The organism is Dyadobacter sp. CECT 9275 (assembly GCF_907164905.1).
GTDB classification, from domain to species: Bacteria; Bacteroidota; Bacteroidia; order Cytophagales; family Spirosomataceae; genus Dyadobacter; species Dyadobacter helix.
Map to the genome: position 1 here is coordinate 1,383,083 of NZ_CAJRAF010000001.1, position 57,671 is coordinate 1,440,753.

Sequence of the window (57,671 nt, forward strand, 5' to 3'; positions counted from 1 at the left end):
CTGGATGGTGCCATGGGTACTATGATACAGCGATATAAACTGGAAGACCATGATTATCGCGGAGAACGTTTTAAGGACTGGGCACATGATGTTAAAGGTAATAATGACCTGCTTTCCCTCACGCGGCCTGACATCATAAAGGAAATCCACGCCGCTTATTTTGAAGCTGGTGCGGATATTGCTGAAACCAATACCTTTTCAGGAACTTCCATTGCCATGGCCGATTATGGTATGGAGGAACTGGTGTACGAGCTCAATTATGAGTCGGCCCGGCTGGCAAGGGAAGTGGCAGACGAGTTCACCGGGAAAAACCCGGATAAACCCAGGTTTGTAGCAGGGTCCATAGGCCCCACTAACCGGACCGCTTCCCTTTCGCCGGATGTGAATAATCCCGGCTATCGGGCCATCAGTTTTGATCAGCTGGTTGAAGCTTATTATGAACAGATCAAGGGGCTTACCGACGGAGGCTGCGATGTGCTTCTGGTTGAAACCATTTTTGATACCCTCAACGCCAAAGCTGCACTTTTTGCAATTGACAAATTCTTTAGTGATGCGGCCGATGGTTTGGTTGAGCGTCTTCCGGCCTGGCGGAATCAGCCGGGGAAGGCGTTACCGATCATGATATCCGGAACCATTACAGATGCTTCCGGACGGACACTTTCCGGGCAGACAACGGAGGCTTTTCTGACTTCAGTTTCTCATCTACCGTTATTGTCCGTGGGCTTGAACTGTGCTCTGGGGGCTGACCTGATGCGCCCCTATGTGCAGATACTGGCATCACATTCGCCTTTCTTCACATCTGCGCATCCCAATGCCGGGTTACCCAATGAAATGGGGGAGTATGACGAGTCGCCCGAACAGATGGGGGAGGTGATCGACGGATTTTTAAGAGATAACCTGATCAATATTATAGGTGGATGCTGCGGCACTACACCGGACCATATCAGAGTGATCGCAGACCTGGCCGGGAAATATAATCCGAGGCCGATACCTCAGACGGAGCCGATCCTGAAACTCTCCGGCCTGGAACCGATGGATATTACCCGGGCTACCAATTATGTCAATATCGGGGAACGTTGTAATGTATCCGGCTCCAAAATGTTTGCACGGTTGATCCGTTCCGGTGATTATGATGCAGCGCTGTCCGTAGCGCGCGACCAGGTTGAAAATGGTGCGCAGGTTATTGACGTGAACGTGGATGAAGGCATGATTGATGGCGTGGTGGCTATGAAAACCTTTCTGAATCTGATTGCAGCCGAGCCCGACATTTCACGTGTTCCGCTCATGATAGATTCTTCAAAATGGGAAGTAATTGAAGCAGGCCTGAAATGTGTGCAGGGAAAGGCAATCGTGAACTCGATTTCACTGAAAGAAGGCGAAGAAAAGTTTAAAGAATCGGCAAGAAATGTACTTCGTTACGGAGCCGCTGCCGTTGTAATGGCTTTTGACGAAATAGGACAGGCTGATAACCTGGAACGCAGAATTGAAATATGCTCACGGGCTTACCGGATACTGGTGGAGGAGGTGGGTTTCCCTGCACAGGATATCATTTTTGACCCTAACATCCTGACCGTTGCAACAGGTATGGAAGAGCATAATAATTATGCTGTAGATTTCATTGAGGCAACCCGCTGGATCAAAGAAAACCTTCCGCATGCAAAAGTATCGGGTGGAGTATCCAACGTTTCTTTCAGTTTCCGGGGTAACGAACCCGTACGTGAAGCCATCCATACCGCATTTTTATACCACGCCGTACGGGCCGGAATGGACATGGGAATTGTGAATGCAGGACAATTGGGTATTTATGACGAAATTCCGAAAGAGACCCTGGAACTGGTGGAGGATGTGTTGCTCAACCGTCGCCCCGATGCCACCGACCGGCTCATCGCCTTTGCTGAAACCATCAAGGATAAAGGAAAAGTAGCAACGGGCCCCGACCTCACCTGGCGTACCCTGCCGGTGAGAGAGCGGATCAGCCATGCCCTTGTAAAGGGTAATGCAGATTATATTGAAGAAGACGTTGCCGAATGCCTGCCCATGTTTTCCCGGCCGCTGGAGGTGATCGAAGGGCCTCTGATGGATGGTATGAGTATCGTAGGAGATTTGTTTGGTGACGGAAAAATGTTTTTGCCGCAGGTAGTGAAGTCGGCCCGTGTGATGAAAAAGGCAGTGGCTTATCTCCAGCCTTTTATTGAAGCGGAAAAACAGGAGGGGTCTTCATCAGCAGGTAAAATTTTGCTGGCTACAGTGAAAGGAGACGTGCATGATATTGGCAAAAATATTGTGGGAGTGGTTTTGGGCTGTAATAATTATGAAATCATAGACCTTGGCGTGATGGTACCAACAGATAAGATCCTGGCCGCCGCCCTTGAGCATGATGTGGATATCATTGGCCTTTCAGGCCTGATCACCCCTTCTCTGGATGAAATGGTGGGCGTTGCGAAGGAAATGGAACGCAGGAAAATGACCATGCCACTACTGATCGGCGGTGCGACTACATCGAGGATTCACACAGCTGTAAAAATAGATCCCAATTATTCCGGTGCTGTCATTCATGTACTGGATGCCTCCAGGTCTGTACCTGTGGCCGGGAAGCTTATCCAGAGTGATGCGAGCCAGGCTCAGGTGCTGGCGGACATCAAAACTGAATATGCCAAGCTGAGAGAAGACCATGCCAAAAAGGGAGGAGAAAAAGCATATCACGGTATTGAAAAGGCCAGGTTGAATAAAGCCAAAATAGACTGGAATAATTTCAGTCCTGTGAAACCACAATTTTTGGGCACCAGGATATATGATGATTACGATTTGAGCGATATTGCCAGATATATCGACTGGACGCCATTTTTCCAGACCTGGCAGCTGCATGGTAAATACCCTAAGATTTTCGAAGATAAAGTAGTGGGCGAGGAAGCTTCACGACTATTCGAAGATGCAGCAGTTCTCTTGGGGGAAATTATTCGGGACAAAACACTGAAAGCTAAAGCGGTGATCGGTTTTTGGCCAGCCAATGCCATTGAAGATGATATTCTCCTGCATCATTTTGAAGAAGAAACCCGTGAGGTACCTTGCGAGCGCCATGGCTCACACCAGCATATTGAATACAAGATCAGCAGAGCGGAAGCAGAAAATATAAATGCCGGTGAACTTCTGGCTGATAACCTGGTGGTACTTCATCACCTGCGTCAACAGAGCCAAAAAGCACAGAACCTGCCCAATTACTGCTTGTCGGACTTTGTGGCACCCCTAGAAAGCGGTCATACCGATTACATCGGGGGGTTTGCAGTGACCGCAGGGATTGGCATTGAGGCACTTCTTGAAAAATACGAGAAAGATCATGACGATTATAACAACATCATGGTAAAGGCTCTGGCCGATCGGCTTGTGGAGGCACTGGCAGAGTTGATGCATGAGAGGGTACGTAAGGAACTTTGGGGATACGACCGGAACGAATCGCTGAGTAACGAAGAGCTCATCAAAGAAAGTTACCGGGGGATCCGTCCGGCTCCGGGCTATCCTGCCTGTCCGGACCATACTGAAAAAAGGATGCTTTTTGACCTGCTCGGTGCGGAAGAGCTGGGTATTACGCTGACCGAGAGTTTCGCGATGTATCCTGCGAGTAGTGTCAGCGGATGGTATTTTTCTCATCCGGAAAGCCGTTACTTCCCCGTGGGCAAAGTGTACAAGGATCAGGTTTCGGATTATGCGAAACGAAAAAATATGCCGCTGGAAGAAATTGAAAAGTGGCTTTCCCCTGTCCTGGGATACTAATCCAGGGATATCAAAAGTGACCAAAGGAGAACAAATTTTACTGTTCTCCTTTTTTTATTGCTTTCTGGTCAATAGCACCGTTACTAATACGTAGTTATACGTATATAAATAAACAGGTATTTATACGCTATTTTTTCTTGATTTATCCTGAAATATTTGCATTGTTATTAATTAGCCTCTTGAAAGATGAAAATCTCAATGAAAACTGAAAGAAATGTCTCAATCTTTATTCTGATCGTGCTGCTGGCGTGTTCCTTTAAGGTGAGGGTAAAAAGTGGTGATGGTGTGCGGCCTGCCATCCTGAATGTGGTGGCGGCTGAAGAAAAGCCTGTGGGGCAGCAGGATGAAGTACAGTTGAAACCTGTGGTGAACGTTCAGCCGGCAGTCCGTAAGGATAACGTGCTGACCACTGAAACGGGATCACTCGTTTATGAAGAAATAAAAAAATACGTGGATAACCGTTACGGCGTCTTCAGAGAAGCCAGGTACGTTCCCAATAGTATTTCTGTGCGCAGGTATGACAACGGTCAGGTTGCTGTTAAAAATTCAATGATAGAGATTAGTTACGATACCCCCCAGGGCAGGATACAGAAGCAGGTCAGGAAGATAGATGTATTTGTGAAACAGGGCGGAAGCTGGGTGAAATCGTACCGGGATGGAACCAGCGTAATGCAGATCGCTAGACTTTAAGGAAGGTGTAAGGTTTATAAGGCATATCTTCAAAACGTATGCCTTATTTTTTGAAAGGTATATTAATCATTTGATTAAATAATTTGATTAATTAATTTCTGTACTTTAAGTTTGTGGTACGGAATGTGAAACGGATATTATGAAGAAAGAGGAAAAGGCAAAAATTGACCAATCAACGGAAGAAAAAATAAAGGCTGCTGCATATAAACTGTTTACACAAAAAGGGTACGCAGCAACCAAAACGAGGGATATTGCAGAAGAAGCTGGTATAAATCTGGCCCTATTAAATTACTATTTCAGAAGCAAAGAGAAGCTCTTTGAGCTCATCATGGCGGATAACATGAAGCAATTCATGTTCAGTGTAGTGAGTATCACCAATGACGATAATACCACTTATCAGGAAAAGATAGCGCTGATTGCAGAAACCTACATTGATATGCTGATCGCACAGCCCGACATGCCGATTTTTGTATTGAGCGAAATCCGCAATGACCCGAGTGGTCTGATCAAAAAAATGAATTTTGATGACATTATCCTGAGATCACTCTTTATACGGCAACTCAAAAGCGCTGTTGAGGGTAATGAAATTACCCCTGTGGATCCGCTTCATATTATCATGAATATCTTGGGAATGGCCGTATTCCCGTTCATAGGGAGCCCGGTGCTGAAAAAAATAGGGGGAATGAGTGATGAAAGTTTTAATGCCATGATGCGGGAGCGTAAGAAACTCATCCCGCTCTGGCTTCATGAAATGCTGAGGAAGAAGGGTTAAAGGAAGTGCGTGACTTAGAATTTTAAGTCATATTTTTTAAGCAAAGATTAATCAAATGATTAAATAAAGTGATTAAACAAGCAGCGCATGAAAAGTACATTACTGGCTATTTTGTTCATAGCCTTTGCAACGAAATCGTTCCCGCAAACGGCAGGTATCACGATTGAAGCCTGTTATGACTTGGCAGCAGAACATTACCCGATGGTGAAACAGAAGGATCTGATCGCGAAGGCGGCATCTTACTCCATTGAGAATGCGCAAAAGGGGTACTTGCCCCAGCTGAGCCTGCTCGGGCAGGCAACGTACCAGTCTGAGGTGACCAGCGTTCCTATTAAGGTCCCGGGGATTGATATTCCAAAACTACCGAAGGATCAGTACAAGATTTATGCCGAAGCCTCACAGACCTTGTATGATGGAGGAGTAATCAGGAAACAGAAAGAACTGGCAACCGCAAACGCTGAGTTTGAAAAAGCGAATGTAACAACAGAGTTATACAAGCTGCGTGAAAGAATTAATCAGTTGTATTTTGGTATATTGCTGATTGATAAGCAATTGATTCAGATACAGTTAAGGAAAGATGATATAGAGGCTGGGCTGGCTCGTACAAACGGTGCAATCGCAAACGGAACGGCATTCAAAAGCAACGCGGATGTTTTCAGGGCAGAACTTCTAATGGCCGATCAGGCGGCAACAGAGCAGGCCGCACTGCGTAAATCATATCTGGACATGCTCGGGTTGTTCATTGGTAAAGCCCTGGATAGTACTGCAACACTTATTGAACCGGCCGCTACAACTACACTGAGCACATTGGTAATCCGGCCGGAAATGGATGCTTTTGAGCTTCGCAAAAAAACCTATGCGGTTCAGGAACAAATGATTTTTGCAAGAAACCGGCCGAAGTTCAGTCTTTTTGCCCAGGCTGGTTATGGGCGGCCGGGATTGAATATGCTTAATAGTGAATTTGCATTTTACGGTTTGGGAGGTATCCGGTTTAGCTGGCCGGTATCAGGGCTTTACACGCTGAAGGGAGAAAGGCAGCTGATCAGGAATAACCAGGCGATGGTGGATGTTCAAAGGGAAACATTTCTTTTTAATACCAGTTTTGCTGTGAGCCAGGAAAATTCGGAACAGCATAAACTGACCGAACTGATGAAGACCGATGATGAAATTATCCGGTTGCGGGCCAATATCAAAAATACCGGCAGGGCACAACTTGAAAATGGCGTGAAGCTGCCCGCAGATTATATCCGCGATGTCAACGCGGAAAGTCAGGCAAGGCAAAACCTGATGTTCCACCAGATTCAGTTGCTTTATTCACAATATAGAATGAAAACTACCCTGGGGCAACGTTGACCCGGTTTATAGCGGGCAATGATTTGATTAATTAAGATTTCAGCTGTTAATACTAATTCGTATGAAAAATAAATATTTAAAGCATTCAGGAAAATGCGCCGGAACATGGCTGGTCGCTCTAATTCTTGGGACCGGGCTGGTTTCGTGTAACGAAAAGGAAAGTACCTATGACGCTTCGGGGGTATTTGAGGCGGAGGAGACAATCATCTCCGCGGAGGCAACCGGGGTGATAACCTGGCTGGAACTTGAAGAGGGACAGATGCTACCGGCAGGGAAGGAGGTAGGTGTAATTGATACTACCCAATTGTACCTGAGGAAGAAACAATTGCAGGCACAGTACAATGCAATTGGCGGTAAGACCCCGCAGATTGCAAAGCAGACAGCTGCTTATAAAAAACAGATGGCGCTTACCGAAAGCCAGATCAATACACTTTTAATTGAAAAAAAGAGAATTGAAAACTTGCTGAAAGTGGATGCAGCCACACCCAAGCAGCTGGATGATATCAACGGGCAGCTGGACGTGCTCACCAAACAGCTGGAAGTGATCCGGAATCAGGATATAGCGCAGACTTCGGTGTTATCAACCCAGACCAAAAGTATTTTGAGCGAGGGGTTACCTTTGCAGGTACAGATAGAACAGGTGGAAGATCAGCTTGAGAAGTGCCATATCATTAATCCGGTAACCGGTACTGTTCTTTCCAAATATCTGGAAGCCAATGAAATGGCTGTTCCCGGCAAGCCAATTTATAAAATTGCTGATTTGTCGACGCTCATTCTCAGAGCGTATATTGCCGGTAATCAGTTGCCGCAGGTGAGGCTGAACCAGAAAGTGAAGGTATTAACAGATTCGGGAAAGGGTGAATATCAGACCCGGGAAGGTATCGTTACCTGGATCAGCAGCAAAGCCGAATTTACTCCCAAAACCATTCAGACCAAAGATGAGCGAGCCAATATGGTATACGCGGTGAAGGTACTGGTTAAAAATGATGGGTACCTGAAAATCGGGATGTACGGGGAAATTAAGTTCTGAAACCGATAGGAATACAAAATGGAATCAGCAGGTCAGTCGGATATGGGGGTTACTTGTGAATCATTAACCAAAACCTATCACAAGGGAACATTACTGGCGGTTGACCAGGTTTCTCTCAGTATAAAAAAGGGAGAACTGTTCGGGCTGATCGGGCCCGACGGAGCCGGTAAAACAACTCTCTTCAGGATGCTTACCACGCTGCTGCTGCCGGATTCCGGAACGGCCACAGTGGATGGAATGGATATCGTTGCTGACTTCAGGGCGATCAGGAATGCGGTAGGATATATGCCGGGAAAGTTCTCCTTGTACCAGGATCTGACGGTGGAGGAAAATCTTAATTTTTTTGCTACGCTTTTCAACACTACGGTAAGCGCCAATTTCGACTTGATCAAAGACATTTACGTCCAGATTGAGCCGTTTAAAACCCGCCGGGCAGGGAAGTTGTCTGGTGGGATGAAGCAAAAACTGGCGCTATGCTGCGCGCTGATACATAAACCAACGGTATTGTTTCTGGATGAGCCCACTACTGGTGTAGACGTAGTATCTCGAAAGGAATTTTGGGAAATGCTCAAAAAACTCAGAGTACAGGGTATCACCATACTGGTTTCAACACCCTATATGGATGAAGCTACGCTTTGCGACAGAATCGCGCTCATGCAGCAGGGACGGATTATGGAGATTAACACACCGCAGGAAATTATTGATGCTTTTCCCAGGAAGCTTTATGCGGTGAAAGCCGATGATATCTATCAGTTGCTGAAGGATGCCAGGCTGTATCCGGATACGCAGAGCTGCTTTGCATTCGGGGAGTATCTTCATCTCACTTTCACGGAACAAGGAACGGAAGAACGATTTCTTGACTTTGTTGCAAAAAAAGGACACGAGAGTATCATTTTCCGGGCGGTGGAGCCTACCATTGAAGATTGCTTTATGGAACTGATGAGTAAAATGAACTCGTAATCATCCGATCATGAATAGTAATATATCGATCAAAGCACACAAGCTTACCAAACAGTTTGGCGATTTTGTGGCTACAAACGAGATCACTTTTGAGGTTTATTCCGGGGAGATTTTTGGGTTTTTGGGGGCAAACGGGGCAGGAAAAACCACTGCCATGCGAATGTTGTGCGGCTTGTCCAGGCCGTCCTCCGGAACAGCTTCAGTGGCAGGATTTGATATATACCGGCAACCGGAAGAGATCAAGAAAAATATCGGGTACATGAGCCAGAAATTTTCGCTTTATGAAGACCTCACTGTTCTTGAAAATATCAGGTTTTTCGGAGGTATATATGGTCTGCGTAATATTGAAATCAAGCATAAGGGAGAAAAACTGATTGCCGAGCTGGGGCTGGAAAGTGAAACGAAAAAGCTGGTCGGCTCGCTTCCGCTGGGCTGGAAACAAAAGTTGTCGTTTTCGGTGGCAGTACTCCATGATCCGCAAATAGTTTTTCTGGATGAGCCCACAGGTGGGGTTGATCCGGTTACGCGCCGTCAGTTCTGGGATCTCATCTACGCCGCCGCAGACCGCGGAGTAACCATTTTTGTAACCACACATTATATGGACGAGGCCGAATACTGCAACAGAATTTCTATCATGGTTGATGGTAAAATTGAAGCCCTGGATTCTCCGGTAAATCTGAAAAACAAGTATGGCGTACAATCCATGGATGAGGTGTTTTATCAACTGGCGAGAGGCGCGAAACGCGGCGATCATTAAACGAAGAAACCGATGACAACAAGGAAGGGACTTCTTGTTCAAATGAATGCTTTTATCGTAAAAGAGTTTTATCATGTTTTCCGTGATAAAAAATCTTTGCTGCTTCTTTTCGGTTTGCCAATTGTACAGATCGTGCTGTTCGGTTTTGCGCTAACCAACGAAATTAAAAATTCTAAAATAGCAATTCTCGATTATTCCAGGGATGAAGCGTCTATACAGATCATCGGGCGTATCACTGCCAGCAGGTATTTCGAGTTGGAAAAATCGTTGTCACATCCCCACCAGCTTGAAGCGTCATTCAAGGAAGGCAAGATCAAAATGGCAATGGTTATTCCGGCCAATTTTAATAAAGAGCTGTTGCACCTTCACAAGGCTGCCATACAGATTATTGCGGATGGCTCAGACCCCAATACGGCCAATACCCTGACCAACTACCTGACCAATATTATTCAGGAATACCAGGTGGAAATATCCGGTGGGGCGGTACCTGGCTATCGTATACAGCCGGAAATCAGGATGTTATATAACCCGCAGCTTAAGGGTGCGCCCAATTTTGTTCCTGGGGTAATGTCGCTGGTACTGTTGCTAATCTGCGTAATGATGACGTCCATTTCAATCGTAAGAGAGAAGGAGCTGGGAACCATGGAAATACTATTGGTTTCCCCCTTTCAGCCGATATTGGTTATCTTATCCAAAGCGGTACCCTATTTGCTGCTGTCGCTGATCAACCTGATCGTCATTCTGCTGTTGAGTGTATTTGCGCTGGAATTGCCCATCAATGGCAGTGTGCTCTTATTATTTGCAGTGAGCACCCTGTACATTGTTACCTCGCTTTCACTGGGGTTGCTCATATCCACTGTAACTGCTTCGCAGCAAGCAGCTATGCTGATTTCACTTATGGGGATGATGTTGCCTACTATGCTTTTTACAGGCTTTATGTTCCCGATTGAAAATATGCCCTGGCCGCTTCAGATGATATCCAGGATCGTTCCGTCCAGGTACTATTACGTGATCGTAAAAGCGATTATGATCAAAGGCTTAGGGTTGGCTTACATCTGGAAAGAGACTTTGATCCTATTCGGAATGACGGTTTTCCTGCTGTCTGTCAGTCTGAGAAAGTTCAGGATCAGGCTCGAATAGAAGAGAATAATCAGTACACCGGAGTTCCGCAAAAGGCCATTAATGACTTAAAATGAGAACCATATTATTTTTATTAGAAAAGGAATTCAGGCAGGTGTTTCGCAACAAGGCCATGTTACCCATGCTTTTTGCAATGCCTTTGATACAGCTTTTGCTCTTGCCCCTGGCAGCAGACTATGAAGTGAAAAATATCAATATTGCCGTAGCAGACCACGATCATTCCACCTATTCACAGAAACTGGTATCCAAGGTCATTGCTTCGGGTTATTTCAGGCTGGTGGGTTTCACCGGATCTTTTCAGGAGGCAGCGCAGCTGGTGGAGACGGATGCCGCTGATATTATTCTGGAAATTCCGGCCGGCTTTGAGCGCAACCTGGTACGGGAAAATGCCCAGAAGCTTTTTATTGCCGTGAATGCCATCAATGGTACCAAGGCAAATGTGGGCGGGGCATATCTGACCAGGATCATAGCCGATTTTAATAGTGATGTAAATGTTGAATGGCTTAATCCACAGCGGTTTAATCCTCAGCCGGTGATAGAGGTCACATCTTCCAACTGGTTCAATCCTCACATGAACTACAATTTCTTTATGGTGCCGGGTATCCTCGCGATCCTGGTTACGATGATTGGCGGCTATATGGCGGCTCTCAATATTGTCAAGGAAAAGGAAATTGGTACCATTGAACAAATCAACGTTACGCCCATCAGGAAACACCATTTTATATTGGGGAAACTCATTCCATTCTGGGTAATGGGGATGTTTATCTTTTCCTTCGGTCTGTTTGTAATTGCAAGGATGGTTTATCATATCATTCCGGAGGGCAGCATACTGTTACTTTATACTTTTCTGGCCTTGTATCTTTTTGCCATTCTGGGGTTCGGATTATTGGTTTCTACCTACTGTGATACCCAGCAGCAGGCTATGTCGGTAGCATTTTTCTTTGTCATGATTTTCTTGCTGATGAGCGGCTTGTTTACTTCCATTGACAGCATGCCTGCATGGGCCAAGGTAATTGCTTATCTAAATCCGGTAACGTATTTTATCGATGTCATGCGGAGTGTGGTACTAAAAGGGAGCGGTTTCGCCGAGCTCAAATTTCATTTTCTCAAAATCATAGCTTTTGCAATAGTCCTTAATTCCTGGGCCGTTCTCAATTACCGGAAATCTTCCTGAGCGGAAGGAATTAATCCTTGGTTAATTATCACAAATCCGGTAAGCCATACTGATATTCAGGTTATTTTCAGGGTGGTGGATGTAACAACTGATTTGTTTGTTATTTTGCAACCTTGTAAAAATGGCGTCAACTGGATTATACATGGAAAGATTTACCGGCCTCCTCGGAATTGGTCTTATTTTAGGAATAGCATTTGCGATGTCGACCAATCGCAAAGCGATTAACTACCGTACTGTGGGTGTGGGGCTGGGGCTTCAGTTCGGTCTGGCTGTTTTTATCCTTCGGACCGATATCGGGCAGGCTTTCTTTCAATGGCTTGGGGCAAAGGTGCAGAAACTCCTTTCATTTTCTGACAAAGGCGCAGATTTTGTGTTCGGTACCCTGGTGCGTCCTGAGCTGATGCAGAAAGCTTTTGGCCCGGGAAACGACTTCGTGTTTTTCTTTAAGGTTATTCCAACCATCATTTTTGTAGCGGTACTGGTGAATATGTTATATCACCTGGGGATTATGCAGCGGGTTGTTTCTACCATTGCCAGAGGCGTATACTGGCTCATGGGAGTAAGTGGGGCAGAGGCGGTATCCAATGTTGCCAGTACTTTTGTTGGCCAGGTGGAGGCTCAGATCATGATCAAGCCCTATTTGAAAAATATGACGAATTCGGAGCTAATGGCTTCCATGACAGGTAGTTTTGCCTGTATTGCTGGAGGGGTAATGGCGGTGTATATCTCTTTGGGCGTACCCGCGCCGTATCTGATTGCAGCCAGCCTGATGGCGGCCCCCGGTGCGCTGGTTATTTCCAAAATCATGTTTCCTGAAACCGAGCAGTCAAATACAAAAGGTGCCGTGAAACTTGAAATCCAGAAAACGCATGCCAATTTGCTGGATGCCATTGCAGCCGGGGCAGGGGAGGGACTTAAGGTAGGGTTTAATGTGGTAGCCATGCTGATCGGATTTATTGCACTGGTGGCCTTGCTGGATTATTTGCTGGGGCTGATTGGCGGCGTTTTTTCTTTTCCCGGACTGAGCTTTAATTATATCTTGGGTAAGGTATTTTCAATTTTTGCCTGGGCAATGGGTGTTCCTTCCAAAGATATTCAGACGGCAGGCTCTTTAATGGGTACCAAAATGGTGATCAACGAGTTTGTGGCTTATCTTGACCTTGTTAAGCTCAAGGATACCCTTGATCAAAAAACGCTTGTTATCACCAGTTTTGCCCTATGCGGCTTTGCAAATTTCAGTTCCATAGCCATCCAGGTGGGTGGGATAGGAGAGTTGGCTCCTACCCGCAGGGCTGACCTTGCGCGGCTGGGCTTTAAAGCGCTTATTGCAGGTACGCTGGCTTCCTATATGTCGGCAACACTGGCAGGGCTGCTTTTGTGAAATGTGCCGTTCCTGGGGAGCAAATGGCTGTGCGTTGGCAAATCAGGATACTTCAACCAGTTTCAGGCGGATGGCTTCCAATACCATCCCGACCCTGCTTTTAACTTCCATTTTCTGAAAAACAGATTCTCTGTAACCATCAACTGTCCTGGGACTTACACACATTTTGTCAGCAATCTCCATATAGGTAAGGTCACTGCACGATAGCTGAATGAAGTTCTTTTCCCGCTCGTTCAATCCTAGCAAGTCAAGCGGATTCTGAAGATTTTCCGGATTGAGGCTCTTGATCAGCTGGCTCGTAATGTATTCAGTATAATAAAAACCCTTTTGAGCAATAGAGTCCAGGGCCAGCTTCAGTTCGTGCGGTTTACAACCCTTTAAAAGATACCCGCCCGCCCCGTTCCGGAGCATTTTCACAATCGACTCCTCTTTGTCGTTCATAGAAAGTGCCAGGATTTTAATACCCGGATAATTGTTTTTGAGCCATTGAGCCACTTCGTATCCATCCATATCAGGCATGTTGATATCCAGTAAAATGATATCCGGAATCATGTTCACCCGCAGGCGCTGAATGAGTTCCCGGCCACCAGATACTTCGTAGATAACGTCATAGTTTTCAAATTTCTGGACCAGGCCTGAGAGGGCTTTTGCCATGAGTTCATGGTCATCGACAATCGCAATGGTAGTTTTCATAACTTTTGGGAGGATATAAAAAATTCATACGGGAGATACCTCAATTTCGATTCTGGTGCCTTTGCCAGGCTCCGTATCCAGGATAAGCCTTCCGCCTATGAGCCCGGCTCTGCGGCGCATATTCCGGAGGCCCGCCCCTGAGTACTTTAATTGTTCATTTTCAGTGGTTTGAACATCAAAGCCTCTGCCGTTATCTTTCAGGCAAATTATGAATTTTTCTGATCCATAGGTAAGTTGAGACTGGATTTTTGTGGCTCTGGCATGTTTCATGATATTATTCAGAACCTCCTGGACTATACGGAACAGAACGATCTCCTTGTCGTAACCCAGGGAATATCGCTCACCGGTAACGAGTAGTTCGGTTTGGTACTTGTTGGTTTTTCGGATTCGGAGCAGTTCGTGGGATAAGCTTTCTTCCAGTCCAAAATCTTTGACAAAATCACCATCGAAGCTTTTGGTGAGTAATCTCACATCCTGGATCGTCTGGCCTATTATTTCATTGGTTTGTTTTATATATGACTGATTTTCAGTTGTCTGTTCTGTTTCTTCCAGTATATTCAGATTGATTTTTGCCACCGATAAAAGCTGTCCGATGTTATCATGCAGCTCCTCGCTGATCTGCTGAAGTGTAGCATTCTGTACCTCGATCTGGGTTTGAAGGATTTCCTGTGCGTATGTGATTTTCAAATGCTCTATTTCCAGAATATTATTCTTCTGTTCGATTTTATATCTGACAATAGCAATAATAACAACAACTGCTAACAGAAGCATTGCGAAAGCACTGGCTATTACGGTTATGAATATTTCTTCATTTGATGCGAGCATACAAAGGCTATAATGAACATCATGTATAATAAATTATTTATGTTTTTATTAATCACTCCACGGAGAGATTCGAAGACTTCATACCGGTTCTGGCGTAGTACATTAAAAAGCCCATTCATGACAAATGTACCCGAATGGTAAATGATTACGGCCAGGCAAATCCAGAAAATCGGCAGCCTGTAAATTGGAAGAAATAAATGGGGCTTCACTGAGAACAAGGCCACGATTGCCCAAAAGCACAATAATATACCTTCTATGTTTAAATTAAGTCCGGGAAAATTGGTCCAGCCAATATGAAATTGGGATAAAACCAGACTGAAAATAGTGAAACAAGGGATAGAATATTTGGCAATTTTTTTAATCTTTTCCTGATCAAGGGTTTTATAGAAGTAAAATGTTAAAAGGCCGTATTCCAGAGGGATATAAAAATGATACAAGGTGTATACGGGTATTTTCCATTGATAGATGCTGATAACGGTAACGAAAATCTCGACAGCCAGAGCGGAAAAGAAAACATAACGGAACACTTTTAAAGAAGTATCCGACAAATAGAAGAAAAATGCCATGGCACAGCAGCTAACCAATAGAAGTAAGTAAAACGTGTGTTGGAATGTCAGTTGCTGTGCCATAAAAGAAGGAAATTCCTACTGTACTTTTGAAAGTAATTCCCGTTTAATATCTCCCCTTACGATCAGCGAATGTTCTTGATGGAAGCAAAGGTGCGTGGCGGATTCGTTTCTGATCTCATGGTATCGTCAACAATCACAGCTCCGGGAGTCATGAGAGAAAGATTTTTCACATTCGTATTAGACAGATTATTCTCAAGGGCCACCCCTAGTTCGTTTCCATACTCATTGATCCCAACCGCAATGAGGGTACACTTTTGGTCATCAATAATAAAGGGCTGATTGGTATCACCGGTGGCTTGTACACTACTGGCATAATAAACTCTGATACCCTGGCAGTCTTTTTGCGACAGAATCATCATCAGCATTTCCTTGCCAATTTCAATGGCTACAATGCTATCATCAATGTTACCGTCTACTGCCTTTTGCGCCAGGCTGTCCCAGTGTCGTCTGATAATCTCTTTGGTAGCTGATTCTGTAAAAAATTCGCCAAAACCCGCCACCGTGGTGTCGTCTGCAAGTTTGTAATTAATTTCGACAGGTTGTAACATACCGTCTACGGAGGATATTCCGGGAGCTTTAATAAACTTATCCATTGCAAAAATATTTAGGGTTAAAGATTTACGAATGTAGAACTTACCCTAGTAGAAGGTAACGGGAATTATACCGGATTACACGGTGAAAAATACGGGAAAGATGTGCTCCTAAGCGTTTTGAGTATTTTGCTACAAACCTGTAATGCTATTGAATGAATGGTTGTATCAGAAGAGTCAACAAAGCTGCTTCAACGATAATTTGGTATTAGTGAGCTTTACATTAAGTGTAAAGAAGAGGAGTGAGGAAAGGGTTTGTATCCAGAGAGAAGGCCGGTTTTTGGCCTCCTCTCAATTTTCTTAAAGGTATTAAAGAATAACTACTCCACCACCAGCTTACGGGTTTCGGAACCTTTACCCGCATCGAACCTGATTAAGTACATGCCTTGCGACAACGGATCAAGAACAAACGGGCCGTTGTTCCGGTTGACCTGTACGCTGAGCTGCCTGCCTTGTAAATCCAGTACCTGCACCTGATGGACGTTACTGGAGAACTTCACCGGTACGTAGGTACCCGCCTTCACCGGATTGGGGTATACATAAGTCAAAACCGTGTTGTTTTCAGGCAATACACGCTCTGCACGGCTCAAGGCATAACTTCCATCCATATCCACCGAACGTAATCGGTAGTAGGCCACCGTAGCCAGGTCAGAGAACTGTGTGTCAGTAAACGAATACCGGTAACCGGCGTCCTGGCTGCCGAGTGCTTGTACGCTTCCAATACCGCTATATGATTTTCCATCCGTACTTCTCTCTATCTCAAAATGAGAGGCGTTGGTCTCGGCCGCCGTTGTCCACTGCAAAAAGGCATTTTTCTCGACGCGTTGTGCGGTAAAACTGATCAGGCTTACCGGAAGCGCTGTTTCGTCTATATTGCTATGGGCAAAAAAACCTGAAAAGCCAGTGACAGAAAAAGTTACCTCCCAGCGTTTTTCCACGCTATTCCAAAAAATATCCTGGTCATTGGGGTTAATCAGCACCGTTTTGGGTCCGCTGCCTGTCCAGCCTGTATAACTTTCTGGCGTACCGGTGGTACTGGTGCCATGTTTTTGGGTAATCCGCAGATTTCCAATTCCGGTCAGGTCAAGAGGGTTGACCGGCAGAGCGGGAGCCGTGCCCCGGTTGGTATTGAAATCATCAAAATCGGCCTGGGTATAAAAAAGCGTGAGTTTACCGGTGGCTGTACTGGCATTTGTCTCAGGGCTGACGTCGTAATAGCGACGCACGTAAGGCTGATTGATTACTGGTGCCGACGATTCCACGCGTACTTTGGCCGTGACCGTACCACTGACCGCCGTACCGACACCAGCAGGGGCCAGTTTGCCAATACCGCTGCAATCACTCAAAAAGGTAACCGGATCATTGGCAACCGTTTGGGTGGCCTCCGTATCATCGGCTGCCAGAACCGTACCATTATGAATAACAAAGTATTTCCCACGTTGGTAACCAACAAACAAATTATCCAAAATACTGTTGAACACAACGGTTTGTGAACTCGAGGCAGTAGTACCGATGATACTGTTACAGGAGTTGATTGTGCCGCTAACGCCCACCTTGCCATTTCCGTAAGTTGTAGCTCCCGGGTTAATCACTGAGCCGTTGTCCCAGTTATTGCTTTTAACAATATAATTCCCATTATCCAGCACAATGACATTATCACCCACCTGATCGTTGGCCTTTGAACCTATCAGCGAATTGGAGGCACTGACTTCACCAATTATGCCGATTGTCCCATCACCAAAGGTCGCGGCTCCAACTTTGATAGTAGATCCGGTGCCCCAGTTTAGGCTTTGTACAGATATACTGCACCTACCCCTGTGGCCACTCCGTTACCCCAGTTGGAATCTACCAGTACGTAATTTCCGTTGACAAGTATAGTCGTTTCGCTGCCAAACAAGTTGCTGCCGGAGGGGCCATTTACAGTAGTCACTTGGGCTTGGGCAAGTCTATGGCAAAGCAATATGAACAAGAGAATGTAAATTTGTTTCATATGGTATCGAATGATTTTGATGGGGAAATAAAAAAGTAAGTTACACGAAAAACAGGCATGATGACGAAATAAAAGCAAATTTCAAACAGGACTTACTGAACACTCATAAGCGGTCTGCCGCGGGGTAGATTACCGCTTATTTTGCGGGAAGGCCGATCAGGCTAAGAAATTCATCTGCACGTTCGCCGGAAAATTATCAAACCTACGGAGGCAGCGATAGCGGTAAGCCAAAGGGTATTTAATATTCTATTATAGAATCTTCTCTATCCGTTTCTTTTTGCTGGCAACACTGCGACTAATCCCTTTTGAAAGGTATAAATAGAGAAACTGTGCTGTTGCCTTGTGTGTCTGGGACAAAACAGGTAAAGAAGGTATTGCCAAAGTTTGATTCCTACCCGCTCCACGTTTATGAAAAGAAGATTACTCTCAAATATCTTATTTGCTCTGATTGCTATTTCGTCCTATGGCCAGAACGATTTTATTCCGGTTCCTTCCAGCCCATTTGTGATGGGAGCTCCTGCTACGGAGGCAAATTATACTTCATTTACTGTCAGACACAGGCCTGTGAGTGAGAAATGGAAACAGCGGAATAAAAAATATCTGTCCCACCCCGACGCCGGATACATCGCAAAGGAACAGCCACCCGGAAATGTTATAGAATTGATTGAAAAGCGTACCGAAACAACCCGGTTTTATGTGGATGCGGATAATCCCTCCAAAGTATTTTCGCAGGGCGCGTATGGCTCTTTACATTATAAACAAAACGGACAATGGCTGCTGATCGATAGCCGGCTGGAACGCAAGAGCGCACAGATTCTGGAGGCGTCACATCAGGTGGAGCCGGTGGGTTTTGATATCGGTGGACGAAAATCTTACATGAAAACGGTAAACGGGACCATCAACTTCAACGATTGGAAACTTTACGGGAAAAATAAGGGTGAAATAAAACTGATAGCTTCTGCCAGCTGGGATGATTTTACGGCCGGGGACGACGGTATTTTTGTGAAGAACATATTTCCTGGGGTGGATGCTGAAATGCAGGTTTTAAGAGGCAGGATAAAAACAAACCTGATTGTGCGAACCTGGAATTTTTCTGGTTACGAGAATTACCTTTTTTCGGATGGTTTTCAGGCGGAGCAGCGTGGGGTTTTCTCTTTTGTGGAAGAGGCCAGCAAAGAAAATAGGATAGGAGAGGTTGATTTTAAAAGCAACGGAAAATTAATGGCCCGGATAGGAAGGGCTGTGATGTATGCGGAGGCTGACGCAGGAAATGTTGCTTATTTGCCGTATGAGTTTGAAAACGGCGGGCTGGGTATCTTGGTAGATCCAAATACTGTTAGAGCGCTTTTGAAAGCGGGAAAGGTACTGATTGATCCCTTAGTGACGGGCCCGGAAGGTGTTTTTTCGCCAGGAAGTATTATGAATTCCTCCAACAATGCCAATTGCAGTTATGATTTTAATATGGGATGCAGTTATGACTGGACGGTTCCAGTACCGCCTTTCATTACCGTAACCAATGCCATATTCGATGTGTATATGCTCACGAGCGCTCCTTGTACCAGGGATAAAATGCGTTACAGGTATGGATTTGGGGATGAGTTATGTGGCACAGGCGTGCTGTGGCAGACCAACGGACTCCCTCCTACTGAAGGTGGTACGGGTGGTATAGGAGGCGTTCCCACAGATTTATACAACAGTTGCATCAAGGCGGGTTGTGTAGAGAAAAACGTAAAGGTTAGGATATCCATTCTAAGAGGCTGCATGGGTCCTGCTGGTTGCGAGCCTTCCTGCGTCCAGGGGATTGGCCCTTTTATTACCACCATAGAAGGCCGCACGGTTGAGATTGTTTCCGTTACGGCTACACCTCCAAACACGGTATGTCCGGGTGATGTTGTTAATCTGAAAGCTACTGCCAACTTCGGTATTCCGCCTTATAGTTTTCAATGGGCGCCTGGTAATCTGCCGGGTGACAATGTCAGTATCAATCCGATGGCTTCCGGAGCTTATGCAGTAACTGTAACAGACGCTTGCAACCAGACGGCCTCAGGGAATACTTCTGTTATGGTTCCTCCGCCGCCTCCGGCGCCAACCGTAACGGTTACGGCATCTTCCCTCAATATCTGTGAAGGACAGCCCGTAACATTCAAGGCTGTGGCTGCGAATGTATCCAGCAAAAGTTTTCAGTGGAAACGGAATGGTGTTCTGGTTCAGGGGGGAAATACGGATACCTTCACTTCTTCTGCCATCGCCAACCAGGATGTAATCACAGTGGTTTTATCAACCACAGATCCTTGCGTGAACCCTAGTACCGTTACGAGCAACGAGTTGAAAGTAAACGTGAGCCCGGCTGTTCAGCCTGCGGTCAGTATTGTCTCAAATGCAGTTTCCAATGCGGTTTGCAAAGGGAAGGCGGTCCTTTTTACAGCCGCAGCCGTCAATGGTGGAACAGCACCTGTTTATCAATGGAAAAAAAATGGAATGAATGTCGGGGGCAACAATCCGCAATATACCGACGCAAACCTTGCTGATCAGGACGTGATTTCCTGTGTACTTACGAGTAACGTCCCCTGTCCTCGTTCCAACAATGTGGAGAGCAACAGGATTTTGATAAAGGTAAATGAGCCTCTGTTTACTACTGTAAATGAATACGTTTGTCAGGCTAATATGCCGTTCCGCTGGAACGGACAGACGATTTCTGCCGGCGGGCAGGCTGTGGCAACATACGTTACCCTATCCACGGTTACCGGCTGCGACAGCACCGTTGCGCTGAACCTGACGGTTTCTCCCCCGGTTGTTCGAACGCAGATGGATACTGCTGCGTGTGGGAGTTTATTATTTCAAGGAAGAAATTATCTGAGCAGTACCCTGCTGGCGGATACGCTTCAGGGCCGAATGGGTTGCGACAGCGTCATCCGTGCTGTTAATATTATAGTATATCCTTTGGTGCCTTATGCACAGGTAGTGAACCTTACTGGCTGCGATTCTCTCTTATTTGAGGGAATACTATACTATGATAATACGCAACTGACCGGAACGCTGAAGAATCGCTTTGGCTGCGACAGTGTTAACCGGACCGTCAACATAACCATTGAGAATTTTAGGTTGGAGCTTAAAGCGGAGGCTGACGGAGAATTATTATATCAGGGTGAGGAGGTAAGCCTGCAAACTTCATCTGCTGTCAATCCTTATAAGGTGACCAGTTGGGAGCCAGGGGTGTTATTCCCGAATCAGAGTGCTTTGACGCAACGCATCAGAACCATACTTGCAGATAGTGTAGTGACCGTTTATGCCGAAAGTGAGCACGGATGCAGGGATTCGGCGAGTATTGTTTTGAAAATCATACCCAGGCCACTCGGTAATTTATTGCCCAATGTATTTACTCCCAACGGCGATAATCATAACGATGTCTGGATTCCTACCCGTGGAACGGCATTCCCGGTTGGAGAACTTTTTGTATACAACCGTTGGGGCGAGTGCGTCTACCATACCGATGATTATACCCAACCTTGGGACGGTAAAAGCAAAGGGAAGAAAGTCCCGAGCGGCGTGTATGCCTATAAGCTCATTATCTCGAAACGATTTAAATTTCACGGTTCTGTTACCATTCTGTATTAGCGAGGTCAGAGATCTGTCCATGAGCTGGTTGATTGTGTCAAATAATTGGCTGAGGCATCTATTGGCATGATTATGTTTGTAACATCATTTTTGAAGAAACCCGTGATGCCTATGAAATCCATCAAATTTGTATTTTCTCTTCTATCTGAAAGTTTTTCGGAATTTATAAATGATAACGGCATGAAGCTCAGTGCGGCGTTGTCGTACTATACCATTTTTTCGCTGGCTCCCATGCTCCTGGTCATTATTTCGGTACTTAGCGTTTTCATGGAAAAGAGTACTATTCAGGGGGAATTGTTTGGGCAGATACAGGGGCTTGTCGGCGAAAGTGCTGCGGCACAGTTACAGGAAATTATCAGGAATGCGCAGGTTTCCAATAAGTCGGGTGTGGCGGCGGCCATTGGTATCGGAACACTGCTTATTGGTGCTACGGGGGTATTTGCCGAAATGCAAGATTCTATTAACTATATCTGGTCTATTAAGGCAAAACCAAAAAAAGGATGGCTTCAGTATCTTAAGAACAGGCTGTTGTCGTTTTCCCTGATCCTGACCCTGGGTTTTCTGCTCATCGTTTCCTTGGGAGCCAATGCCATTGTAGACGTTCTCAGTTCACGGCTCGAACAGTTTTTTTCTGAGGCTTCCGTGGTGCTGTTTTATGTGATTAACCTGGCGCTGGTACTTGCCGTAATCACGTCCTTGTTTACGGTTATCTTTAAGGTTTTGCCTGACGGGGATCTGCGCTGGAAAGAGTGTCTGGTAGGGGCGGGATTTACAGCGGTATTGTTTCTGATCGGAAAGTTTGCAATCAGTTACTATCTGGGACAGTCGGATCTTGGGGCAACTTATGGCGCTTCGGCATCCATTGTTATTCTGCTGACCTGGATTTACTATTCTTCCATTATTCTTTATTTTGGAGCAGAATTTACGAAGGTATACGCTAAACTGGATGGTATTGCCATTGCTCCCAGCAGACACGCGGTACTGATTATAAGGAAAGAAATAAACGAAGAAACCGGTGCTCCTGAATAAAGTTTGTGAGCGTTTAAACGAAAGAGGGCCAGATTTTGTCCGGCCCTCTTTCGTTTTCTTGGGTTATGTGTTACTTGGTAGTAGGAGTTACCACACGTGTTGTTTGTGTTTCAATGGAGAAAGGTTTTTCGATTCTTTCTTTGCCATTGTTAATAACGAATACGTACCCCCCGTCTTTCAGTGTTGAGAAGTCAAATATTTTAGTGTAGTTGGCAGACTTCGGCAGATTTGCGCTGTACAATACTTCTCCGTTTTCATCTTTAATCTGTACCGAAGATTTGTCCTTCACGTCTTCCAGGGACAGTTTGAATTTCAGTTCTCCAATGGCAGCAATTTCAACATTTGCAGCTCCCGCTTTGTCGGAAGAAGCAGCAGACAAATTTGCAATTGATACTCCCATCAAAATTGCAATACTAAAAAGGATTTTTTTCATGAGTGTAATTTCTGTTTTGAAATATAAGTTTTTGTATTTTTTTAATTCTGCTTTATTTAAACAGGAAATGTCTCGGTAGAAGATGGACTTTCTGTTTTGTTATCTCAAATCTCGTAAATTATTGATTATGTGTCAATAGCAGAAGTTTTCAATTCTAAAAGTTCCTTTTATATCGCTGTGTAATATTTAAATAATCATATCATTATTAATAAAATACAATAACTGAGTGAAAATTTACTGTCTATATAGTAGGTGTGATTTTAGATGTATATTGTATTATTCTTATATAATCCAAAATGAAATTTTGTTGAATGAAAATGTATTTTAATGATACGATCCGGATGTAAACAAAAACATCCCACCGGGCTGGCCGAAGGGATGTTTAACTGGAAGTGTTATCCTAATACTATCTGATCTCCATTTCAAAGGGTATCCTTGCCTGAATACCGCCCATGTTCATTACCTTTTTGTACATTTTCACATAAGGGGCCAGCTCTCCCAGATTTTTCGCTATCGCTTCGTCTTCATTGCTGCCCATGAGCTTGTTAAGTATTTCATCAATAGGTTTCTTCTTTTCCGGATAATATCTTACCCGGTAGTCACCTTCTTTTAAGCCAGCAGCCTTCGCCGCGATGCGGATCGCATCATCAACGCCGCCCAGTACATCCACAAGGCCATTTTCCTTCGCTTCAATACCCGACCATACCCGTCCCTGCGCCAGGCTTCTCAACTTCTCAACAGGCATTTTGCGCCCGGCGGCAGCTTTTTTGGTAAAGGTGTCATAGCCTTCATTGACACTTTTCTGGATCATGTCTTTTTCAAACTGGCTCATTTCACGGGTAGCTGTGGGCCAGTCTGCGTGCGGACTTGTGCCCACACCATCAAACGTAACACCCAGTTTGTTGTTCATAAAATCCTTTATATTGAATATTAACCCGAAAATTCCGATGGAGCCGGTAATGGTATTAGGTTGAGCAACAATGGTATCACAACCCATTGCCATGTAGTAACCTCCCGATGCTGCCACGTCAGACATAGAGGCGATCACCGGTTTTTTCTTTGCCGTAAGCTGTATTTCACGCCACATCACATCAGAAGCCAGTGCGCTTCCGCCCGGGGAGTTAATGCGTATCACCACGGCTTTGATCTTATCGTTGTCCCGCACTTTTTTCAATTCTTTGATAAACTTGTCGGAGCCAATGGACTCATTGTTGCCATCTCCCGAGGTAATTTCCCCTTCTGCCACCAGTACCCCGATCCGCTTGTTGAAATCCCCGTCAGTATCCACATTGCCTTTCAGGTATTTTTCCACCCCAATGAAGCTGATGTTTTTCTTTTCGTCTACCTTAATATCTTTTTTAAGTGCAGTTTCAAACTCATCCCAATAGCCGAGATTGGTGACAAGTTTGTATTTAAGCGCTGCTGCGGGGTTATTAATGGCAAGAGAATCAGCGAGACTCTTTAACTGGTCAGCCGGGATTTTACGGGAGGTAGCTATATTCTTAAGAAAATTGTTGTTGATGGCACCGATGAGTTCTGAGGTCTGTTGTTTGCTTGCTTCACTCATATCCTGGCGCGAAAACATTTCAATGGCGCTCTTGAACTCACCCACCCGGAATACGAGCGGCTTCACTTCCAGTTTGTCAAAAGTTCCTTTTAAAAAGCTGTATTCGGCCGAAAGCCCGTTCCACTCAAGGCCACCTGCCGGGTTGAGGTAAATTTTATCGGCAACGGATGCGAGGTAATATCCTTTTTCGGAATAAGATTCTCCGTAGGTTACAACAAACTTGCCCGATTTTTTGAAGGTGAGGAGCTGGTTCCTGATTTCCTCAAGTGTTGCCCAGCCCGCTTGTGGTCCTTCGGTTTTAAGAAAGATACCCTTGATATTGTTATCTTTTTGAGCCGTTTTAAGTGCCTGGAGGATATCTTTAAGGCCAGCCACATTTTCGCCGCCAGCAAAGGGGCCCCCTATTTCTGCAAAAGGGTTATCAACGCCTACTTCCATAATAGGCTGATTGAGATCCAGTTTTAAAACGGATTTTTCTTCAACCACCACTTTTTCGTCGGTAGAAAATGCGCTTCCTATTCCGATCAGTATAAAAAAGGAGAGGAAGATAAAAACTATGATACCGACGAAAGTCGCCAGTACGTATTTAAGGAACTGTAGCATGGATAGAATATGGTGTTGTAATGTTTAATTTCACCGTTGAACAATCAACAAAATTAAGTATTTATTGTCCCAACTGAATGGATAATTATTGTTCAAAGGTTCTTTTTCTGCATTAAGCGGTAAAATATCATTCCGGGAAAGGATATCCCGAAAAATCAGCTATTGAGTAAATCCGAATATCCGTAACTTTGCCTTAAATTGACAGCAGTCTGAAGTTTTTAGTTTTACGGTTTTGTCATTTTGCCCCGTACCACTTGTAAACCAACCCGATGAAAAAAACTCTCCTTTTAGTACGGCACGCCACTGCGGAAGAAATCAGCTATGGCGTGAAAGATTTTGACAGACAATTGGTAGGGAAGGGTATGACGGAGTCTGCTGTAATGGGTAAATGGTTGTCTGATAACAGGATACGTCCGGATAGGTACGTGTCGAGCCCTGCGGCGAGAGCGTTTAAAACAGCGGAAATCGTGGGAGACCAGCTCAAATTTGAAGTAGATGCTATCGTAATGGATCAGGAACTTTACGGAAACGGACCAAAGGGATATCTTCACGCCGTGAATACGACGCCGGACGATACACATTGCCTCATTCTTTTTGGGCACAACCCCGATATTACTTATTTTGCGGAATATCTATCCAGGGCCAATATAGGTTCAATGGAAAAAGCATCTGTTGTTCTGATTGAATTTGAAAACCTGAGCTGGGCCGAGATTTCTGGTAAAACCGGTAGTTTTATTTCGTACACCACTCCCAGGCAGGTAAGAGAAGAAGAGTAGGCATGGACAAACAAACCCGTAACCGCAGGATATTCATAGCCATATTCATTTTGTTTGTGGCATTGTTTGCCTTCATATCCTACGACATGTCGAGCAGGACAACAGCTCCCTGGAACAAGCCCAAGCAGCTCAACCGCGCATTACCAGGCGCCACGCCCGACAGTGACTCGCTACTGCTGGATTCCCTGCTGGAAGAAGTGAAGTAATCACCACACCCGCAAGCCTACTGCCTACCGCCTACTTCAACCCTACTCCTCGGGTGGAATTCGGTAATCACCTGGCGCAGGTAGTCACGGTCCAGATGGGTGTAAATTTCGGTAGTGGTAATGGACTCGTGGCCAAGCATTTCCTGTACGGCACGCAGGCTTGCACCTCCTTCGATCAGGTGCGTAGCAAAAGAATGCCGGAAAGTATGCGGACTTACGTTTTTGTGAATACCTGCTTTTTCGGAAATGTCCTTGATAATCAGGAAAATCATTACCCTGGATAACTGGGAGCCTCTTTTGTTGAGAAAGACGTAGTCCTCGTTGTCTGTTTTGATATCCAGTTCTTTGCGGATATGTTCTATGTATATTTTAGTATACTTGATTGCTTCGGAGCCGATGGGCACCAATCTGGTTTTTTCGCCTTTTCCCACAATTTTTATAAATCCGGAGTCGAAATAACAATTCGTCAGCAACAGGCCTGTAAGTTCAGAAACCCTCAGCCCGGAGCTGTACAGTACCTCAATAATCGCGCGGTTCCGGGTTCCTTCGGGTGTGCTGTGGTCTATGGCTTCCAGCATCTGTTCAATTTCATGATAGGCCAGTACATCCGGCAGTTTTCGGGGAAGCCTTGGGGCTTCCACAAGCTCTGTAGGGTCCTGGGATATCTCATTTTCCAGCGCCAGGTATTTGTAAAATCCCTTGATTCCCGAAAGTATCCGGGCCTGTGAATGAGGCGTGAGGCCCAGCTCGGAAATGTACTTAAGAAAAGCAGTGATATGTTTTTCCAGAATTTGTGTGGGTGGCAGATTCAGGGCAGACAGCTCGGTATACTCAGCCAGTTTTTCGACATCACGTACATAGGCCTCTACCGAATTGTCGGAGAAAGAGCGTTCCAGACGCAGGTAATTTTTGAAATGATTAATGTAGCTTTGCCACATATTTTTGTGTATCCGAATGACCGTCCTGTTTGAGATATCTGCTGGCCGGTTTTTAAATTTTGTCTAAAATACAGCCTTCTGTTCTAATATTTTTAAGATGAAAAAAATACTTATTCTTAACGGCCCCAATCTGAACCTGCTTGGAAAGCGTGAACCGACCGTTTATGGCAGCCAGTCTTTTGAAGATTATTTTGAAATTCTGAAAAGCACTTTCCCTGAGTATGAGCTGCACTACTTTCAGTCCAATCATGAAGGCGCGCTGATTGATAAGATCCATGAAACGGGATTTTCTTTTGACGGAATTGTGATCAATGCCGGTGGGCTGACACACACTTCCGTTGCCCTGGCCGATGCTCTGTCTTCCGTTACAACACCTGCGGTGGAGGTACATATTTCCAATATTCATGCACGGGAGGCTTTCCGGCACCATAGCTATCTGACCAGCCGTTGCAAAGGAATGATCTGTGGCTTGGGCCTCAAAGGGTATGAATTTGCAGTAAGATATTTTTAAAAGATAATGGATGGAAATACCAGGAGGTATCGCACAGTAACGGCGGCATACTTTTGGTATTTCCCTGAAAAACGAACGTTACCTGAAAATGATATTGCTGAATAGTACTTTGCCATTATACAGCATCCCACGGAACAAAGGGTTGTCCATCAGATAGACAACCTCTCCGAGGCCCATGGGCTGAACGCCAATCATGAGTGTATTTTTAAGTTTAGGCGCCATTTTTATGCCTACGAAACCTGCCTTGTAATTATTGTCGAGCAGGTACCCAACATTCCATCCCTCTTTGAGGTAATCTCTTTCATAAGCTTCTCTAACCAGGGTGAAATACTCCTTGCTGCATCCGAACGAGATAGGGTGGGTATTGTCAAAGGTAATCTGATACATACTGCCTGGGGAAGAGTCCCCGGCTTCTTCACGCTCCTGATTGCCGAATTTCTTCAGTACATCCGTTTCCTTTCTTCGTTCGGCGGATTTTTTTGTTAAACCAAAGCCCGGTTTGTTGAGGAATAAGTCGGTAGCTCTTTCAAGAGCTACTATTTTCCCGCCGTTCCTAACCCATTCCTGCAGGGCGTCGATCATCCTGTCGCCTATGATTTTTGCATAACGACCATCGGGTAGGATCAAAACATCAACTTCATGAAGGGGCAGAGCAGATAATCGCTCTGCATTCACCAGGGTGAGCGGATAACCTATCTGTTGTTCGAAATAATGCCATACTTCTCCCAGAGCGGTCGGGGATATGTCGTCTCCCGCCAGCGCAACAATTTTTGGTTGTTTCAGCGAGACAACATCATTGTTGCCAAAATCAGGCCCGTGTGTTACAAAGCCTGTTGAAACGGGAATGAGCCTGATGTGGTGTTTGTCTGCCAGGCTGGTCACGATTTCATCCAACTTGATCTGTTCGTTTCCCTTTTTGGTGATGATGAGTGTACCTGCTTCAAAGTGCTGTTTGTCCATTTCAAAAGGTACATTGGAGCTTCGCACCAATATTTTCTTTTTCAGCAACGCCGACAGAAAAACGGCATCTTCCACTTCCGACCAGCGTGCGAGATAGGCGTATGGCGGATTGGCCGGTACTTTATTTTTCAGTTCCGAAGGCTGAAAAGATATGGGTGTGATTTTTTCCTTAATGCCATAAGCTTTTAAGCCAAACAAGTATGCCAAACCCCAGCTCGTGATGTCATAGGTTATCGAATCCTCGAGGACGGGTTTAGGTTCAAACAAAATTCTCAGCAGATTGGATTTGGGTTGAAATGCGCTGATCACCAGGTCGTTACTTTCGATTTTGATAGTTTCTTCTGTTGCTGCGGTGAGGTTTGTCCCTTTTGCTGAAAAATCTTTTCCAGCTGTACCGTAGGTAAATCCCTGCCTGCCGAGGTATTCGGCAAAAGCTCTGATGCGTCCGGTATTGCCAGCGGTTTTTACGACATAAGTTTTGTAATTGCCGGTAGGATTGGAAGCTGCATTTTCATGGAACTTAATGAATTCGGAAACCACCTTCTCCTTGCTGGAGTAGATGGCTTCCAGGGTTGCCATACTGGTGGCATAATGATGTGCTATCCGGGTAGCAAGCGTGAGGGTATCGTTTTCATTCTTGCGTTCAATGCCGAGGCCCGCTTTACCACCTCCGCCCTGTTCAAAGGTCATACCGATGGCTCCATTGTAAGTCGGCCAGGTATCTCCATAACTCGGATAGAACAGGTCGTAGTCGTTTCTGGTAAAGTAGGTCCAGTTATTTTCATCAAAATATTTGCGGCAGTATTCCCCTATACGCTCATTGAACTGCCTTTGCCAGGCTGTAATATCCTTGTGTAAGGGTTTGGCTGCCGGGGGGAAATAATAACTGGCGTTGCTGGTCATTTCGTGGAAATCAGCGTGTAAATGGGGCATCCATTGGTTGTATAGTTCAATTCTGGCTTTGGTTTCCAGCTGTGTCTGCCAGGCCCAGTCCCGGTTCAGATCAAAAAGATAATGGTTGTATCTTCCCCCTGGCCATGGTTCATCGTGTTCAAGTGCAAAAGGGGTCAGGTCCGGTGTCGCATTTTGAGAGCGGTTATACCAGCTTATATACCGTTCGTAGCCGTCCGGATTACTGCAGGGGTCTATAATGATAACCGTATTTTTAATAATCTCTTGAGTAAGTTTATTGGAGGGATTAAGCAATTCGTATAAGACCTTCATACTGGTATGCGCCGAAACCGCTTCATTTCCATGGATATTATAACTCAGCCAGACGATCGGAGGGGTGGGTGCGTCCGGGTTGCCAGGCTGCAGTCTTATGCTTTTCAAGTGATTGGTACGGATATTTTCAAGCCTGGCAATGTTTTCGGGGGACGATATGAATGCCGCCATCAGCGGGCGTCCTTCCTGGGTGGTACCATACTGGATAATTTTGACACGGTCAGAATACTGGCCCGCAGTATATTTGAAATATTCAATGATCTGATGGTGGTAGGTAAACCTGGTTCCCATGGCGTAGCCCAGAAATTGGTCGGGTGTGAGTTGCTGAGCAAACACCGTGTGGGTAAAAAGGAGGAAAGCAAGCAGGCGGATAGTTTGGATCATAAAATAGAAATTATTTTACCTGATGAGGTCTGTTCAAATTTATAAATATGCCGGGATTTACTGTTATGTCCGATTTAAATAAAAAAAATTTCAGGTGGAAGTGTCTGTTAGATAGGTAGGTATGAGAAGACGTAAATTTTATTTTAGGTTCCTACTTGCTTTTTAAAATTCAACCCTGCATATTTGCACCACGTTTTCGGAAGAGGGAAACGAAAAGTGAAAGAAAGTGTTGAAAAAACGCACGAAGTAGGAGACCAGTCGGCCCATTCGTCTAGCGGTTAGGACACGACCCTTTCACGGTTGAAACAGGGGTTCGATTCCCCTATGGGTCACAAAACCGTGCACAGGCACTTTCTGAAACTCGTAAAAACCGCCTAAATTTCGATTTATGGCGGTTTTTTTGTTTATTGCTGTCGCCAAAAGTCGCCGGTATCGGGGATCAAATCCAAAACTATCGGCGAATGTTTCAGAAAAGTTTGGAATTTTCGATGAGCAATATCACCTTCCACGTTGAACTCGAAGAGTATGTTGGCACTAAGGGGCTTTACTTTACAGAGTTCACCTATGAATTTCTCATAAACTTCGAAAGGCATCTCAAAAAGAAGGTAATGTGCTGAATACAATTCATGCAAACATGAAGACTATTAAAGCCATCTATAACGAAGCACTACATTCCGGCTATTTTGATCCAGTAAAGGGTTCTCCGTGGAATCTATACAAGCCTAAAAAGGGGAAGTCAAGCCGAGCGAAACTAAAATTTAACCTCTTGCAATATTCTCACTAGTCATAAACGCATGAAAAAGATAAAATTAATACTGTTGAATATTTTACTTATTGCCCTTGTTTGTACTGGTCTTTACGTTTTTGTGAACAGAATTGAAAAGGAGCACCAAGTTAGATTGGAGACTGTCAACAGAAGTTATAATTATTCTAGAGGACTTATCACAGATTTTAAATCGTACAAGGGACATAGCTTGGTAGTCAGATATAAGATCGGTAGCAGATATTTCGAATTTTCGGGCGGATGGGATTCAAACCCCAAAAGGCTTAGTGAAGGAGATTCTATTTCTTTCAGGTATTCTGTCGAAAATCCAAGATATATAATTACCGAACTTGAAAAGGAATATTAATAGAAATCTTCATAATGGAATTAAAAATGAGCATTCTAAATTGATCTTCCCGAAAACATTGTAAAAAATGTTATGTCCAACTAATTTTCAGAGACTGTAAAATGAATATTATTTCGAAAAAATTCATTCTAAAACGGCAGTTTAAGTGATTTTTGAAACGGATGCCGTAAGTTAACTTTGAACCAAGGAGAATCCCATGAACGCACCCGGTAAGGTAGCCACTGGTAGCAATCGGGTTCAGGCTGGTATAACCATTGAATTGTATTGTTCCGAAAACTTGACAACCACTGGTAGTTCCGGTTCTTCGGCCAGCTGTTCGACAGCTTCCGCAATCTGTTAGTTACGTTCATCCATGCCCAAGCCGTGTGCTGCCCGGTCAATCAGCTCGTCGAATTCCTGTTTCAGCAATTCCAGATCCTACTCACCGGCAGGGCTGTTTTCGATGATCATCACCTCTTTCACATGAGCCAATGTTGTGGAGTAAGTTAGGATTAAGCATATATAACTTACACCACAACAAACACCAAAGCCGGAAGACAACTCGACCGGCTTTGGTAAATGTAAGTGAATCGGGGCCGTTATGGTAACGTAGGATCGAATGTTCCGCCCCAGTCCTTGTTCTGTTCGAGGCTCTTGTTTCTGTCGAGAATATCGCGCTGAATAGGGAAGAAATAGTATTTATCAGGGACAACATTCACCTTCACGCCCGAGCGCGGGACTTGGAGCAGGCTGTATTTAAAATTGGTTTCCACCAGCTCGTATTTGCCTGCCTTCTCACGTGCTTCACCGATAGGCATGTCCTGGCCGTTGGCCAGAATGGCGATCGCCTCCACGCCGTGCTTGCTGGTACCATCCAGGCGGTCTAGCATGCGAAGCCTCCGGAGATCGTAGAACCGGTGTCCTTCGAATGCCAGTTCGATGTTGCGTTCCGAAAGGATCACCTCCCGCATAGTAGCAGTATTGGTAGCTGCAATGCCATAGTTTCCGTCCGCACCCGGCTCGATACCGGCACGTTTGCGGATCTGTTTCAGGATATCGAGTGCCTCGTCTATTTTGCCGGTTTCGTTGGCAGTTTCTGCATAGTTGAGCATTACTTCTGCAAAACGCATTACGACAAAATCCACGTCATATTGCTCTACTTCCGACTGTGCCAGTTTCAAAAGGCTGTTTTTAAGAATAAAAAAGCCAGTGTAGCGGTCGAGATTGGTGGAGTTGACACCCGCTTTGGGATTAACCCCGAAATCGTCCAACTCGTGTGCGACGCCCAGCGCCGTATACTGGCGCTTGCCTGCTTTGCCCGAAACCTCATATAGTTTGCCATTCCAGACGATCGATTTGTCGAAACGGGGATCACGGTCTTTCCAGAAGCTTTGCAGCAATGCCTCTTCGTTTTTGAAATACTTACCGCTCGGGTCGTTGAACATCTTTCCGTCCTTCATCGGATACTCTTTAATGAACTCCCAGGTTGGTACCGCCGAAGCCGGGCCGCGGCTTTCGGAACCGGGCCGCACACCGTTGTCCCAGGAGGCGACTTTGTTCGGGTAGGAGTTGATGACCGTAAAAATCGATTCCTTTCCGCGCTCTGATAGCGCTATATCCGAATAGTTATCGACCAGCCCATAGCCCTGTGTTTTCAGGTCTTCATAGGCCTTTTTATTCACTTCATAAGCCTCGGTCCAATACGAATTGTTGAAAGGTTTGGCAGGGTTAAACTGCGGAGACGCTTTCCATAGCAATACTTTAGCTTTGAATGCCAATGCAAAATTGCCGTCGATCTTCCCGAAATCACCGGAAGTAGGGGCGATCCGCTTCGGCAGGCCGGCAATGGCCTGGTCGAGGTCCTGTATGATCAGATTAAAGCATTCGGCAGTAGAGTTGCGCGGCACGGCGAGCTCGTCTTGATAGCGATCTTGCGGCACAGTAATGTATGGCACGCCGCCATGGAATTTCACCATTTCGAAATAGGTATAAGCCCGCATGAAAAGCGCCTGGGCCGTAATGTTGGCTTTCACCGCGTCGGAAAGCCTTCCTTTATTGACGTCCACAATCGCCTGGTTGATCAGCCGGATGAGGTCGTAATTCCAAAGTTTGAACTCGCCGTTGGTGATGGTAATACGGTCGGAATAGAAATTGATTCCGGCCAGTTGCTGGCTGAATCCGTCTGCGCCCGTGTCCCAGTTCCCAAACATCGGGTACAGGTTGGCCATATAGGCATTGGCCAGGTTGGCGTCGTTCCAGACGAGTTCCGGGTTGTAGTTGCTGATATCTTCGACGTCGAGCACATCTTTGCAGGATGCGCAGAAGAGCGAGAAACCGATAATCATGGATAGTATTTTCTTCATGTCTTTGTCAGCTTAGAATTTAAAATCGAGGCCCACGGTGTAGGTTTTCATAATCGGGAACGAGTCGTAGTTTTTCTGTTCCGGATCGTGGAATTCCTTCACTTTCGAGATCGCAAACAGGTTGGTACCATTTGCGTATACCTGCAGGCTGCCCAGTTTAAGCACGGACGCCCATTTTTTTGGGATATTATAGGCGATGTTCAGGTTTTTCAGCCTCAAATAAGCACCATTACGGATCCAGAAGGAAGTAGCACCGGTCCCCGACTCGTACCAGCTCTTGCCAATGGGCCGCGGGTATTTCGCATTCGGGTTTTCGGGCGTCCACACGTCGTCCGCCCAGATAGGATAGTAGGGCCGTACCGTTCCGCCGTGCTGCCGCATCCCCTCGCCCTCCTGGTTGCTGATAATGCGGTCGTAAGCACCCACTCCCTGGAAATGGGAGTTGATGGTGAGCCCTTTATAGGAAACATTCAATCCAAAACCGAAATTGATGCGCGGGGTCGCATTGGTAGAAAGTACCTGAATATCATTGTCGTCGATCTTGCCGTCGGGACCAGGTGAATAGCCGTCGCCTCGGAAATCTTCGAAATAGAGCCCCCCAAGGTAAGGGTTACGGCCATATTGTTTCAAACCCGAGTCAAGAAATGCATCCAGTTCATCCTGCGTGCGCACCATACCGACAGCTTTAAGCCCAATAATGCGGTTGGCAGGCTGGCCTACCTGGCTCTGGAAATGGAGGTTGCCGCCCGACTGGAACGCGGCTGACTCGTCGAGGATATCCCAACGGTCTTTGGAATAACCGATATTGGCATTGATTGAATAATTTACCTTGTTGTCTAAGGCCTTGTCGCGCCACTCCATAAATAATTCAGCACCGCGCCATGAGCGTGCCGCGTAGTTTTCAGGAGCCAGGTTCTGGCCGTAGTTGTCCGGCAGGGTCACCAAGCGAGAGCCAAGAATGTTGGTTTCTTTTTTCAGAAATACATCCAGCGTTCCGTAAAGACGGTTTTTGAGGAAACCGAAGTCAAGACCGGCGTTGTAGGTGGTCGAAGTTGCCCAGGTAAGATTCGGGTTAGGTGTGGCGCCAGGAGCAATGCTTTGGTAGAGTTTATCCCCGAAAATATAGCTGCCCGCATTCTGGTAGCGGTAGCTGTACGAGAATGGACTGATCTTTTCGTTGTAGACATCCAGATCATTACCGGTAGTACCGTAGGAAAGGCGCAGTTTGAGGTCGTCGAGGAAAGAAGTGCTGTTTTTCATGAACTGCTCTTCAGATATGCGCCATGCGGCCGACGCCGACGGAAAGAAACCCCAGCGCTTGCCTTTCGGGAACAGCGTGTTGCCGTCGTACCGGAAGGAAAATTCGGCAATGTACCGACTGTCGAAATTGTAGTTCAGTCGACCGATCCACGATCTTCGCGCACCCGTTTCCTCATAGGCGTCGCCATTCCGGCGCTGCGTGTCGGTAGAGTATACAAAAGACTGGTCGTAAGGCGTCAATGGTTCCTCCAACTGTGCTGAGGCGGAGTAGAGCGCATTTTGTGCTTGTTCAAACACCACCAAACCATCCACGCCATGTTTTCCAAAGGTGCGGCTGTAATTCAAAAACCAGTCGAATTGGTAGCTCCAACCGGTGGAAATGTAGTATGTGAGCGACGGTTGATTCTGGCTGAATGTGAAAATGTTGACCTTGTTCTCGTCAGGGGCCGCAGGAATGAAACGGTTTCCGTTCGGGTCGGCCTGGTTGAAAACATAGTTTTTCTGGAAGGTCATGTACTTCTTCCGCATGTAATCCTGACCAATGTAGTTTCCCAGGATCTTGGTCGAAAGCCCCGGAATGAGCTTGTCGAGTTTGATATCCAGTGTTAAAATGGAATTCAAATTGCGGGTACGGGTTTTTATGTAGCGGTCGCCGATCACCTGGTCTATCACGCTCCAAGCCTGCCAGCTGCCCATAGGCGTTTGCACGGGGTAGGCGGTCGGGTGGTCGGCGGGTGTGCCGTCGGCCGTGGTATAGAAGGGGTACAGCTTGGGCCAGTTGAAAGTCACACGGTATAAATCGGATACGTCAAAATCGTCGTCGCCGGTAAAAGGCCAGTAAAAACGGTCGAGGCTTTGTTGGTAAGCGGCGATGTTGAGGCCCACTTTGACGGCATCGTTCACTTGCGCGGTTACATTTGTACGCAAATTGAACTTGCTGTTTTCCAGACTTTTATAAGACCCTTCTTCGGCGCGATAGCTGAGCAGTGAGTAGTAAGTAATTTTCTTATCTCCGCCGGTCACACTCAATGAATGCCGGTGGCTGTAAGGATTTTGCCAGATCAAATCGTGGACATTGTAACGTTTGTCTTTGAAGTAGTCAAACTCGCGCTGCCCGTTCGGGATCGGTGTGCCGTTGAACTGCGCCACCCGGTTCTGGTAAATGAGCTCGTCCTCGGCGGTCGTCAGGTCGGAGAGGAGCGTCTGCGTTGGACGGTTGGTGGAGTAGTTGGATTGAAAATTAAAAGTAGGCTTCTGCTGAACGCCCGATTTGGTTGTTACCAGTACTACACCATTTCCTGCACGCGAGCCGTAGATGGAGGCCGTAGCAGCGTCTTTGAGGAAGTTCATCTGGTCGATCTCGTTCGCTTCCAGCACATCGAATGCTTCCTTGTCGCGCACGATGCCGTCTATCACGTAAAGCGGATCGCCGAAACTCCCGCGCATACGTATGGATGACGACGCGCCCGAGAGCCCGGAGGTATTTGTCACATTTACGCCTGGCGCACGGCCTGCAAGCGTGTTCGAGAGGTTGGAAGCCGATTGGTTGTTCAGGTCCACCGAGTTGACGGACGTAATGGCGCCAGTAAGGTTCACTTTCTTCTGGGCACCATAGCCCACCACCACCAGCTCTTCCAATCCACGGATGTCGGGTGCCATGGTAATATTAATCACCGACTGGTTGCCTACCCCAACCTCCTGGGTTGTAAAGCCAACGAAGCTGAAAACGAGTATTGCGCTTTTATCCGGGATAGACAGCTCCCAGTTACCATTAATGTCCGACGAAGTCCCTTCGCTCGTTCCTTTGAGCAGTATGCTCACGCCGGGCAAAGCATCGCCCTTGTCGTCGAGCACTTTGCCTGTGACCCTAATGTCCGCCTGGATTTCTCGGACCAGCGATACCGGTTGTGGTTCCGCGGCTTTTTGGTGAGGAGTTTCCAACTTTCTCACCACCACCGTTTTGTCGACGATCTTGTAGGCCAGCGGCAGTCCCTGAAAGCACTGCTTTAATGTCTCCGGAAGAGAAGCTTTTTTCATGTTCACGCTTACTTTCAGGCCGCGTACATCCTCGCTATCGTAGAAAAATACATGTCCGCTTTGCGCCTCTATCACACCGAAAACGCGCTCGATCGGTGCATTTTTCTCGGAAAGCGTAATGGGCTGTGCGAAACTCCCTGCCTGGGCGCGAACCAGCAGGACGATCAGCATCATCGTAATTAGGTTAAGGCGCATAATAATCTGCTGCTTGGATAACGTTGAGATGCGCGATGGCTTCTCGGGCCCTTCGGGCAGGCACGGGAAATCCTGCTCTGCATCGGGCACAGTCTTCCCTTGTGAATGAAAATTCATTACTTTTACAAAGTTTTGGTTAATAAAAGATGTGAGATTCTTGCACGGCAATGCCGTAGCGGTTAGCCCAAATGTCGCCGTAGATGTGGTTCCAAGCACGTCTGCGGCTTTTTCTTAACTGGGCGGCGGGGTTAGGGGCTTCGTAAATTTGCTACCATAAATAGGTGGTTTAGTGAAAAAACAGACTGCATTATAAGTTCTTCTCTCCCGGCAATACAACGATCTTGCCATTATATCCGGCCGATTCACTTCCCTCTATGCGGAAGTTCACACCCGCAAACTTCAAGATTTCCAGTATTTCCGATGCTTTTGAGTTGCGCCTCAGCTTGCCCGAGAACCGCTTGTGCGGAATGCCCTCGGGATACGTCACCTCTACATTATACCATCGCCCGATATCACGCATGATAGCCACTAGCGATGTTTCGCGAAACTGGAACAGCCCGTTTTTCCAGGCAACCGCGTCGTTTACATCCACCTCTGCCTTACGCAAATGGCCACCGGACTGGCCGCTGGCGTGGAGGCTGGCCTGTTCCCCAGGTATCAGCAGCAGGTTTTCTCCGCCAGCACTCGCCGTTGTTACGCGCACCGACCCTTCGAGTAATGTCGTTCGTATTTCGGGTTCATCCGAATAGGCATTTATATTGAAATGTGTGCCCATTACAATCACCTGCTGCTTCCCATCCACGTCCACCACGAAGGGCCTGCCGTTCTCTTTCCTGATTTCGAAATAAACTTCGCCCCGCACCTCCACGCGCCGCTCATTGCCATAAAATACTGTCGGAAAAGTAATGGACGACCGGGCATTCAGCCATACCTGGCTGCCATCCGGGAGTTTAATGCTGTATTGCCCGCCGGCAGGCGTACTGATCGTGTTCATGCCTGCCACCTCATTCTCCTTTTCACTGATCTGGTACGACAGCTCGCTGTCCCCGTTTTTTATGATCGTTGCGTTTCCCTGGCTCGCAATCTGTCCGCGGGTGGAACTGTCGAGTACCAACGTAGAGCCATCCGCTAATGTGAGTAGGGCGCGTTCGCCTCCCGGCTCAAAGTCGGTAGGCTTTTGAGTGATGGGGCGAAGTGTATTTTCCGGCCGGTTTCTGTGGTATAACAGGATACCCAGTGCAATCAACACCACTGCAGCGGCCGCAGCGAGCCTCGGCCACGAGAATATGGAGAGGTTTTTTGTGCGGTGTGCCGAAATGCCTTGGAGGATATTTTCCTCCATTTTCCTACCCAATTCCTCTCTGTCCTGGTCGATGTATTGATCGAGCACGTCATGTTCCCGGTCGTGGTTTTGATACAACTTTTCCAAAAACGCCCGCTCCTTTTCATTGGCGCTTCCGTTCAGGTACTTCCGGACCATTCTGAGTAAATCCTCCTTGCCTTCAAATGCTTTCATAACACGGGACGGACGGCCAATTTCGTACCGTCCTCAGACACATGTACCGAAACCACCCCCTTACTCCCAAGACATTTTGGGATTTTTTCTATTTTTTTTCAAAAAGGCCGAATAAAAACGCTCAGGTTGCTTTACTGGAATAAGAATGTAAGCGCGATCAGGTCGAGGCACAGAATTTTATCAAACTTCGTCCGAAGCTCAATGGTGGCGGTATTGAGCTGATTCTGTACGGTTTTCTGAGCAATGTTGAGCCGCGCGGCAATTTCGGAGGTTGATAAGCCTTCGAAGTAATGTTGAAGAAAAATTTCGCGGCGCCTTGACGGCAGGGCTTCAATCCACAGGCTGAGCAGCGCACGGATTTCTTCTTCGAGTACCGTTTCGTCCGCGTGGCCCGCGGCGGCCAGGCTTACTTCGAAGGTGTTCAGCAGTTGCGCATTCTGCGGCTGGCGGGCTGTATATTTAAAAACCTGGAAACGCACGGCTGTGTGCAGGTAGGCCTCCACGTTGCCTACGTCGAGGGAACTTCTTCTCTCCCAAAAATCAATGAATACATTCTGAACAATGTCCTGCGACTGGTCTTTGCATTGCAGCCGCTTATAGGCCCCATTGAAAAGGCTTTGCCAGTGACGGCGGTATAACATCGTGAAGGCGTTCTCATCACCCGACTTTGCGAGGCTATACAATTCCAGATCATAAAGATGGTCGTCGTCGCGCATAGAATATCTTGAGAAAAACGAATTTAGCGATTTTCTCCATTAATGAGTTACGGCCTGTGCACGAAAACGCATATTTTTTGCCTGTCCATTTGCAACGACCAAATACCGTAATTCTGTTTATGCAAAACCATCTTGGTTTTGTATTACTTATACCCACTCGTTTCCATTCCAAAGTCCAGCGGCTGTAACAATTTTTTTGCCGTAGAACATAAGCCGATATTGTAGCCAGACGTCCATATCTTAATATATGTCATTGAATATCAGTTAATTAATATGTTTTTTCGGATCTGAGCTTACCCAGACTGAGAAGTACTCCTGTTTGGCGGTAGCTTTTCATTAAGCGGTCTGCCTTTTTGTTTCTGATTTTCATGTGTCTTTTTGATTAGCAATTCTAAATCCGCTGGTAGTCTACATACATAGTTATGTATACGTAGCACAGCATTCCAGGGATAAGCGCTGTGATCGAATACGGTAATCCCTTGCCTAAACCATAGATGGAATCCTGGATCTTGCCACTCAGCTTTTTGTTGTCATCGAGAACTACACGAAGCTGAATATCCATATTTTGAAACAGAGCCCGGTTATCCAGCAGGATAAGGAGGTACGTGTTAAGGCCATGAAAGTAAAAACCGCAGGCAACAGTCCGGAATTTGGCTCTAGACCATACTACGGCAAGCTATACCGTCCAAGATGAGTCATAAATTGCTTTGCCACACGACCATCAAACTCTCCGTTGCAGATAGTCAATCCCGATATCACACTTTCAGATCATCGACAAACAGGTTAGACATTTGTCCCGTTACAGGTACAAAAGCTCTTAAAGTCAGTTTGAGGGGCTTTTTTGCTTTCACAATTCTATAAAACCTTACTTTTAATCTTCAAGGCTATTGTGCCATGGTGCCAATTTTTTGAAGACACCTTCTTTAAGAAGTACAAGTTCGAAAGATGGTCCCCAACTCCAAAGAGATATTGTAAGCTTTCTTGATTAAGGGGTAACGCTCACAGTAATTTGCCACGTTTCAATTGCGAGGCGGTCCAGTTGTGGTAGTGTGTAAATTGCCGATATCTACTTCTTGCTTTTCAGACTATCTAAACTCTATGAAATTCCATTTCCTCTCCACAAGTTTTTTAACAGGCGCCAGTTTTTTGAACCAATCCGACAAATTCAACACTTTCATCCCGAGAATGGAGGATTTATAAGAGTTGATTTGGACACTGCTCGGCGAAGTGAAAAAGATTAATTATACCTACTTCATTATTGCGTTAAATACCCTGGGGACGTCAATTCCCTGCATGAAATAACCTCAATGAACTTATCATAGGTAAGCACGTCTCGTGTTTTCATCCGCTGTCCATAGTACAGGGCCGAACACCGATTGTCCAAAATCGGACGGTTACTGTTTAGTCTTATTTGCTAAATGATTGATTCTGTTGGTTTTATGCTTGTTTAGCCTTCTGGCATATCATTTGTTATACAGAAAGAGATTATATATTGAAATTGACAAAATCCTGCTGTTAATGAGAAGGAGTGATCTGGGTGAATTTGAGGAGGTTGTTCTGCTGGCGGTTGCAGCTTTGTCGCCAAACGCTTATACGATCGCCATCGCGGAAGAGCTGGAACGCGAAACGGGTAATATCGTGACGTCCGGTGCCGTGCATGCAGCCATGCAGCGACTTGAACAAAAAGGTTATTTAAGATCCGTCTGGGGGGACGCAACTGCGGAAAGAGGCGGTCGCCGGAAGAGGCTTTACGCGGTAACCGGGCTGGGTGGCCGGGTACTGGAAGAATCCAGGGCTGTTCGTAACCGGCTGTGGGACCGGATCCTGCCTGCCATCCGTCTCGAATGGAACTGATCATCTCCGAAAAGCCATGAAGTCAGAAAAATCAAAACGAGATCAGCCGCCCCGATATCTTACGAGCGTCATAAAAATGTTGGTTGCTCCACACTGGAAAATTCGGTGAAACTGACCACCCCAATTCGGTTTAAACTGACCACCTGTTCCGGGCGAAATTGACCACCCCATTTCGGATCAAACTGACCACCTGATTCCGGAGTAAACTGACCACCTGAGAGATTAGAAAATGCTGTAGAATCAACCATATTTTTGGCACGAACCAATCGTGTAAAAGGTATGGCCAATTCGACAATCAGCATGAGCAAAATAAGACAGATTTTACGGATGTACAGCCAGGGCCGCAGCAAGCTCTGGATAGCGGAACAGACAGGTGTTTCCCGCAATACCGCTAAGAAGTACATGACCACTTTTGATGCGAGCGGACTTACCTTTGAACAGATCAACAGCCTGAATGATAAAGAGCTGGATGACTTTTTCGGAACGGTTAAACAGCAGCCACCGCAAGACAGATTGTTGAATCTGCAACGTTGTTTTCCGCAAATAGACAAAGAATTAAAACGGACAGGTGTTACCCGTCATATGCTTTGGGAAGCCTATAAAAAGGAATTTCCGGAAGGATTTGCTTATACCCAGTTTTGCTTTCATCTGACCAAATGGAAGGCCCGCGTTAACCCTGTGATGCATCAGGACCATAAGGCCGGCGATAAGCTGTACATCGATTTTGCAGGTGTTAAATTAAGTATTGTAGATAAAGAGACTGGTGAATTAACTGAGGTTGAAGTGTTTGTGGCTATCCTGGGAGCGAGTCAACTCACTTACGTGGAAGCAGTCAGTAGCCAGCAAAAAGAAGATCTGATCGCAGCTTGCGAGAATGCACTTCATTATATCGGTGGTGTGCCGGCAGCAATTGTTCCGGATAACCTTAAAGCTGCTGTTATAAAAAGCAATAAATACGAACCTACGCTGAACGAGGCCTTTGCCGATTTTGCTGATCATTATGGGACTACGATATTACCTGCACGCGCTTACCGGCCAAGAGATAAGGCGTTGGTGGAAGGTGCTGTCAAAATCGTTTACAGCCGTATTTATGCGCCTTTAAGAAAGCAGGTTTACAACTCACTGACAGAGTTAAACGCAGCTATATTGATTGCTCTCGAGGCTCATAATAACCAACTGCTTCGGGGCCGTAATTACAGTCGCAGACTCCAGTTTGAAGAAATTGAGCGCAGTGCTCTGGCCCCGCTTCCGATCCTGCATTATGAGTTCAAAAAACAGCTACATGCCACTGTAATGAAGAACGGACATGTCTGCCTGAGCGTTGACAAGCACTATTATAGTGTCCCATACCGGTTTATCGGCAAGAAAGTCAAGTTGTTGTATTCCAATTCTGTGGTTGAAGCATATTATCATTACGAACGTATCGCCCTTCATAAAAGGCTTAAAAGTCCCTATAATTATTCTACCGATAAAGAACATCTGGCCAGTACACACCGCTTCGTAACAGACTGGACACCAGATCGATTCTTGGAGTGGGCTTCCTCGATCCATGAAGATGTCAGGTTGTATATTCTTAAAATCCTGGATCGCAAACAGCATCCCGAACAGGCCTACCGCTCCTGTATTGGTATCCTCTCTTTTGCGAAGAAAGCTGGTGAACAACGCCTGATCAGCGCGTGCCAAAGGGCTTTAAGCTATGGTATCTACAACTATAAAACAATCCAGACTATACTGGAAAAAAATATGGATCAATATGAAGACAGCCTGTTTGCAGACGAATTACCCATGCCCAAACACGATAATATCAGAGGCGAAGACTATTATCAATAATCCTTTAAACAATTAATAAAAATGAACACAAACACTTTGGAAAAGTTACGCAAGCTAAAATTTTACGGCATGTTCCATGCCTTTAAAAGTAGCCTGGAAAGTGGAAAGACTAATGATTACACGGCGGATGAGCTTTTAGCTCATCTAGTTGACGCTGAATGGGATGACAGAAATAACCGTCGGGTCGAACGCCAGATCTTGTACGCACGGTTCCGCTATAAGGCCATGGTCGAAAATATCCACTATCATGCTGATAGAAGTATTGACCGTAATCAGATCATGCGCCTAGCAGAATGCTCCTTTATTGGCCGAAATGAAAACCTACTGATCACAGGCAGTACCGGAATCGGTAAAAGCTATGTAGCATCTGCGATTGGTCATCAGGCATGTATACTTGGCTACCGCGTAATGTATGCCAGTACTCCCAAATTGTTTGCCAAACTCAAAATGGCCAAGGCGGATGGATCCTATATCAAAGAAATTACAAAAATAGAACGGCAACAACTTCTTATCCTGGACGACTTTGGTATCCAGCCGTTCGATGCCCAGAGCCGGGCAGCACTGATGGAAATCATAGAAGACAGGCACGGAAAAACATCCCTGATAATTACTTCTCAGTTGCCTGTTAGCAAATGGCATGAAGTAATAGGAGAAAAAACCATTGCTGATGCCATTTTAGATCGTATAGTACATGATGCACACCGGGTTGAATTAAAGGGGGAATCAATGAGAAGAAAACGAAAAACGGAGCTCGAAACCAGCTACGAATAATTATAACTTTTATTTACTAATTTTGAATCGCTTCTACTAGCATTTTCTACTACCGGCCGCCAGTTAATTAGGTGGTCAATTTGCCACGGAATCAGGTGGTCAACTTCTCCGAAATACCCAGTCTGAGAAACCTTTGCCTGCTCAATGGCATCGTTTTCCTTGTCCAACGCATCCCATCGGTGTTTAATGCGGATTTCTTGAAGGGCTTCGACTGCCAATCTTTGTACATGGAAGCGGTCAGTGACGCGCACTGCCCGCGGGAAACAACGCTTGGCGATCATAGTCATGCTACTGGCCATGTCTAAGGTTATTTCAGTCACTTTCTTGCGAAGTGATTCCGGAATTTTGCGGATGACCTCAATGACCGCTTCTGCTTTGGTGCCAGCCACAATGGCCACTATACTGCCTTTACCGCCTCTGGCTGCTTTGTTTGTAAGAATGGTGTAGAGTTCGCCGTGAGAAAGACTGGTCTCGTCGATTGATAGGTGGGATCCTAGATTTTGAGGAAAGAGCAGCCACTTTTTAGCATGGCCCCGTTGGTCCCAATTTTTAAACCCACTTTGAAAATCGCGGTATTGACGTAATAAGCTTTTGCCGTTAACCCCATAGAACCGTCCAATCGCCCAGGCGCTATTCGGGTTGATATCTACTGATATCTTTTAAAAAAGCCGCGAATTCACTAGTCATTCGCGTTCCTTTGCCTACTTCTGCCCAATCTCTGTACACTACTTTTCCTGTTTTGCTATTAAGCCATCTGCGGCGTTTAATGTGAAGAAAGACTTTATGGCCCCGAATCGGGAAATCCTGGACAGTAATCGTCGGGAAGAAGCCTTTGGAGAGCAGGTTCCTTCTTTCTGGATCAGTCTCGTCCGCATTTTTCTCATCAATATGCACGTGGAAGACACCATCCTGCCGGTCGATAGAAGTTAACTCAAAATTTTCGAGGATGAACTCAGGTAATAGAAACTGAATAATGGGTAAGAAACTCTCCAAAACGAACTGGTTTGATTAAAAACACAAACCTAGATAAATCCTATCCCCTCCACAAGTTTTTGATTTGATCCGTATTCTCTCATAACTTACTGAAAATCAAAGAAAAAGGGCTGCTCGTTATCGAGCAGCCCAGTCAATTTTGGGACAGAATCCCGTTCAGTACCCGGAGCCGGAGTCGAACCGGCACGAGTGTAACCTCATTGGTGTTTGAGACCAACGCGTCTACCAATTCCGCCATCCGGGCATTGATCTTCTCTGTTGGGAGTGCAAAAGTAGAGAGAAAAATAGATTACACAAGGGGATTATGAAAAAAAATGAGACATTTTGTCCATGACTATTTGCCTCGAACAATATCATTCATATCTCAATGCCTCAATGGGGTCAAGGCGGGAGGCTTTTATGGCCGGGTAAATACCGGAAATTACCCCCACCGCTACGCAAACCAGTATACCCATTGCCATCCATAACCAAGGTACTACAAAGGAACTTCCGGCACTGATGGAGTTGGATATGATGTTGCCGATGATAATTCCCAGAAACAATCCGCCGATTCCTCCTATAATGCATACAACGATCGCCTCGATCAGAAACTGGAACCTTATGACCCGCGGGGTTGCTCCCAATGACTTACGTATGCCTATCTCCCGGGTGCGTTCTGTAACAGAAACAAGCATGATATTCATCAGTGCAATGGAGGCTCCCAGTAGCGTGATGATGCCGATACCAAAGCCTCCCATGCGGAGATATCCCGATATATTCTCGAAATCTTTTGCCATTGCGTCGGCACGTTCTATGGTGAAGGAATCTTCTTTCCCTAGCTCATCATTTCTGATCCGTCGCATCAGTCCGCGCGCTTCTTCAACAATCAATTCTCCATCTGAAATGTTAGGTGCCGATGCGGTGATATTGTAAGTCAATGCCCGGTTGGCGGCGAGTCCCCGGCCACTGTCAAGAGGAACCAAAATAATTCGGTCAGAATCACTGCCTCCGCCAAGTGAGCCTTTCTTTTGTAATACGCCGATGACCTTGAATTTGGCACCCATGAAGGTGATTTCCTTATTGACGGGATCAAGGTCACCAAAGAGGTTTCTTGCAATTTCCTGCCCCAGGATCGTAACGTTCAACGAGTTTTCCAGGTCGTTCTTATTGAAATTTCTCCCCATATCTATCTTATATCCGTTGATGGCCAGGTACTGGTCGTCTGCACCGGTGACGTTACTATTGGGATTGGTCTTTTTTGATCGGAAATTGGCTTGCACGGCACCTCCGATGGGTGCAGATAGTGATACCGTTGCCTGGAACTCTTCACGGAAATGTCCTGAAAACTCCATGGCCTGGTGATAAGTGATCACAGGGTAGCGTTTCTCTCTTCTTCCGCCCGAACGGAAACGGTTGTCCTGGCGGTTCTCAACCGTAAAAGTATTGGCTCCCAAGTCAGCAAAACTGCTGTTTACTGAGTTTTGTATTCCTTCTATGGCCGTGAGGATACCAACCAGAGAAGTAATTCCAATCGCTATAATGAGGGCGGTAAGTACTGTCCGCAGCAAATTGGATTGTATGGATCTTAAGCCTTCGTCTACATTTTCCCTGATATTCATGCCACTGGTTTTTTTGATTTATATTGGTGCGTGCAAATGTCTGACATACCGGAGCGGAACATAATTGCAGATGCTTTTCACTTTGCCGTTTGCGTAATGCACCATATTTTATGATATTACGTTAATTACAGTATGCATAAAACTAAACGGGGTGTTCTGCCACGCATATTTTGATGTGTGGAACAGCGTACCGGATTGGTTTAACATCCGCATTACACATTTAGATTTTTATTTTGTAAAGCTGCACATGATACGTGAGAGATTCAAACCGATGAAACACTTCTTTATTCCGCTTATCATTTTTTTTATGTTGTCGGGATCCTGTTGGGCAAACAGGATACTGATCCCAATGGATGAAACGCAGAAAAATCATCTGAAAGCTTACGGGATATCGTATTGGATACTCAAAAATTTTGAGATCGAAATCGACTGGTTGCTCAATTACAGGGGCGGGAGCTTTCTGGTGCCTTATTCTCAATCATTTACTTCTGAAATGACCATACGGGGTATCAGTTTTAATGTCATTTCCGAGGGACAGGCGGGCGACATCCTGAACCAGATCAGTGCACCGGATGTGAATATGGACGCTGTAAAACTGCAAAAAGCGCCCCGGGTAGCCGTTTATTCACCAAAGTCCAAATTACCCTGGGACGACGCCGTGACGCTGGTACTTACCTATGCGGAAATACCTTATGATGTGGTATATGACGATGAGGTACTCAATGGTAAATTGCCGGAATACGACTGGCTTCACCTGCACCATGAAGATTTTACAGGTCAGTTTGGGAAGTTTTTTCAATACAAGGATTATCCCTGGTACCGCGAGCAAAAGCAAGAAGCAGAGGGTACTGCCGAAAAATTCCAGTTCAGTTCTGTTCCTCAAATGAAACTGGCAGTAGCCAAGAAAATATCTGAATTCGTATCAGGGGGGGGATATATGTTTGCCATGTGTAATGCAACCGATACTTTTGACATTGCTCTCGCAGCAGACGGAATTGACATTGTGGAAAGCATGTACGACGGCACCCCTGCGGACCCTACCGCCAATGGAAAGCTCAATTATGATAATTCATTTGCATTCAGGGATTTTAAAACGATACCTTATCCTTATGAAATCGAGTTCTCCGATATTGATAACCAGCCTGACGAAAGAGGCTTGACCGAAGCCAACGATTTTTTTACCCTGTTCCAGTTTTCAGCGAAATGGGATCCGGTTCCCAGTATGCTGACTCAAAATCACCAGTCAATCATCAAGGGATTTCTGGGACAGACCACCGCTTTCAAAAACAAATTTGTCAAGCCGGAAGTAGTAATACTGGCCGAAAACAAACCTGCCCACGAAGCCCGTTACATCCATAGCACGCACGGCAAAGGATTCTTCACTTTTTACGGCGGGCACGATCCTGAGGATTACCAGCACAGGGTAGGTGAGGAACCGACCGACCTTAACCTGCACCCCAACTCCGCAGGGTACCGGCTGATCCTCAACAATATCCTTTTCCCAGCTGCGAAAAAGAAAAAGTTAAAAACGTAATTTTAATTGGATACTTACCAGCCAGCCAGCGTCTCAGACATCCGTACCACCAAATATGCAAGAGGTACAAGTAAAAGCTGCGAGAGCAGCCTTTGAAAATTGGACAGGTAAAACCCCTCCGCCTTTCTTGTATGAACTGGCGAGAACATGCAAGAATCGGCTCTCGTTACAAGATAATGAAAGGTTTGGGGCTGAACGATATTATGAAAATGATAATCGCAACGATGCCCAGTACGGTTCTTGCGGTGCCTAGTGGCTTATTCTCTTCTGTTTCGGGATGTCGTACACCAAGGAAACGCCCAAGGATAAAGATAAAAGGCAGGAAGCCCGTATAGCCATCCCAGTCGGGGCGGATGTAGGTTACACCAAATTGTGCTACTACAATGATCAGACTGATCATCAGCCCGTTCATGGGATTGTCGCTGATTCGGCGGAAGCAGATGTATAAAAAGTAGATATAAAGAAAAAGATAAAACAGCTGTTCATAGAAAACCTCGTCGCTCCCTATGGCAAAGGATTCGGGGCGAAACAGACCGAGACCTCCGTAAAATGCAAAAAGGGCAAAAAGAACGGGTGCAACGACATTAAACTTTTCTTTACCTATCATTCCGTAAAGAATATGCCCGCCGTCCAGCTGACCAATGGGGATCAGGTTCAGTGAAGTAAAAAACAGCGCCAGGTATCCCGCAAAAATGAGTGGATAGTGAATCATCTCATAGGCATGCGGCAGGCGTGTCGGGTCAGCTACGTAGGTCTTGAAAAACCAGAAAAGCATATTGTCCCCCAAAATAAAGTTGCCGGCTGAATTTTCGTAAACAAACTGGGGATAACTCAGGCCGAAACGGGCATATTCCGGATGGATGGTAAAGATGAATTCTGGCGGCGGCAAATGGGTGAAGCCGTACCACAACACACCCAGCGCAACAACAAAACCTGCCAGCGGCCCCGCAATACCGATATCAAAAAATTTGAGCCGGGAAGTAACTACCGACTTAATCCTGATAAATGCGCCCATCGTCCCGATACTCTGAGAGATTCCAAACCAAAGGGGGATGTAGTAGGGCAGGGTAACTTTGACCTTATGCGCTTTGGCAACAAAATAATGGCCAAATTCGTGGACGGTCAGAATCAGCAGGAAAGGTACTGAAAATTGCAACCCGGCAAAAAACTCTTTCCAGCCCATGGGATGGCCCGTTACCGGAATTTTTTCCCCGGAACTTTTTTCGGCGATGAACCGGAAAAAATCGTAAACGAATGAGAAAATGTTGCCGTACATCCACTCTGCTCCAGCCATGGTGGTGGTAATGAGTGTCGCCAGAAACAGCAATCCCTGAATAACGTAAGTACGAGTATTAGACTGCATAGTCTTTCAGATAATCCAGGATTGTGAGTGGTTTTTGAACGTGGATTGCCTCAATCCCAAGCTTTGCAGCTCCGTTAATATTATCGAGGTTATCATCAAGGAAAATGGTTTCCTCAGCAGACAGGCCTGAATCGTCCAGTACCTGCTGATAAATCCTGATATCCGGTTTCATCAGACCCATTTCATAAGAGAGGTAAACTTTCTCAAACAGGTCGTCCAGCTTTTCTATACCGGTGGCTGCATGCAGAATTTTATGTACCTGGGTAATATGGATAGAACTGGTATTGCTTAACAGGAATAACCGGTAAGATTGTGAGAGTTTTTTCAGCAGTTCAACTCTTTCAAGGGGCAGGTCGAGCAGCAGGCTGTTCCAGGCTTTATCGATAATATGGTCGTCCCATTCATTATTATTGAGGATAGAACGGACAAAATTCCGGAAGTCGGCCTCGCTCAGAAATCCCGTTTCAAATTGGCGGAATACGTCATTCTCTCTGAAGATGGTTAGTACTTCCTTTTGATCTTTACCACTCAGGTCCGCAAACGACAAGGAAGCCAGCGGGACATCTATGTTGAGGATTACGTCCCCGAGATCAAAAATGATATTCTTTATTTTGTCGTTTTTCATTTAGCTGCAAGCCGTTGCATTGGTGATTAGCCGGTTGTTTAACGATCTTTGAATCAGATTTTGTACATTGAGCTAAGCCCACGTTATTCCACCACCACACCCATTGCGCAGAATTTATCGATGCGCTGTTCGATTCTTTTTTCCGGTTTTATCTTTGACAACTCTTTGATGTTTTCCAGAATGACTCTTTTCAGTTCATCTGCCATCCAGGAATGATCCAGGTGAGCGCCGCCCAGTGGTTCGGAAACGATACCGTCTATCAGCTTGTTCTGTTTCATATCCCGGGCTGTAATCTTCATGGCTTCGGCTGCCTGCTCTTTGAAATCCCAGCTGCGCCACAGAATGGCAGAGCAGTTTTCAGGAGATATTACCGAATACCAGGTATTTTCAAGCATCAATACCCTGTCACCAATCGCGATGCCTAAAGCACCTCCCGATGCTCCCTCGCCAATGATGATACAAATTACCGGTACCTTCAGCATAAACATTTCCTTCAGGTTTTTGGCGATGGCTTCTCCTTGCCCGCGTTCCTCCGCTTCCATTCCTGGAAATGCACCAGGTGTGTCTATCAGGGTAACAATCGGTTTGTTGAATTTTTCGGCAAGTTGCATCAGCCGCAGCGCTTTTCGGTAACCTTCCGGATTAGGCATCCCAAAATTACGATACTGTCGCTGCTTTGTATTACGTCCTTTTTGCTGCCCAATGAGCATAAAAGATTGTCCGCCCACGTTTGCCAGCCCGCCAATAATAGCCGGATCGTCCCTTACCTGCCTGTCTCCGTGCAGCTCAATGAACTCGTCACAGATGAGTTCTATATAATCAAGCGTGTACGGCCGGTCAGGGTGCCGCGAGAGCTGCACGCGCTGCCAGCGGGTAAGGTTTTCAAAAATTTCCTTCCGAAGGTCGGTGATGTTGTTTTCCAACAGTGAGATAGCGTCAGAGACATCCACATTATTCTCTTTTGCTAAGGCCTTCATTTCTTCGAGCTTTTTTTCCAGCTCTGCCATTGGTTTTTCAAAATCCAGATATGTTCTCATTGGGGTTATTCAACTTCATGGAGGTTATGGATTACAGTTCAAATACTTGTCCTCTTTTGGGTACTTCAACTGCATCATAACCGAATTTATTAACTATTGTCTGAAAATCAGCCATACTTTGCTGCTCTCCGTGAACCAGAAATATGCGTTTCAGCTTCTCCGGATCCTGCATTTTTACAAATTTAATCAAATCGTTTTGATCTCCGTGGCCACTAAATACGTCAATTTTTTCAATATTAGCCAAGACCGGCAACTGTTTTCCACGTATGGATATCGTTTCCTGCCCGTTCAAAAGACGCCAGCCGAGAGTTCCTTCGGAAGCGTAACCGATCATCAGAATGGTAGCATAGGGGTTTCCGATATTGGCTTCCACGTGGTGTTCGACCCTTCCGCCCTGTACCATCCCCGACGACGAAATAATGATACAAGGTTCATTATAATTGGAAATCGCCCGGCTTGCCTCGGCGTTTTCCAGGTAAATCAGGTTATCAAAGTCGAACAGCATGTCATTCTCTTCCTGAAAATTTCGTGCCTCCTTGTTGAGCATCCGAACATAACGCTGATAAACCTTCGTGCTGCTATAGGCAAGTGGGCTGTCCGAAAATACCTTGATGCTAGGAAAGGAATGGTTCAGGTAAATTTTGTTCAGCGTATACAGCAAGGCCTGTGTGCGTCCGACCGAAAACGAAGGAATGATAAGCCTGCCAGGTATATCCACACAGGTTCTTTTGATCACTTCCGCGAGCGCATCCACCGGGCTTCCCTGGTTTTCATGGAGCCGGTTTCCGTAAGTACTTTCACAAACAAGGTAGTCTACCTGAGGGATTTCCTGAGGGTCGATCAGCAGGGGATAATTGCTCCGTCCGATATCTCCCGAAAAAGCAATGCGCTTTCTTTCGCCGTTTTCCATTACCTCCACCACAATGTGCGCGGCACCCAGTAAATGCCCGGCGGGGTAGAATGTTATAGAGATATGGTCTGCGATACGATACCGCTGCCCGAACGAAACCGGAACAAAATTTTCCAAAGCTTCATTTACGTTTTTCTCAACATAATAATCCTTGGGTACCTCCCGGCTTTTTTTGCTTTTTTTCTTCCCAGAGGAGCTGTTGCGTGCATTAAGGCGCTTTTGGTGCAGGTTGGCAGCATCCTTTAGGAGGAGTGACGTAAGCGCCAGCGTGGGTTCGGTACAAACAACTCTTCCTTCAAAACCTTCTTTAAATAAGTTGGGAATATTCCCGGAATGGTCTATGTGAGCGTGTGTCAGCAATACTGTGTTGATGAGACTGGCCTCAAAAGGAAAAACGCCTTTTTGTTCTTCATATCTTGTTTTCCGGGCGGTTTCATCCAAATCAAAATCTGAACCGCAATCGATCAAAATACGGTAGTCGTCGGATTCCAGAAGGAACATACTACCTGTAACTTGCTGTGCAGCTCCCCAAAATGTCAATTTCATACTTTACGAATGGGGGTGAATAGCTATATGATGATTTTTTTCTTCGTGGAAAAAAATCAATATCATTTCTGAATAATTTCTGTTAAAGTTTATAAATCAATCAGTTGAAAAAAAGTAAAAACAGGCAGGCACCGCGATCAATCAAAGTTTGCAGGATACTGCTGATGGTTAGCTATGTTTCTCAAAGATTAGTTTTATTACAAAAGTATCAAAAAACACACGGAGTATTAACGATTACTTCTTAGTTTAGAACGCAATGATTCTTTTTTGCCCGAAAACCAGCACCCCACCGTCAGATGAAATACTTTTCTCTTCTGTTTTTTTTATCCCTTGGTTACCATGTTCATGCGCAGGTAGCAGATTCCGCCGCATTGACGGGTTTCACCGATGCGGTACTGGAAATGCAGAACAGCGAACTTTTCCGGCACGGTTCCCTGGCAGTAAATGTGAAGGCAGTTAAAACCGGTGAGAATATTTTTTCGATCAACCAGGAAAGATCATTACCCTCCGCTTCCATTTTAAAACTGATTACAACGGCAACGGTTCTTTCAGTATATGGTGGTGACTACCGGTTTTCTACCTTTTTGGAATACAAGGGTACGGTAAGCAGCGATACCCTCATTGGTGATTTATACGTCAGAGGAACCGGTGATCCGTCTTTGGGAAGCAGCCGTTTAAAAGGCTACCCTTCCCGCACCGAATTGCTTACGCGCTGGGTGAATGCTGTGAAAAAGCTGGGTATTAGGTATATCAAAGGAAGGATCATTGGAGACGCATCATATTTCGACAACCTGACCATGGCCAGCACATGGATATGGGGTGATATCGGCAATTACTATGGGGCAGGTGTGCAGGGGCTTAATTTTAATGAAAATCAGTATGTGGCAAGATTTAAGGCGGGGGCCGAAGTGGGCGACCCGGCAGAGTTTACGGGGATTGAACCTTACATTCCGTATCTGACCTTTCAGAATCAGGTGATGACCGGAGAAAGAGGCAGCGGCGATCAAACCATTTTTTATGGCGATCCGCTGGGTACCCGTATTGTTCTGACAGGTACCATACCGGCCGGAGCGACTTCATTCCCAGTAAAAGGGGCTATACCGGATGCCGCAAAGTATGTGGCTTTTGCACTGAAAAATTCACTGGAAAGTTTTGGTATACAGCATATTGAGACTGGTGGGCCCGGGACGTCACTGTCCGCACCGGCCGTTGTGCTGGACGAATACAAGTCGCCGCCTTTAAAGGAACTATGCAAGGAAACCAATTTGTGGAGTATCAATCTCTTTGCGGATTCGTTTCTTAAGCTGGTAGGTAAGAGACTGGGCGGAGCGACGGATTTTGACTCCTCCGTTAAAGCGCTTACTAATTACTGGATTGCCCGGCGGGCAGATCTGCGGGGTTTTATGATCAAAGATGGAAGCGGCCTTTCTCCGTCAGGTTCTGTTACTGCCCAGAATATCACGGAGATACTAGCCGCTGTGAAAAAGGAAAACAGCTTTAATGATTTTTACCAGGGTATTGCCGTTCTGGGGCAGACAGGCACAGTACGTAATATAGGAAAAGGCACAAGAGCTGCAGGAAATGTGAGGGCAAAAAGCGGATCCATTGAAGGTACGCGGGCCTATGCCGGCTATGTTACCTCCCGTTCAGGGGAATTACTGGCGTTTACCTTCATAGCGCATAAGTACCAGTCGGGTAGTCAGAAAGCGGTAGGAGAGCAGCTGGGCAGGCTGATGATACTGCTCGGCGGGTTCTGAATTTTAGAGTTTGCAGTTTTAGAGTTTGCAGTTTTAAGTATGCAGTTCAAAGTACACAGTTCACAAAGTATCCTGTTCCCTCCAGCCTGCCTACTGTTAACTGCCTACTGCAAACTTCTCACCGCAAACCGCCTACCTCAACTTCACAATGGTCACCCCTGCTCCGCCACGGTCTGCATGTTCGTCGTACATCCCGGATACCTGTGCGTAACCTCTCAAATAGTTTCTTACCAGTGTTCTCAAAATTCCATCACCTTTGCCGTGAACAATCCGGAGTTCGTCATATCCCAGCATGATGGCATTATCCATAAACTGATCCACAACCCCAAGGGCTTCTTCACCGCGCTTGCCTCGCAGATCCAGGTTGAAACTGAAATTCAGCATTCTTTCGTTCATATCCACACCTTTTGCACCCGTTTTGACCGTCTTTTCACCGGTTGCGGCTTTGTAGGTTTTGTTGGATACCTTTTCCAGTCTGTTCAGTTTTATATTCGACTTCAGGTCTCCGATCCGGATCTCTGCATCCTTACCTTTTAAGGAAAGTACTTCCCCAATAGCCGTTTGCCCGATGATCCGTACGTAGTTACCAACGGCAATAGCTCCTTCTTCAGGTTCATAAATGTCCTCGACAGGCAGCTCCTCTGGTACCAGTTCAGCCTTGCTGAATTTTTCAAGCTGTGCTCTTACCGTTTTTGTTTTTTCCTTTTCGGCCTTGTTTTCCTTTATCTCACGTATGGTGTTCTCAATAAGCTGATTGGCGTCTGTCAGCAAGGTTTTGGCTTTTTGCTTGGCGTCGTTAACTATCTTTTTCTCATTGGTTTCCAATTTTGATTTGAGCAAAGTGTAGTCGGACAATTCCCTGGCAAGTTTTCTTTCTTTAATGCCGAGTTCAATATTCTTTTCGGCAAAAACCCTTCTTTCGATATCCAGTTCTTTGAGCAGTTTTTCAAAGCTTACCTGCTGAGTTCCTAATTTTTCTTTCGCACGGTTAACCACGGCTTTTGGTAAGCCTATCTTGGAGGCAATTTCAAAAGCGAAAGAACTGCCCGGTCTGCCGATCTCAAGCTGGTATATCGGTTCCAGGTGCTCACCATCGAAGCGCATGGCTCCATTTACCAGGCCTTCTGTTTTATCTGCTAAAACTTTTAGGTTGGTATAATGGGTATTGATCATCCCATATGCGCCAGACTTGGTAAGATCTTCCAGAATGGCTTCGGCAATGGCACCACCCAGCCCGGGTTCCGTTCCTGTACCAAACTCATCGATCAGAAAGAGTGTTCGCTTGTTAGCCATGGTCAAAAAGTGACGCATATTGGTAAGATGAGAGCTGTATGTACTAAGGTCATTCTCGAGCGACTGTTCATCCCCGATGTCAATAAAAATATTCTGGAAGAAACCAATGGACGAATCTTCCCGCATGGGTACCAGAAGTCCGCATTGGTACATATATTGTATCAGGCCCACGGTTTTCAGTGCCACGGATTTGCCTCCTGCATTAGGCCCTGAAACAATCAGGATCCGTCTTTTTTCATTCAGTTCAATCGTAAGCGGCACTACCTTTTTTCCGGCTTTCTGGAATGACAGATGCAGGATTGGATGCCGCGCTTCTCGCCAGTCGATAAATTGCCGGTTTTCGAAAACCGGATTGATGGCCTGCATTTCGAATGCGAGCCTGGCCTTCGCCCTTAAAAAATCCAGCAGCCCCAGGAACTGATAAGCTTTTTGTAAATCGGGTACGTACGGCCTTAGCTGGCTGGTAAGCTGTAAAAGGATCCGGTTAATTTCCCTGCGCTCTTCATATTCCAGTTCTCTGATTTCATTATTTGATTCAAAGATATCTGTAGGTTCAATAAAAACGGTTTGGCCCGTAGCCGACTCATCGTGAATAAAGCCTTTTAGTTTTCGCTTATGTTCTGCAATAATCGGTATCACCATACGGCCGTTTCGGACCGTCAGGGATACGTCGTCTCCGATCCAGCCGCTGCTTTTGGCAGCGCGAAGAATACTGTCAAGCTTTTTACGGATACCTGCCTGTTCGGATATAAGCTGGCGCCTGATGCGCCCCAGTTCTGGCGAAGCGGAGTCCTTGATTTGTCCGCGGTCATCAATGATTCTATCAATGGCGTCTGTGATCGGTTTTTCAACTCTGACGGATTTGGCATACTCTCCCAGAAGCGGGAAAGAGTCGGCCTCCTGATTTTCAAAAAATCGGAGACATAACCTTATCGTCTGAAGGGATACCTTAATGTCCGAAAACTCGCTTTGCGTGAGCAACATTCCTTCAATTGCTGCACGTTTAAGATAGGGTGTGGCGTCAATATAATTTTGTGAAGGAAAATTTTCACCTGTTTCCAGTATCGATTTCATCTCGGCAGTCTGGCTCACGAGCTTTTCCACCATACCGAAATTGTCCGAAAAACGTATTTTTTCAACATAATACTGCCCAAGCGGACTGATACAAGCCTCGTGCAGCCATTCACGCAGTTTGTCAAAACCTAATTTCTGTTCTAATGTTTTTGGATATAGCATTTTATAATTTACAGTCAGCGGGCTGCGGTCTCATCAAAATGGATTAACTGAATAAAAGGTGAGGTGGTCTCTCAAAATAGTGTTCGGACTTCTTCCTTAAGTACTTTTAACGCATTTGCAGCAGGCTGGGTTTCTTTTTCTATCACATGAGAGAAGATCTTTTTCGCAAGGTTGGTTGCCGGGTCTTCCGGATTAACTTCTGCCGCCGACTGGTTGATCACCGCCACGATCTCGTTCATGGCGCTTGTTAGCTGTTCCCAGGCATGGTTGCTCATATACATCTGCTGGGCAATGTTGTGATTATACTCGTCCCGTATTTCTCTTAGCAGGATCTGGTGTAATTCCAGCGCGTTGGCAGCTGATGGTGTCAGGCGCAGCAACAGGTTGTTGGGGCTGATCCGTTCCAAGAACAAACACATGCGTTCGTATGCCTGCAATCTTAAGGGTAGGGTGATGTCGGTATGTTTGCCTTTTATATCTCTTTTCAGGTACTCAAGAATTTTGTTGGCAACATCCGTTACGGTCAGGTATAAACCATAAACCATACCTGCCCCGAGTGCCAGATAGAGTATTGGAAAAATGTAGTCGTTCATGTATTATCACGAATTTGTCAAATAAAGGGCAAAATTAGAAGATAACTCGCTTGAAAAAATAAAACATACGAATAATGCGGAATGGATATGGTAAGATTGTTGTTGAAATCGCTACACATTCACTCATACTGAGGAAAAATTTGAACATCTTCGTTAACAAAATGGTATTACTCGAAATGAAAACCCCGGAAAGAGCGGGAGGCAGGGCAGCGTAAAATGGAAAATCCTATCATCATCACTGACCGGGCAAGGGAAGAAATCATATCTACTCTGGCAGATAATAAGATCCCGGATATATACGGCTTGCGGGTAGGCCTGAAAGGCGGAGCATGCAGCGGAACTTTTATTCTGGGTTTTGATACCTTGACCGACAGCGATAATACCTATATCATCGACGGGATAAAAGTATACATCGACAGAAAACACCTGATGTATGTACTAGGCGTTTCCGTTGATTACGAAGAAGGATCGAACGGGAGCGGTTATACGGTATCTGCGATAGAAATCAAAAATTAGTTTACCGTTAGTCATCTATGG

At 45.8% G+C, this 57,671-nt stretch carries 46 protein-coding genes, 2 tRNA genes and 1 pseudogene (2 of these 49 running past the window's edge); 23 read left to right on the top strand and 26 right to left on the bottom strand.

What is annotated here, in order from left to right:
* The 10 genes from metH to KOE27_RS05735 form a co-directional block, all read left to right on the top strand.
* Positions 1–3,768, top strand: the 3' portion of a protein-coding gene (metH, locus tag KOE27_RS05690; RefSeq protein WP_215237856.1) for a methionine synthase. The gene continues 57 nt to the left of window position 1, outside the view; the window shows 3,768 of its 3,825 coding nt (coding positions 58–3,825); its start codon lies off the left edge, out of view; the stop codon is at positions 3,766–3,768.
* 198 nt (positions 3,769–3,966) lie between these two features.
* Positions 3,967–4,458: a hypothetical protein gene (locus tag KOE27_RS05695; RefSeq protein ID WP_215237857.1), complete on the top strand. Its 492-nt coding sequence runs from the start codon at positions 3,967–3,969 to the stop codon at positions 4,456–4,458.
* Between the two features lie 139 nt (positions 4,459–4,597).
* Positions 4,598–5,230: a TetR/AcrR family transcriptional regulator gene (locus tag KOE27_RS05700; RefSeq protein WP_215237858.1), complete on the top strand. Its 633-nt coding sequence runs from the start codon at positions 4,598–4,600 to the stop codon at positions 5,228–5,230.
* Positions 5,231–5,317: 87 nt separating this feature from the next.
* Complete coding sequence (locus tag KOE27_RS05705) at positions 5,318–6,583, top strand: TolC family protein (RefSeq protein WP_215237859.1); 1,266 nt, start codon at positions 5,318–5,320, stop codon at positions 6,581–6,583.
* Positions 6,584–6,644: 61 nt separating this feature from the next.
* Entirely contained in the window at positions 6,645–7,613 is a 969-nt protein-coding gene (locus KOE27_RS05710; RefSeq protein ID WP_215237860.1) for an HlyD family secretion protein, read from the top strand.
* A gap of 18 nt (positions 7,614–7,631) precedes the next feature.
* On the top strand, positions 7,632–8,573 hold the full coding sequence (locus KOE27_RS05715) for an ABC transporter ATP-binding protein (protein ID WP_229252656.1): 942 nt from the start codon (positions 7,632–7,634) through the stop codon (positions 8,571–8,573).
* Between the two features lie 10 nt (positions 8,574–8,583).
* Positions 8,584–9,330 carry an ABC transporter ATP-binding protein gene (locus tag KOE27_RS05720; protein WP_215237861.1) on the top strand — a complete coding sequence of 249 codons (747 nt, stop codon included), beginning with the start codon at positions 8,584–8,586 and terminating at the stop codon, positions 9,328–9,330.
* A 12-nt stretch (positions 9,331–9,342) separates the two neighbouring features.
* The gene (locus tag KOE27_RS05725) at positions 9,343–10,470 is read left to right on the top strand and encodes an ABC transporter permease (protein ID WP_215237862.1); all 1,128 of its coding nucleotides are present in this window, start codon (positions 9,343–9,345) and stop codon (positions 10,468–10,470) included.
* A gap of 52 nt (positions 10,471–10,522) precedes the next feature.
* On the top strand, positions 10,523–11,644 hold the full coding sequence (locus KOE27_RS05730) for an ABC transporter permease (protein ID WP_215237863.1): 1,122 nt from the start codon (positions 10,523–10,525) through the stop codon (positions 11,642–11,644).
* 142 nt (positions 11,645–11,786) lie between these two features.
* Positions 11,787–13,025, top strand: coding sequence for a NupC/NupG family nucleoside CNT transporter (locus KOE27_RS05735; RefSeq protein WP_215237864.1), 1,239 nt, complete (start codon positions 11,787–11,789; stop codon positions 13,023–13,025).
* Between the two features lie 42 nt (positions 13,026–13,067).
* Here KOE27_RS05735 and KOE27_RS05740 read toward each other — a convergent pair whose 3' ends face one another.
* The 6 genes and pseudogenes from KOE27_RS05740 to KOE27_RS05760 all read right to left on the bottom strand — a co-directional run bounded on the left by KOE27_RS05740 (position 13,068) and on the right by KOE27_RS05760 (position 17,752).
* Entirely contained in the window at positions 13,068–13,718 is a 651-nt protein-coding gene (locus KOE27_RS05740) for a response regulator transcription factor (protein ID WP_215237865.1), read from the bottom strand.
* Positions 13,719–13,742: 24 nt separating this feature from the next.
* Positions 13,743–14,543 carry a sensor histidine kinase gene (locus KOE27_RS05745; protein ID WP_215237866.1) on the bottom strand — a complete coding sequence of 267 codons (801 nt, stop codon included), beginning with the start codon at positions 14,541–14,543 and terminating at the stop codon, positions 13,743–13,745.
* Between the two features lie 691 nt (positions 14,544–15,234).
* Positions 15,235–15,765: a hypothetical protein gene (locus KOE27_RS05750; RefSeq protein WP_215237867.1), complete on the bottom strand. Its 531-nt coding sequence runs from the start codon at positions 15,763–15,765 to the stop codon at positions 15,235–15,237.
* Positions 15,766–16,082: 317 nt separating this feature from the next.
* Positions 16,083–17,426, bottom strand: a complete 1,344-nt coding sequence (locus KOE27_RS05755; RefSeq protein ID WP_215237868.1) for a T9SS type A sorting domain-containing protein — start codon at positions 17,424–17,426, stop codon at positions 16,083–16,085.
* A 54-nt stretch (positions 17,427–17,480) separates the two neighbouring features.
* Positions 17,481–17,564, bottom strand: a pseudogene (locus KOE27_RS30025) (hypothetical protein); the annotation flags it as partial.
* The gene (locus tag KOE27_RS05760; protein WP_215237869.1) at positions 17,546–17,752 is read right to left on the bottom strand and encodes a hypothetical protein; all 207 of its coding nucleotides are present in this window, start codon (positions 17,750–17,752) and stop codon (positions 17,546–17,548) included. The gene KOE27_RS05760 and the pseudogene KOE27_RS30025, both read right to left, overlap by 19 nt.
* Positions 17,753–18,160: 408 nt before the next feature.
* Between KOE27_RS05760 and KOE27_RS05765 the strand changes: the two genes are divergently transcribed.
* Both KOE27_RS05765 and KOE27_RS05770 read left to right on the top strand, forming a co-directional pair.
* Positions 18,161–21,367, top strand: a complete 3,207-nt coding sequence (locus tag KOE27_RS05765) for a gliding motility-associated C-terminal domain-containing protein (protein ID WP_215237870.1) — start codon at positions 18,161–18,163, stop codon at positions 21,365–21,367.
* A gap of 111 nt (positions 21,368–21,478) precedes the next feature.
* Positions 21,479–22,396, top strand: coding sequence for a YihY/virulence factor BrkB family protein (locus KOE27_RS05770; protein WP_215237871.1), 918 nt, complete (start codon positions 21,479–21,481; stop codon positions 22,394–22,396).
* Positions 22,397–22,466: 70 nt separating this feature from the next.
* On the opposite strand, the gene KOE27_RS05775 is transcribed toward KOE27_RS05770, so the two are convergent.
* Together KOE27_RS05775 and sppA are read right to left on the bottom strand one after the other, a co-directional pair.
* Positions 22,467–22,829, bottom strand: a complete 363-nt coding sequence (locus tag KOE27_RS05775) for a hypothetical protein (protein ID WP_215237872.1) — start codon at positions 22,827–22,829, stop codon at positions 22,467–22,469.
* Positions 22,830–23,235: 406 nt separating this feature from the next.
* A complete protein-coding gene (gene sppA, locus KOE27_RS05780; protein WP_215237873.1) occupies positions 23,236–24,999 on the bottom strand; it encodes a signal peptide peptidase SppA in 1,764 nt (587 codons plus the stop codon).
* A gap of 269 nt (positions 25,000–25,268) precedes the next feature.
* Here sppA and KOE27_RS05785 point away from each other — a divergent pair, with 269 nt between their 5' ends.
* Together KOE27_RS05785 and KOE27_RS05790 are read left to right on the top strand one after the other, a co-directional pair.
* Complete coding sequence (locus KOE27_RS05785; RefSeq protein ID WP_215237874.1) at positions 25,269–25,775, top strand: SixA phosphatase family protein; 507 nt, start codon at positions 25,269–25,271, stop codon at positions 25,773–25,775.
* 2 nt (positions 25,776–25,777) lie between these two features.
* The gene (locus KOE27_RS05790; protein ID WP_215237875.1) at positions 25,778–25,981 is read left to right on the top strand and encodes a hypothetical protein; all 204 of its coding nucleotides are present in this window, start codon (positions 25,778–25,780) and stop codon (positions 25,979–25,981) included.
* 17 nt (positions 25,982–25,998) lie between these two features.
* Here KOE27_RS05790 and xerD read toward each other — a convergent pair whose 3' ends face one another.
* Entirely contained in the window at positions 25,999–26,919 is a 921-nt protein-coding gene (xerD, locus tag KOE27_RS05795; RefSeq protein WP_215237876.1) for a site-specific tyrosine recombinase XerD, read from the bottom strand.
* 97 nt (positions 26,920–27,016) lie between these two features.
* Here xerD and aroQ point away from each other — a divergent pair, with 97 nt between their 5' ends.
* Positions 27,017–27,430 (top strand): type II 3-dehydroquinate dehydratase, encoded by a 414-nt coding sequence (gene aroQ, locus KOE27_RS05800; protein WP_215237877.1) that lies wholly within the window; start codon positions 27,017–27,019, stop codon positions 27,428–27,430.
* Positions 27,431–27,508: 78 nt separating this feature from the next.
* Here aroQ and KOE27_RS05805 read toward each other — a convergent pair whose 3' ends face one another.
* Positions 27,509–29,998: a M14 family zinc carboxypeptidase gene (locus KOE27_RS05805; RefSeq protein ID WP_215237878.1), complete on the bottom strand. Its 2,490-nt coding sequence runs from the start codon at positions 29,996–29,998 to the stop codon at positions 27,509–27,511.
* Between the two features lie 260 nt (positions 29,999–30,258).
* On the opposite strand from KOE27_RS05805, the gene KOE27_RS05810 reads away from it, so the two are divergent.
* Positions 30,259–30,330: transfer RNA gene (locus tag KOE27_RS05810), tRNA-Glu, on the top strand.
* 462 nt (positions 30,331–30,792) lie between these two features.
* Entirely contained in the window at positions 30,793–31,128 is a 336-nt protein-coding gene (locus KOE27_RS05815) for a hypothetical protein (RefSeq protein ID WP_215237879.1), read from the top strand.
* A gap of 578 nt (positions 31,129–31,706) precedes the next feature.
* Here the strand turns inward: KOE27_RS05815 and KOE27_RS05820 are convergent.
* The 4 genes from KOE27_RS05820 to KOE27_RS05835 form a co-directional block, all read right to left on the bottom strand.
* The gene (locus tag KOE27_RS05820) at positions 31,707–33,470 is read right to left on the bottom strand and encodes a RagB/SusD family nutrient uptake outer membrane protein (RefSeq protein WP_215237880.1); all 1,764 of its coding nucleotides are present in this window, start codon (positions 33,468–33,470) and stop codon (positions 31,707–31,709) included.
* A 12-nt stretch (positions 33,471–33,482) separates the two neighbouring features.
* A complete protein-coding gene (locus KOE27_RS05825) occupies positions 33,483–37,079 on the bottom strand; it encodes a TonB-dependent receptor (protein ID WP_229252657.1) in 3,597 nt (1,198 codons plus the stop codon).
* 190 nt (positions 37,080–37,269) lie between these two features.
* Positions 37,270–38,478: a FecR family protein gene (locus tag KOE27_RS05830; RefSeq protein ID WP_215237881.1), complete on the bottom strand. Its 1,209-nt coding sequence runs from the start codon at positions 38,476–38,478 to the stop codon at positions 37,270–37,272.
* 131 nt (positions 38,479–38,609) lie between these two features.
* Positions 38,610–39,194, bottom strand: a complete 585-nt coding sequence (locus tag KOE27_RS05835; protein WP_215237882.1) for an RNA polymerase sigma factor — start codon at positions 39,192–39,194, stop codon at positions 38,610–38,612.
* 1,518 nt (positions 39,195–40,712) lie between these two features.
* On the opposite strand from KOE27_RS05835, the gene KOE27_RS05840 reads away from it, so the two are divergent.
* Positions 40,713–41,048: a PadR family transcriptional regulator gene (locus KOE27_RS05840; protein WP_215237883.1), complete on the top strand. Its 336-nt coding sequence runs from the start codon at positions 40,713–40,715 to the stop codon at positions 41,046–41,048.
* 68 nt (positions 41,049–41,116) lie between these two features.
* Here the strand turns inward: KOE27_RS05840 and KOE27_RS05845 are convergent, their stop codons facing one another.
* Positions 41,117–41,350, bottom strand: a complete 234-nt coding sequence (locus KOE27_RS05845; RefSeq protein ID WP_215237884.1) for a hypothetical protein — start codon at positions 41,348–41,350, stop codon at positions 41,117–41,119.
* Here KOE27_RS05845 and istA point away from each other — a divergent pair.
* Positions 41,349–42,878: an IS21 family transposase gene (gene istA / locus KOE27_RS05850; RefSeq protein ID WP_229252658.1), complete on the top strand. Its 1,530-nt coding sequence runs from the start codon at positions 41,349–41,351 to the stop codon at positions 42,876–42,878. The genes KOE27_RS05845 and istA overlap by 2 nt on opposite strands.
* Before the next feature lie 21 nt (positions 42,879–42,899).
* Positions 42,900–43,649: an IS21-like element helper ATPase IstB gene (gene istB, locus KOE27_RS05855; RefSeq protein ID WP_215236847.1), complete on the top strand. Its 750-nt coding sequence runs from the start codon at positions 42,900–42,902 to the stop codon at positions 43,647–43,649.
* On the opposite strand, the gene KOE27_RS29580 is transcribed toward istB, so the two are convergent.
* The 4 genes from KOE27_RS29580 to KOE27_RS05875 form a co-directional block, all read right to left on the bottom strand.
* Positions 43,640–44,305, bottom strand: a complete 666-nt coding sequence (locus KOE27_RS29580) for an ISAon1 family transposase (protein ID WP_310590062.1) — start codon at positions 44,303–44,305, stop codon at positions 43,640–43,642. The two genes, istB and KOE27_RS29580, sit on opposite strands and share 10 nt — an antisense overlap.
* On the bottom strand, positions 44,280–44,642 hold the full coding sequence (locus KOE27_RS05865; RefSeq protein ID WP_215237885.1) for an ISAon1 family transposase N-terminal region protein: 363 nt from the start codon (positions 44,640–44,642) through the stop codon (positions 44,280–44,282). Before KOE27_RS05865 ends, KOE27_RS29580 begins: the two co-directional genes overlap by 26 nt.
* Before the next feature lie 160 nt (positions 44,643–44,802).
* A tRNA-Leu gene (locus tag KOE27_RS05870) sits at positions 44,803–44,886 on the bottom strand.
* A 109-nt stretch (positions 44,887–44,995) separates the two neighbouring features.
* Positions 44,996–46,240 (bottom strand): ABC transporter permease, encoded by a 1,245-nt coding sequence (locus tag KOE27_RS05875; protein WP_215237886.1) that lies wholly within the window; start codon positions 46,238–46,240, stop codon positions 44,996–44,998.
* Between the two features lie 271 nt (positions 46,241–46,511).
* Between KOE27_RS05875 and KOE27_RS05880 the strand changes: the two genes are divergently transcribed.
* A complete protein-coding gene (locus KOE27_RS05880) occupies positions 46,512–47,774 on the top strand; it encodes an asparagine synthetase B (RefSeq protein ID WP_215237887.1) in 1,263 nt (420 codons plus the stop codon).
* A 166-nt stretch (positions 47,775–47,940) separates the two neighbouring features.
* Here the strand turns inward: KOE27_RS05880 and KOE27_RS05885 are convergent, their stop codons facing one another.
* From KOE27_RS05885 to KOE27_RS05900, 4 genes are all read right to left on the bottom strand, one after another.
* A complete protein-coding gene (locus tag KOE27_RS05885) occupies positions 47,941–49,137 on the bottom strand; it encodes a site-2 protease family protein (protein ID WP_215237888.1) in 1,197 nt (398 codons plus the stop codon).
* On the bottom strand, positions 49,127–49,762 hold the full coding sequence (locus KOE27_RS05890) for an HAD family hydrolase (RefSeq protein WP_215237889.1): 636 nt from the start codon (positions 49,760–49,762) through the stop codon (positions 49,127–49,129). The genes KOE27_RS05885 and KOE27_RS05890 overlap by 11 nt, the downstream gene beginning before the upstream one ends.
* Positions 49,763–49,845: 83 nt before the next feature.
* Positions 49,846–50,799 carry an acetyl-CoA carboxylase carboxyltransferase subunit alpha gene (locus tag KOE27_RS05895; RefSeq protein WP_215237890.1) on the bottom strand — a complete coding sequence of 318 codons (954 nt, stop codon included), beginning with the start codon at positions 50,797–50,799 and terminating at the stop codon, positions 49,846–49,848.
* A gap of 31 nt (positions 50,800–50,830) precedes the next feature.
* Positions 50,831–52,255, bottom strand: coding sequence for an MBL fold metallo-hydrolase RNA specificity domain-containing protein (locus tag KOE27_RS05900; protein ID WP_215237891.1), 1,425 nt, complete (start codon positions 52,253–52,255; stop codon positions 50,831–50,833).
* 296 nt (positions 52,256–52,551) lie between these two features.
* Here KOE27_RS05900 and dacB point away from each other — a divergent pair, with 296 nt between their 5' ends.
* Complete coding sequence (gene dacB / locus KOE27_RS05905) at positions 52,552–54,012, top strand: D-alanyl-D-alanine carboxypeptidase/D-alanyl-D-alanine endopeptidase (RefSeq protein ID WP_215237892.1); 1,461 nt, start codon at positions 52,552–52,554, stop codon at positions 54,010–54,012.
* A gap of 132 nt (positions 54,013–54,144) precedes the next feature.
* Here dacB and KOE27_RS05910 read toward each other — a convergent pair whose 3' ends face one another.
* The gene (locus tag KOE27_RS05910) at positions 54,145–56,541 is read right to left on the bottom strand and encodes an endonuclease MutS2 (RefSeq protein ID WP_215237893.1); all 2,397 of its coding nucleotides are present in this window, start codon (positions 56,539–56,541) and stop codon (positions 54,145–54,147) included.
* Positions 56,542–56,612: 71 nt separating this feature from the next.
* Positions 56,613–57,134 carry a DUF7935 family protein gene (locus KOE27_RS05915; protein ID WP_215237894.1) on the bottom strand — a complete coding sequence of 174 codons (522 nt, stop codon included), beginning with the start codon at positions 57,132–57,134 and terminating at the stop codon, positions 56,613–56,615.
* 216 nt (positions 57,135–57,350) lie between these two features.
* Here KOE27_RS05915 and KOE27_RS05920 point away from each other — a divergent pair, with 216 nt between their 5' ends.
* Entirely contained in the window at positions 57,351–57,650 is a 300-nt protein-coding gene (locus KOE27_RS05920; protein WP_215237895.1) for a HesB/IscA family protein, read from the top strand.
* Positions 57,651–57,657: 7 nt separating this feature from the next.
* Here KOE27_RS05920 and KOE27_RS05925 read toward each other — a convergent pair whose 3' ends face one another.
* On the bottom strand, positions 57,658–57,671 hold the 3' portion of the coding sequence (locus KOE27_RS05925; RefSeq protein WP_215237896.1) for an NUMOD4 domain-containing protein. Its footprint extends 559 nt past the window's final position; only the last 14 of its 573 coding nucleotides appear in the window; its start codon lies beyond the right edge, outside the window; its stop codon occupies positions 57,658–57,660.

Bases quoted from the DNA above. Each gene is read 5' to 3' on its own strand.
- KOE27_RS05890 (WP_215237889.1), bottom strand. From the start codon at position 49,762: ATGAAAAACGACAAAATAAAGAATATCATTTTTGATCTCGGGGACGTA.
- KOE27_RS05730 (WP_215237863.1), top strand. From the start codon at position 10,523: ATGAGAACCATATTATTTTTATTAGAAAAGGAATTCAGGCAGGTGTTT.
- KOE27_RS05760 (WP_215237869.1), bottom strand. From the start codon at position 17,752: ATGAAACAAATTTACATTCTCTTGTTCATATTGCTTTGCCATAGACTT.
- KOE27_RS05705 (WP_215237859.1), top strand. From the start codon at position 5,318: ATGAAAAGTACATTACTGGCTATTTTGTTCATAGCCTTTGCAACGAAA.
- KOE27_RS05845 (WP_215237884.1), bottom strand. From the start codon at position 41,350: ATGCTGATTGTCGAATTGGCCATACCTTTTACACGATTGGTTCGTGCC.
- KOE27_RS05815 (WP_215237879.1), top strand. From the start codon at position 30,793: ATGAAAAAGATAAAATTAATACTGTTGAATATTTTACTTATTGCCCTT.
- KOE27_RS05895 (WP_215237890.1), bottom strand. From the start codon at position 50,799: ATGAGAACATATCTGGATTTTGAAAAACCAATGGCAGAGCTGGAAAAA.
- KOE27_RS05910 (WP_215237893.1), bottom strand. From the start codon at position 56,541: ATGCTATATCCAAAAACATTAGAACAGAAATTAGGTTTTGACAAACTG.
- KOE27_RS05840 (WP_215237883.1), top strand. From the start codon at position 40,713: ATGAGAAGGAGTGATCTGGGTGAATTTGAGGAGGTTGTTCTGCTGGCG.
- KOE27_RS05825 (WP_229252657.1), bottom strand. From the start codon at position 37,079: ATGAATTTTCATTCACAAGGGAAGACTGTGCCCGATGCAGAGCAGGAT.
- KOE27_RS05880 (WP_215237887.1), top strand. From the start codon at position 46,512: ATGAAACACTTCTTTATTCCGCTTATCATTTTTTTTATGTTGTCGGGA.
- KOE27_RS05900 (WP_215237891.1), bottom strand. From the start codon at position 52,255: ATGAAATTGACATTTTGGGGAGCTGCACAGCAAGTTACAGGTAGTATG.
- KOE27_RS05695 (WP_215237857.1), top strand. From the start codon at position 3,967: ATGAAAACTGAAAGAAATGTCTCAATCTTTATTCTGATCGTGCTGCTG.
- KOE27_RS05735 (WP_215237864.1), top strand. From the start codon at position 11,787: ATGGAAAGATTTACCGGCCTCCTCGGAATTGGTCTTATTTTAGGAATA.
- KOE27_RS05885 (WP_215237888.1), bottom strand. From the start codon at position 49,137: ATGCAGTCTAATACTCGTACTTACGTTATTCAGGGATTGCTGTTTCTG.
- KOE27_RS05920 (WP_215237895.1), top strand. From the start codon at position 57,351: ATGGAAAATCCTATCATCATCACTGACCGGGCAAGGGAAGAAATCATA.
- KOE27_RS05830 (WP_215237881.1), bottom strand. From the start codon at position 38,478: ATGAAAGCATTTGAAGGCAAGGAGGATTTACTCAGAATGGTCCGGAAG.
- KOE27_RS05915 (WP_215237894.1), bottom strand. From the start codon at position 57,134: ATGAACGACTACATTTTTCCAATACTCTATCTGGCACTCGGGGCAGGT.
- KOE27_RS05785 (WP_215237874.1), top strand. From the start codon at position 25,269: ATGAAAAAAACTCTCCTTTTAGTACGGCACGCCACTGCGGAAGAAATC.
- KOE27_RS05725 (WP_215237862.1), top strand. From the start codon at position 9,343: ATGACAACAAGGAAGGGACTTCTTGTTCAAATGAATGCTTTTATCGTA.
- KOE27_RS05740 (WP_215237865.1), bottom strand. From the start codon at position 13,718: ATGAAAACTACCATTGCGATTGTCGATGACCATGAACTCATGGCAAAA.
- KOE27_RS05720 (WP_215237861.1), top strand. From the start codon at position 8,584: ATGAATAGTAATATATCGATCAAAGCACACAAGCTTACCAAACAGTTT.
- KOE27_RS05770 (WP_215237871.1), top strand. From the start codon at position 21,479: ATGAAATCCATCAAATTTGTATTTTCTCTTCTATCTGAAAGTTTTTCG.
- KOE27_RS05750 (WP_215237867.1), bottom strand. From the start codon at position 15,765: ATGGATAAGTTTATTAAAGCTCCCGGAATATCCTCCGTAGACGGTATG.
- istB (WP_215236847.1), top strand. From the start codon at position 42,900: ATGAACACAAACACTTTGGAAAAGTTACGCAAGCTAAAATTTTACGGC.
- sppA (WP_215237873.1), bottom strand. From the start codon at position 24,999: ATGCTACAGTTCCTTAAATACGTACTGGCGACTTTCGTCGGTATCATA.
- KOE27_RS05715 (WP_229252656.1), top strand. From the start codon at position 7,632: ATGGAATCAGCAGGTCAGTCGGATATGGGGGTTACTTGTGAATCATTA.
- KOE27_RS05765 (WP_215237870.1), top strand. From the start codon at position 18,161: ATGAAAAGAAGATTACTCTCAAATATCTTATTTGCTCTGATTGCTATT.
- aroQ (WP_215237877.1), top strand. From the start codon at position 27,017: ATGAAAAAAATACTTATTCTTAACGGCCCCAATCTGAACCTGCTTGGA.
- xerD (WP_215237876.1), bottom strand. From the start codon at position 26,919: ATGTGGCAAAGCTACATTAATCATTTCAAAAATTACCTGCGTCTGGAA.
- dacB (WP_215237892.1), top strand. From the start codon at position 52,552: ATGAAATACTTTTCTCTTCTGTTTTTTTTATCCCTTGGTTACCATGTT.
- KOE27_RS05820 (WP_215237880.1), bottom strand. From the start codon at position 33,470: ATGAAGAAAATACTATCCATGATTATCGGTTTCTCGCTCTTCTGCGCA.
- istA (WP_229252658.1), top strand. From the start codon at position 41,349: ATGAGCAAAATAAGACAGATTTTACGGATGTACAGCCAGGGCCGCAGC.
- KOE27_RS05710 (WP_215237860.1), top strand. From the start codon at position 6,645: ATGAAAAATAAATATTTAAAGCATTCAGGAAAATGCGCCGGAACATGG.
- KOE27_RS05875 (WP_215237886.1), bottom strand. From the start codon at position 46,240: ATGAATATCAGGGAAAATGTAGACGAAGGCTTAAGATCCATACAATCC.
- KOE27_RS05835 (WP_215237882.1), bottom strand. From the start codon at position 39,194: ATGCGCGACGACGACCATCTTTATGATCTGGAATTGTATAGCCTCGCA.
- KOE27_RS05700 (WP_215237858.1), top strand. From the start codon at position 4,598: ATGAAGAAAGAGGAAAAGGCAAAAATTGACCAATCAACGGAAGAAAAA.
- KOE27_RS05805 (WP_215237878.1), bottom strand. From the start codon at position 29,998: ATGATCCAAACTATCCGCCTGCTTGCTTTCCTCCTTTTTACCCACACG.
- KOE27_RS05790 (WP_215237875.1), top strand. From the start codon at position 25,778: ATGGACAAACAAACCCGTAACCGCAGGATATTCATAGCCATATTCATT.
- KOE27_RS05775 (WP_215237872.1), bottom strand. From the start codon at position 22,829: ATGAAAAAAATCCTTTTTAGTATTGCAATTTTGATGGGAGTATCAATT.
- KOE27_RS05745 (WP_215237866.1), bottom strand. From the start codon at position 14,543: ATGCTCGCATCAAATGAAGAAATATTCATAACCGTAATAGCCAGTGCT.